Source organism: Cupriavidus sp. IK-TO18 (assembly GCF_015549295.1).
GTDB lineage: Bacteria > Pseudomonadota > Gammaproteobacteria > Burkholderiales > Burkholderiaceae > Cupriavidus > Cupriavidus oxalaticus_A.
The window spans coordinates 1-45,200 of the sequence record NZ_JADGMP010000003.1 but is presented as its reverse complement, the minus strand read 5'-3'; the positions used below and the strand labels follow the sequence as shown (position 1 = coordinate 45,200).

Genomic DNA, 45,200 nt, shown 5'->3' with positions numbered 1-45,200 from the left:
ACCATGATGGTGTTCGGCGACGCCAAGAAGGTGGTCGAGGACATGTTCAAGGCGGTCGAAGCATAACCCTGACGCCTGGCGTGAAGGCGTCTACGTCTATAACGACATCCCACGTTCTGTCTGTGCCGCGTTTGCGGGCATCTTTATTTTGATGACTGGTGTTACTATAAATAGACAGAGAACAAAGCTGCGCAGCCTGACCTGATCGCTACCGGAACGCCCCGGCTGCGGAAATCGCTAAGACTGCCCAGCGAGGATGATCGACATGAGCACAGCGTTCGGCCACTCCGGCACGAATCGACATATCCAGCGCGTGGATTTCGGGCGCGTCTCGGTCTTCTTTGGCGAGAAGAGCGGCAAGTATCCCGACGGCAACCAGGTATTGATACGGGGCTCCGAAACCCGCGCGGCTTTCGACACGCCGCTTGTCGCGAACTACATCGGTCCCGAGTTTGACGCCACCGAGCTGGTGGTGATGGGCCATGTGCATGAGGACCATATGGCTGGGTTGCATCGTCTACCGGATGCATCGGTCTATGTGCACGAAGGCGATTTACCGGCGGCAAGGAGCTGGGATGGCATGGTCGCCGCTTTCGGTAATGCGGCGTATGCATCGGAGACCCTGCTCAGGTTTCAGCGCGAATTCTTTTATGCGCCGCGGCCCGATGCGCAGGGCTACGTGGACGGTGCGTGCTGGGATCTAGGGCAGACCGGCATTCGGGCTTTCCACCTGCCAGGGCACACCGCGGGCCATACCGTTCTCCTTGTGGAACCGGAGGGGGTGGCTTTCACGGGCGACATCGACCTGACCGGATTCGGGCCCTACTATGGCGATGCAGGGTCCAGCCTGGGGGACTTCCGTCGTAGCCTGGCACGGTTGGCCGAGGTTCCGGCCAAGGTGTGGGTTACCTCCCATCATCGGGGCGTCTATACCGATCGTGAGCACTTCCTGCGCGATCTCGCTGCCTATGCGGCCAAGCTGGACCAACGCGAACAGCGCCTGCTGACCTTGCTGCGCGAATCGCCAAAGACACTGGCACAGCTGGTCGACCTGCGGCTGCTGTATCCGCCGGGCTTTCAAGGCTCATGGGTAGTCGATGCCGAGACCCGTACGATTTCCCAGCATCTGGCAGAACTGCTGGCGGACGGGCGGGTTGAGGTGAACAAAGACGGCGTCTACCGGGTGGGATGAGATACCCGGGAGGACCACTTCGGTAGTGGCCGCCCTTGCATCATGTCCCGATGCGGATTGCTGAAGCTGCCCGCATCGGGATTGCATCGGTCTGACGATTTCCGTCGCGCTCAGAAGTTGTGGCGGATGCCCAGCGCGACGCCGAACATGCTGTCCTTGCCAGCAGCGGGCTGATAGCCGTTGTTGAACGCAATGGAAGCGGTGTCCAGGCACAGGCCGGCATTCTTTGCGTAAGCGGTAGTCAGGTACAGGTCCGTACGCTTGGAGAGGCGGTAGTCGGCGATTAGCATCCACTGTCTCGGATTGCCGACAGGCCTTAGCACCGGCAAGGTCGAGGACCGGAACGTCTGGTAGTAGTAGTCCAGCGTCAGGCTCAGCGCAGACGTCATCTCGTAGTAGACGCCGGCCCAGTACAAGTTATCGCGCGTCAGTGTCTGCCCCGGCGCAGTCGACATGCCCCAGCGGTATCCAGTCATGAAGATCGCCGGACCGACGGCGTAGCTGGCTGCTGCGGCGGCCTTTTTGAATGTGCCGGTACCGGCGAAGCCGCCATTGCCGACGATGCTCGGGTTCACCTGGTCGTAGGTGACGGTGGCACTGAATGGCCCCGCCGCATAGGACGCCCGGGCGCCAAAGCCGGTATCGCGGCGAAACTGGCCCGGAACCTCGCCCGAGCCACCCAGGCGGCTCAGGTCCACGGTGCCGCTGCTCCCGCCGGTGCCAAAGCTCCAGTGTGCCCCGACGCTGACCGGACCAAAGGTGCCCGAATATTTGACGGTGTTGTCCTCGCGGTACACCGGTCCGATCTGGGCGATCACGGGGTCATACAGGCTCGACATCGCCGCTGGCGAGAAGTTGGCCAGTGCCTCCAGCATAGAGGTGTATTGGCGACCGAAGGTGATCTTGCCGTAGGTGGCGCTCTGCAGGCCGACAAACGCCTGCCGGCCAAACAGGCGACCGCCTTGCTGCATGGTGCCATCGTCTGCGCCGATGCCGCTTTCCAGCACGAAGACGCTGCTCAGTCCGTTGCCGAGGTCTTCCACGCCGCGCAGGCCCCAACGCGAACCCGACAGACCTTCGCCGTTCAGCGCGTATCGATTGGCCGAGCCGCTGCCGGCGCTCTTGAAGTTGGTGTTGAACTCCAGGTTGGTGTCGAGCGTACCGTACAACGTGACGGATGACTGGGCGTGCGCCGCGCCTGCGAAGACACCAAATGCTGCAAGTGCGACGGCAGGCGTCTTGCCCCAGTCGCGTGCCAGTTTGCACGGCACCGCCGTGACCACAGCCCCATCCTTGTTAGAGGCATAGCGCCTGAATGCATCCATCAACGATCTCCTTGTTTGTCAGTTGCCTGGCGGCCGCATGCAGCGCATCGGCCGCGCACTCGTCCTGAATCTGTCGGCGATTCGCGCAAATCGTGAATTAGAATAACGAGCGTGATGTTAAATAAAAAGGCCGGGTATTCCCTGCCTGGGCGGTACCATGAGCGAGCAGAGGTGTGGCTACGTGGGGGCGTGCGGACGCCGGCACACTACCTGGGTGGAACAGACTGCGCATAGGCCTTGCCCGAGAGGAGCTAGCCGGAGAGGGGCCACGTGGAATCAAAACATAACGATGATTCTGTAAAATCACGTATCTGGCGGCTAACCAGGCTGGCAGCCAGTGATCGTAATGCTCAAGAGACAGAACAAGACAATGGAAAGCGACGACGATATCGAGCAGGTCTCAACCCGGGGTCGTCCGGTCGGCGACCGCGAAGCGAAGCGCAAGGAGTTGCTGCGCGCGGCATCAACGGTGATCGCACAGGAGGGCTATGCCAACGCATCGCTGCGCAAGGTTGCGAAGCATGCGGGCTACACCACCGGCGCGGTGACCTATTACTTCGCAAACAAGGAAGAGCTGGTCGTGGCGCTGATGGAAAGCGCATTCGATCGTTTCGACGCGATGCTGGAGTCCGCTCGGGAAAGCGGTGACATCCTCGCGCCGTTCGAAAGCTGGATCAGGCTGACCGACCGCAGCACCAGGTTCTGGCCGGCGACATCGGAATTGCTGGCGCAGGGACGACACGAGCCTGCGTTTGCGGAAGTCATCAGCAGGCGCTACGCGCGCTATCGTCGCCTGCTCGCCGCCATTGTCAAGGACGCGCAGGAACGGGGGGCGGTCCGCAACGATATTCCGGCCGACATCCTCACCGACCAGCTCGTTGCCATGGGGGATGGATGGATGATGATGTACCCGATCGAACCCAAGCGCTTCACGCCCAAGCGAATGCGGGCGCTCATCGATGCCCTGGCGGTGCTGGTTGCGCCCGTGCCGGGCGAGCAGAAGTCCGGCGGACGGGCGGCGCGCGCGTAGCACGGGATCACAACCGGTGGTCGCCACGCAGGGCGCAAGCGACGTCAATGGCGGCTTTGGCGCCGGTCTCGATGGCACCGTCGATGCCGCCGACCCCGATGGGCGCTATGTCCGCGCCCGCGAAATGGATGCGGCCGTGGGTCTGCCGCATCAAGGGCGCGGCCTGCGTCAGATTGCCGGGGCGGTGATGCATCCATCCTCCTTTGGAGAACGGGTCGTTCGCCCAGTCCTGGCAGACCGTGTCCAACACTTCGATGTCCGGAATGAAATCCCGCAGCGCCTCCTGTACTGCCTCGCGGTCATTGCCGTCCAGCGCCGAGCTGTCGGAACAGAAGCACACCACCAGCGTATCGCCATCGGCGCGCCGCTCGGCATGGGCGGTGTTGATGGGATGCTTGCCCGCTGGTGCATAGATCACGAAGGGCTCGATCTCGCCCTTGACCCGTACCCAGATCTTGCTGGGCATGATCGGGTTTTTTTGCTCGATCATGGCGCGCACGGGGCGCGGCAGCGCAGGCGTGACGGAAAACTCGCTCAGCATGTTCAGCGGCAATGCCACCACGGCTCGCCGGGACCGGATACGCTGTCCATCGCGTGTGGTCACAATGACCTCGTGCCCGTTGTCATCGACAGCGGCCACTGGCGTCGAGAGGCGCAGTTCGGCTTTCGATTCGGCGCTCATGGCGCCAATCAGGCGACCGGTGCCGCCCTCGATCGGCCAGTGCCCGGCGATTTCCTTGAACGCGCTCCAGTTGCCGAAGCAGATCGCGCACCAGAACAGCAGTTGTGCGAGCCCTTGCTCGCGTTCGGAGCAAACCAGGATGGACATCGCGTTGACCAGCACGTCGCGGTCGTGCGCCGAGAGTTCAAGCGCGTCAAGCCGGTCGCCGATGGTTTGCCTGTCGATCGTGCCGACGTCGGCGGCTGCCAGGTCATCCACCTGGGGAAAGTGCATCCGCGCATCGGCAAAGAAGCGGGCGACCAGCGGCGTGGCCAGTTGGTTGAGTTGTTCCCACGTCCCGGCGTGTACAACGCCGTCGGCGTACCAATAGGCCCTGGTCACCGGCATCGGTGTCGCCAGGCCGATGCCATATCGCTTGAGTTCGCGCCACACATGCGCCTGCGTCCAGTGCACGTAGGTGCCGCCCAGTTCAAGCTCCAGGCCAAGCGCCGTGCTCGACCAAGTCCGACCGCCGATGCGGTCACGCGCTTCAAGCAGTACCACAGAGTGGTCTGCCATGCTGAGGTCCCGCGCAGCGGTCACGCCTGCGAAGCCAGCGCCAATCACGGCAACATCGTACAGATCTGTCATGGGAATTTCCGTTTGAGTTTCAGGTGATACGTGGGCGGGAAAGGATGCTCCCGGCAATTGCGAGTCCGCCTCTCACGCTGCCTCATGCCCGGCGCGCCTTGCGGTTCGAACGTTCATCGAGACCGCTTGCGACTTTCAGGGCGCCGTTGAGGGCCAGCCAGCGCAGGGGTTCCGGCAGCGTCGCGGGTGACGCGTGTTGCGTCAGCATGACAAGCAGCGGGTTGCCGATGCCTTGGATGTCTTCCGCCAGCATGTGTCCGACCATGCCCTGTGTGCCGACGCCGTGACCGGAACATCCCGCCGCGTAGTAAATGTTCCTGTCTGCTCCTGTGCGGCCTATGACCGGCAGGCCGTCGTCGGCGTAGCTGATGTAGCCGCTCCAGCAGCGCCGGATGGCGATGCCCCTCAAGGGCGGGAAGCGGTAATGCAGGGCCATCCGCAGCGCTCGATACTGGTCGTGCTCGGGCACTTCGGGCGTCCGCGAGCCGAACGGGTAGCGCAGGCGCTTGGTCGTCAAGACCAGCGTGTTGCGCGCCGTCAGGCGATGGCTCTCCATGACCCGGTGCATGGTTGTGATGCCTTCGCGGCGGTGCCATCCAAGCGCCGCCAGCTGTACAGAGGAAAGCGGTTCGGTCTCCAGGGCCGAAAGCCGCAACGGCACCACCTTGTCCGCGAGCGGGCCGAGCTGGGGCGTATAGGCGTTGGTGGCCAGGATCATGACCGGCGCGCTGACGCTGCCGCGAGGTGTCTGCACCCTGACGGTTGGTCCTTCGGTGAAGGACAGCAACGGCGTGTTTTCGTGGATCGTCACGCCTGCCCGCAGGGCCGCGCGCCGCAGTCCCAGGACGTACTTGCCGGGATCGAGCGTGCCGCCGGTCGGCACGTAGCTGCCAAACAGGAACGCTGGCGGGATGCCGCGTGCTCGCATCTCGGCCTGGTCCAGGTACTCCGATGGGCATCCGAGTTCGGCGCCAATCCGCATATCCTCGCGCACCCTGGCTTCCTGCGACGGGTCGATGCCGGCACGGATCAATCCCGACCGGTTGTAGTCGCAGTCGATCCCATGCTCCGCGAACTTGCCTTCGGCGAAGCTAACGCCTTCCTGGTAGAAGCGGACGATCTGCTTCGCTTTCTCATGGCCTGCCCGCTTGAGGAAGCGGTCGTACTTGAGTCCCTGCCCGCCGGCGAGATAGCCCGCGTTGCGGCTGCTCGCTCCATAGCCACAGAACTCGCGTTCGAGCACGACCACCTTCACGCGCTGCCGGGCGAGCTCCAGCGCCGCGCATAGCCCGGCAAAGCCGGCGCCGACGATGACCACATCGGCGTTGGTATGGCCCTCGAGCGATGGCTGCAGGTCAGCCGGCCTTTCTATCCAGCCGCCCAGCGTTCGATATGTCTTGAAGTCTTCAGTCACGTTGCCGCTTTCCTTTGTCTGGTGATCCATGCGGGCGGGAACAATCCGCGCTAGACGCAAATGCCGTGTCAGGCGGCCATGGACGTGTCCGGGCATTGGCGCGCTCCGTTGGCAGCGCCCGACTCGTCGCCGGCAACGGCTTCCAGCGCGCGGTTGGTCGTGCGCGGGCCGAACAGCGCGACGGGGATGGAGAAGACGATGTAGCAGGCTGCCGCCGCTAGCATGACGCCAGCCATGCCGCTTGCGGAGAACAGCGCGGCGCCCAGGACGCCGGCTGCCGCTCCGCCGAACCGCCCGCCAGACATCACGATCCCGCTGCCGAGGGCGCGCAGCTGCGTCGGTATCGTCTCCGGGATGTAGGTGTAGTAGGCGTTGACGACGAGCCCCGTGATGATGGCGGCGAGTCCTCCTGCCCCGATCACTGCCCAACTGGTGGCCGAGATGCCGAGCACGGCCAACGGCAGTGCACTTAGCACGGACACGACAAGGATGGTGGACTTGCGTTCATACCGGTCGAGAAACAGCATGGCGACTAACGGCGTGGCGCCATAGATCACGTTCCACAGGAACTGGATGAAATACGCATGTTCCTCGGAGTACCTGAGGCTGTATACGAGCGAGTAGACGCCCCATTGGCCGAACAGGTAATAGGCCAGGCTGGCGCCAAAGTAGCCGAGCGTGAGCACGGCTATGGTTCGCAGCAAGGCCTTGTCGTTGAAGAGGTCGCGTAGCGTGGGCGCTGCGGCGGTCGGTTGAACGGTGGCAATTGCGGGTTCGTCGAGCGGACCGCGGCGCAGCGCGCGCGCTTCCAGCTCGCTTACGATGCGTTCGGCGCGGTCGAATCGACCGCGCGAGACACACCAGCGCACCGATTCCGGCAGGATGAAGCGTGCCAGGGGCGCAATCAGCAGGCCGACGCTGCCGCCCAGGAACAGGTTGCGCCAGGCATCACTACTGCCGTGTGGGAGATAGAACATCGCCAGCGCGGCAGCACCGATGCCGGAGACCACGAACCCGATCGTCACTATGGAGACGAAGCGGCCACGTGCCCTGCCGGGAAACATTTCGGCGATATAGACAAGCAGCACCGATGTGGCGGCCTGCACGCCGATACCGGTGATGACGCGGGAGGCCAGTATGGTCTCGTAGGTAGGTGCGAATGCCGTCGCCAACGCTCCCAGCGAGTACAGGACGGTGGTCCATACGAGCACCGAACGTCGTCCCCATTGGTCAGACAGTCTTCCTCCCACCAGAGCCCCGATGATCATCCCGATGAAGAACGCGCTGCTGATGACGCCGATCTGCTCGGTGCTCAGATTGGTGTGGGCCTTGATCGTGGGACTGGCATAGGCAAAGATGGCGTTGTCGTAGTACTCCAGCATCAGGTTGGCCGCGAGCAGCGCGGCCCAGACGTAGTGGGAAGCCATTACCGGCAGGCGGTCAAGCCGCGCAAGAATGCTGGATGGCTTGTCCGGTCTGACGACCGCATTCGGACGCTTCATGTTTATGTCTCCATCAGCTTTGTCGCTGTTCTTTTAGGATGTCGTGCCGCGGCCCCGGTGTGCAAACGGGGCACGGCCTCTGCTGTCAGCCGGCGCCGCAGCCGGCGACCGCAATCGCGCGTATCTCGACCAGGAACTCGGGCCGGGCCAATTGGCTTACGCCCACGCCGGTCCAGGAGGGATAGCGGTCGGGGAGGTATTCATCCTTGACCTTCACGAATGCCTGGATGTCGCCGCGCAGGTCGGTGTGGAAAGTCATGATTTCCACGACGTCGGCAAGGCCGGCTCCTGCGGCTTCGAGCACCGCCTTCAGGTTTTCAAACGCCAGCCGGGCCTGCGCTTCCATTCCCTGGCCCACCGTGGCCGTCACCAGATCGAAGCCCACCTGACCGGACACCCAGATCATGTCGCCGACACGGGTCGCCGAAGAGAAGTGAAGCTGGTCGTAGTGCCTTGCCTGCGTGAGGCCGGGATTGATCATTTGTCGTTTCATGGCTGCTGCTCCGTGCAAGGCGATATCAGGCGAGTTGGCGGAAGACAGGCGAGCGGAACGGTTCGCCTTCATTGAGCCTGGCCATTTCTTCCCGGAAGAGCGGCCCGTTGCGGGCATAGCGCGGGTTCGACATTGGCAGGGCGCGGAACGTGGCGTCGTCACCGAAGAAGCGCAGCACCAGCGTGTGGCGGGTCGGGCAGGCGGCATCGACGGCGGCTCCTCCGTGAAGCGAACGTGGATGCAGGAACACGACATCGCCAGGGGTCACCTCCCAGGAGAGCACGTCCCAGGAATTGGGGTCTTCGGCGAGCTCCTTGTCGATATGCGGCAGGCGGGGCAGGGTGCCGTCGCCGTACAGCGGATCGGTCGGGTCAGCGGCATTTGCGAAGCTGGCCCCGTCGTACTGGATGCCGAGGTGGGAGCCGCGAATGATCTCCAGCGAATTCTTCTTTGGAATGGCCTGGAAGGTAATCCACGCGTTGCCCCAATGCTGGCCGGCCCACGGCAGGTTCGCGGTGTCCTGATGCCACGGTCCGCGGCCGCTGTTGCCGCCTTCCTTGGCGAACACCTCCTCGGCGAAATACCAAACATGCTCCGAGCCCCATAACTCCTGGAACACCATTCCGAACGGCAGCGTCGTGACCAGGTCGTCAAGCTTTTGCTTAACCACCGGATTGGCGTTGTCGATATGGGTCTGCAGGCTGGTGCCGTCCAGCGAGCGGAAGTGATATGGGCCCGGGTTGGCGACGTTCCACTTGAAAGCCTCATAGCACCGGGCTAGCTGCACAGGGTCGAGGCAGTTCTTTATAAGTACGGCGCCGTCCTCGCGAAACGCCTCTCGTTGGGATTGGGTGGTAAGCATGATAAGTCTCCTTCATTCCTCGGTGATGGACGCTGGCCGGCGCGATGCATGAACAATAGCTCGCAATTCGATTTAAGACAACACTCGTTGTGTTAAAGTGCGAGCATCGGGATTCTTGGAGAATCGTCGAGTTTGCCGTCCGTGTAATCGTGACGAGAGCTCGGCCGTGCTTGGTTCTCCGCGGACAAGAAGGCGTTGTCTAGGTATATGGCTTCAACTCGGGCAAAACGGAGGTGCGGATACCGCGGCGTATGCTGTGGCAACATCCCGCCTCGATTCGTAGCAGAGGGCCATGACCGCCAGACGGGTCTTGGTCGGATCGGGATGGGCCCGCACCCACCGGCTTTTCCGGGCTGGTCGCAGATCGGGTAGTTGAATGTCCCCACCGGGCCGTGTGCACCTGGGTCGTGGAAGGTGCTGTGCGCCGCCGGCCCATGGCCGCCGTCATGAAAGGCGTGAGGCGTGCAAAGTGTGGGGACTGGCGCGACGCCCGCGGTCGACCAAGGCTCAGTTGAAGGCCATCGACAACGTAGGGGTTTCCCGAAACGCTACCTGGGCAAATGGCTGCAAGTGGATTTAGAACGGTCCTTCGCTTCGTCGAGGTCAAAGGCCGCTTATGGCCGGGAAGGGACCTCGGCCCTCCGCTACCTGATTGCCTTCCTCCCCCACTACTGCCGCTCGACCAGCTTGGTAGCAACGATGGCTTGCATGATAGGCACGCGCTCGCGTCGACTGCGGGCGGGGCAGGCCAGGGAAACCACGCTTGAGCGGGTTGGCAAGCGCCAACTGGCAGGCGGCCTGAGCGAGGTCAGGGCGGATTGAATCCACCGTCGTTTTCCGCCTGCCGGCAACGTAGTGATCCCGCTATGCCCCGGTCGACAGAATTATCTTGCCCACGTTTTGGTTCGACTCCATGCGCCGGTGCGCATCGGCGGCCCGGGCCAGCGGGTACACGCTGTCTACCACCGGCACCAGTCCGCTCTCAGTAAAGCCCGGTAGCCAGCGCTGCGAGAAGCGCGCTACCATCTGCCGCTTGACCTCCGGCGTACGCGATTTCATCACCGTGCCGATGATCTGCAGATGGCGGTAAAGCAGCCGCTCCAGCGGTAGATTCGCACCCTCTGCGCCGCCAAGCAGGCCGACCTGCACCAGCCGGCCGCCATTGGCCAGCGAAAGAACGTTTCGCTCCAGGTAGGAACCGCCGATGAAATCAACGATCACGTCTAGGCCGTTGCCATCGGTTTCGCGCCTCACCACCTCGCCGAAGTCCTCGGCCTTGTAGTCGATCAGCACGTCCGCGCCGAAGCCGCGAACGCGCGCCAGCTTGCCGCCATTGGCCGTGGCGAAGACCCGCGCGCCAGTGGCATGCGCCAATTGCACGGCGGCCGAACCCACGCCGCTGGCGCCCGCGTGGATCAGCACCTTGTCGCCAGCCTGCAGACGACCCAGGTGCAGCAGCGCCTCGTGCGCCGTGACGAACACCTCGGGAATCGCGGCGGCATGCACGTAGTCAAGCCGGTCGGGGATGTGCATGGCCTGCCGGTAGTCGATGCGCGCCACCTCGGCATAGCCGCCGCCGCCCACTATGCCCATTACGCGGTCGCCAGTCGCAAAGCCAGCCACCTCGGCGCCGGCTGCGATCACCTCGCCGGCGATTTCCAGGCCCATCACCGTGGAATCGCCAAAGCTGGCGCGGCCATAGCCGCCGCGGCGGTGGATGATGTCGGCGCGGTTCACGCCGGCGGCGTGAGTGCGCACCAGCAGGTCCTGCGGGCGCAGTTCGGGCACGGGCAGATCTTGCAGTTGCAGGACGTCGGCGTCGCCGAAGTCCTGGAAGTCGATGGCTTTCATGGGAATGTCCTTAGTGGATGGGCCGGAGGCCGATGGGCAGATCAGCCATACGCGGCCCGGTTTCTGTGCCAGGGCCTCAATGTAGGTCGGCGCGGCGATGCAGTCATGCTGATATATTCCAGGTCAGCAATGCATTTTTGCATCACCTCATCCGCCTCCTCGGAAGGATCCGATATGAACTGGGACGACACCCGTGTATTCCTGGCCGTGCAGCGCGAGGGCACTCTGCGGCGCGCGGCCAAGGTAGTCAACATGGACCAGGCCACCGTGGGCCGGCGTATCGCCGCGCTAGAACACGCGCTGAGCGCCACGCTGTTCCTGCGCACCTCCGATGGATACGTGCTGACCAACGCGGGCGAGAACGCGCTCAGGTCCGCCGAGAAGATGGAGCAGTCGGCCCACGAGCTGGCCCGGCAGGCACAAGGCGTCGATACCCGGTTGGAAGGCGAGGTGCGAGTGACCACCACCGACACGCTGGCGCTGGGGTTCCTGATCCCGGCCATCGAGCGGCTGCACGCCGAGCACCCGGACGTGCGCGTGCAGCTCAACACGTCCACCCAGATGATGAACCTGGCACGACGCGAGGCGGATATCGCGGTGCGCACGATCAAGCCCGAGAACCCCGACCTGGCGGCCCGCCTGCTGGCCCGCTGGGCGGTGGGACTCTACGCATCGAGGGCATACCTGAAGCGGCACGGCGAGCCGGCCGTCGGCACCGGCTTCGCCGGGCACGACCTCGTCATCTACCAGCCCCATACCAGCGGCAGCCGCCTTCCGACGCTGGTGGGCGAGCCGACCCACGCGGGCCGGCTCGTGTCGGCGGTCAACTCCAGCCTGATGCTGCGCGCGACGATCCAGGCCGGCATTGCCATCGGCGAAGTGCCAGTGCACCTGGCCGAGCGCGACGGGTTGGTGCGGATCTGGCCCAAACGCGAGCGCGCGCAGCCCTACGAGGTATGGTTGGTCACCCATCAGGACCTGCGCCACACCGCCCGGGTGCGGGCGATGATCGAGGCCATCGTGGCAGAATTCGAGGGCAGCCGCTGAGCGAGGGCGGGGTATTGGCAGCAACAAGGATACCAAGTGGCCAGGAGCGTATGAAAAACACCTCCCAGACCTTGGACGGCCGCGTCGGCCGAACTGCGGTCGTCCGCAGATGGTGCGCGAATGACCTTGACCGCCTTCTCGAGTGCTCACGGGGCAGCGATGTCGCCACGCCTTAAATCAATGGAGGCGCCACCAATGGGATTCCGTTTCTGCCTGCGGCCAGATAGAGATCGGCAAGCGACCTCTGCCAGCCACTTGCCAGCAGGCGCTTCCCGACCCACTGCTGCCCTTCGAGCACAAGACGCCGCGACGGCCACTTTCAGAGTACAGCGGCCACTGCTCAATTCCGCACATACTTTCTGGGATCTGCCCAGCGCACAGTGCGGCTGATGACGTCGTCCGGACAGCGATAGCCGCGATTGGGTGGCCCTGACAAGCCGCATCGTCGCCACTGGCATTTGTCGTGGTCGGCGGAGTCGGGGGGGCTGGGTGGATTGCTTTACTCCGCTCGTTAACTTGGTGTACCGTCAGCTCAGGACTCTCGAGCGCATCCAGACGTCACTCAACCTGTCTCTTGCCGCTGGCGCGCTGCTGCACCTGTTGGTTCATCGCATTCCATTGCGGACTTCCTGCAACACCTCATCGAAAGCGTCAACGCGGATCAGGCCTAACCGCGGAAACTCCAAGTCGACGATGACATAGAGTGTCACCGTCAGCGAGGCCACGAAGAAAAGCGCATGCAACCAGTTTCGAGGACTGCGGCTGGCCATGCCATAGCCCGCAAACAATGCCCCAACCCAGCAAAGCGCGAAAAGCATGCCGAAGATGACGCCGGGCGGATGTTCCTTTGTTGCGGCGAGTCGGGTCGATGCCGTGTCGAATGCTGCATTGAGCGCTGGTAACAGAAGCATGGTGGCCGCCGTACTAGCGGATCGCTGGGACTCCGTTACGGATCTTGTCCAGAGGTGTTCACGCAGTACGTCCGAACGTACCAAGAAAGCCTCGACGCGTTTGCGGTCAGGGACGGCTCGATAGGCGCCAAGCCGGGTATCGAGATATTGCCGGAGTATCTCCTGCAACTCACCACGTGCTGGTTGCGGCAGCAGATCCAGACGCAGGTAAGCAGTGCCGATATCGTTGGCTTCCTGGACGATCAGCGTACGCCGCATATCAAAGCGGCTTGCCGCGCCGGAAAAGGTGAAGGCGATCAATAGCCCAAGCAGTGCGAATATCGCGCTTGCGACCGCGCTGACGCCCGTTGTCTCCGGTTCGCGACCGGAGGCAACCTGCCATTGCCACACCAGCCGGCCGAGCTCCAGGGCGATCAGGATACTTGTGAATATTGCGACCGCCAACACCAGCCCGCCGGCCCAACCGGCACCATAAAGTAGTGATGCCAAAATCGTCTCCGGTGCATTGCCGCGATGCGCGCTTTCAACGTTGAAGACGGTATGGAAAAGTTTCGCCACAATATGTGCGCTTCCGCACCGGCGTCCGATAGCTGGGTGGAACTGACGCTTGAACGTCGGCGTCACGGCATAAGCCAACGCCCGTAGATGGCCGGCAAGCGACTGGCGGGAGCCACGTTTATCAGAGCCGGTCCACTATTGCGTTGCTGTGGGTAGCACGCTTCAGGCGACCGCACCTGGCGGCGCATGGCGTGCCAGGAATCGGTCCAATTGGCCAGCGAACGCCTTGCTATCCTGTGAGGCGTACGGTGCCGGACCGCCGGTATCGACGCCCGAGCCGCGGAGCTGGTCCATCACCTCGCGCATCGTCAGGCGCTCCTGGATATTCTCTCGGCTAAACCAGATTCCTCGTGGGTCGAGCACGAAAGCGCCCTTGCCGAGGGCAGCGGCGGCAAGGGGTATGTCCGCCGTAATCACGAGGTCACCGTTGCTGACCAATTCGACGATACGGTCATCGGCGGCGTCGAAGCCCGCCGGCACTTGCAGTGCCTTGATAAAGCGGGAAGGCGGCGTGCGCATATACTTGTTCGCCACCAGCGTGACGCACACTCCGACACGCTGCGCGGCCCGATACAACATTTCCTTGACGACAACCGGGCAGGCGTCTGCGTCAACCAGTACTTGCATCGCGGTATTTCCAATTGAGGGGCGGAATGCTCATATTACTGCCTGCGTACCGCGTCAGTCCGCCGCGCGCGCCAGCTTCGCAATTGATGTGGCGAAGCGCATAACGCCGCACCTCACCGTCCGCGGAAGCGCATGGCTCCATACGCAAACGGCAAGTTTTTACTTGTAGTACGGCCAGGCTCGACCGGCGGCAGCGCCTACAATCAAGCAACAACAGTGGGCGGTGGGATTGCCGCAGGAAAGGATCGCGCCATGGCTGCATACCTGATTGCTGATGTCGATGTAACGGACCCTGCCATTTTCGACGAGTACAAGCGAGAAGTACCTGCCACTGAGTTCCGCTACGGCGGAAAATATTTGGGCCGTGGTGGTCTGACCAAAGTTCTCGAAGGCGACTGGCAGCCACATCGTCTCGTCATCGTCGAGTTCCCGAGCATGGACTCCTTGATGGCCTGGTATGAGTCACCAGAGTACGCTCGTCTTAAGGCGATCCGTCAAAAATGTGCGACGACAAGGATTGTCGCGCTAGAAGGGATTGCCCCGTAACCTCGTAATTTCAGGATGGCCGGTCAACCCTCATGATCGCGCTGGCCGTGTCGACCACGGCCGCCAGGACAAGCATGGCGATGATCACCGTGCAAGCCTGGGGCATATGGAACAGGGACAGCTCGAAATACAGCATCTGCCCAAGCCCGCCGGCGCCGACAAAGCCAAGGATCGCCGCCGCGCGGATATTGGTTTCCCAGCGGTACAGGGTGTAGGACAGGAACTGGGGCCATACGCAGGGCAGCGTCCCATACATGAAGACCAGTGCGGCGGGGGCGCCTTTTTCCGCCAGCGCGCGGGCGGGTGTGCGCGGCGCATTCTCCAGCGCCTCGGCGAAGAGGCGGCCGAGCACGCCCGCCGTGTGCAGTGCCAGGGCAAGGGTGCCGGCAAACGGTCCAAGGCCGACCGCGAGCACGGTCAGGCCAGCCCATACCAGCTCGGGAATCGAGCGCAGCAGGTTCAGCAGCAAGCGTGACAAGGTGCGCAGCGCATCGCCGTAGAGCCCGGAAGCCGGTAGTGCCAGGCCAAAACCCAGCACCGCCGCACACAGCGTGCCCACGGCGGAAATCGCGAGCGTTTCGAGCATGCTGACACCGGTTCTGGCAAGAAACGCCGGCGACAGCTCCGGCGGGAAGAACGTCAGCAGGAAGCGCAGCATCCCGGCTGCAGCGTCCCGGGAAATGAGCTGGCCCAGGTCAAGCGAGAGCCAGGCGAAACTTGCCGCAACCGCTATGGCCACGGCGAGCAGCGTAAGCAGGCACTTCAGGCAGAGTTGGGCGGCCGTGGGCGTGTTCGTCGCCATGGTTCATTCCAGCATCTTGCGCAGCCGGGCGCTGAGCGCGTCGGCCAGCAGGACCAGCAGCAGGAATACAAGCAGGATGGTCGCGGCTTCGCCGCCATTGAGCAGCTTCATGGCCTGGTCCATCAGCTGGCCAAGCCCGCCGGCGCCGACGAAGCCCATCACCACCGACGCCCGGATGGCGCATTCCCAGCGATACACCGTGTACGAGACCAGCTCCTGCGCGGCATTCGGCAGCAATCCGTAGGACAGCGCCGCCAGGCGCCCGCTGCCGCCGGTGAGCAGGGCCTGCGCCGCGCGCTGGTCGCTCGATTCGAGGATTTCCGCGTAGACCTTCGCCAGCATGCCGCCATAGGTGACCGCCAGCGCCAGCACGCCCGCCGCCGCGCCAAGGCCCAGGGCGCGCACGAAGACCAGCGCCCAGACCAGCTCCGGTACGCCACGCAGCAGCAGCACCAGCGCCCGCACGGCGGTGCGCGACGCTGCCCGCACCCGCTTTCCCGGGCCCGGGCCGATACGCGAGATGGAAAGGCTCCTGGACATTGCCACAGCCAGCGGCGCAGCAATGACAAAGGCCAGCGCGACGCCTGCGGTCGCGATAGCCAGCGTTTCCAGCGTTGCCTTGGCCACGTAGCCAAGAAATTCGACCGAGACCTCGGGGGGCAGGAAGTTGCGCAGGAAGCCGCCCATCACCTTGAGGTTTGCCGCGTCGAACAGCGCCGACGGGCTGAACCGGGACAGCCGCAGCAGGGGCCAGAGCAGCAGCAGCGCCAGCAGCAGGCCGCTGGCCCGCCGCAGCGCCTGCGGGTCGCGTGGATGCGTGGTCATCGGCATGCCGCCCTGCGTGGGTCAACGCTGCCGGCAGTGGCGGCGATGGCCACGGACCGGCTGCCCTGCACGGGTGGCGATTCGCTCTCGGAGGCGTAGAGTTCGCGCAGCAGGGCGTCAGTGACGTGCCCGGCCGGCAGGTCGAAGGCGATCTCGCCCGACTTCAGGCCGATGATGCGGGGAAACCAGCGCAGCGCCAGATCTACCGCGTGCAGGCTGGCGACCAGCGTCACCGCACGCGTATCGGCTTCCTTGCGCAACTCGCCCAGGGTCAGGTTGGCAAGCACGGGATCCATCGCCGAGACCGGCTCGTCGGCCAGGATCAGTTCCGGGCGCTGGTAGAGCACGCGGGCCACCCCGACACGCTGCAACTGGCCGCCCGACAACTGGTCGCAGCGATCGAACAGGCGGTCGGCCAGCTCCAGTCGCGCCAGCTGTTCGCTGGCACCGGCAATATCCGCCGGATAGACCAGCGAGAGCATGGATTTCCAGCCGGGCCAGATACCGAGGCGGCCGGCAAGGATGGCGGTGATCACGCGCTGGCGCGGAGGCATGGGCGGTGCCTGGTGCACCATGCCGATGCGGCAGCGCAGGCGCCGCAGGCGCGCGGCGCTCAGTGCCCAGGGAATTTGCCCCAGGATCTCGACGCGGCCTTCGCCGGGCCGCAGCGACGTTGCCAGCAGGCGCAGCAGCGAGGTCTTGCCGGCGCCCGAGGGACCGATGACGGCGATGCGCTCGCCGCTGCCCGCCGACAAGGCGATCCGGCTCAGCGCGCGCTGCCCGTTGGGGTAGGTGACGCTGGCTGCGTCGAGACTGAAACTCACTTGACCAGGCCCGCGGCGCGGGCCGCGGCCTCGATGCCGGCGTAGTTCTCCGGCCGGGTGGGGATGTACTTGACGGTCCTTTGCAGTGCCATGATCTCCCTGTGCTCGGGATTGGCCGGGTCAAGGCGCAGGAACGCTTCGGTCAGCTTCTTGGCCAAGGCCGGGTCGAGCCCGCCGCGCACGGTCCAGTTGTAGTCGAAGTAGGGCGGCGTGACGGCAAACACCCGGACCTTGCCGGGGTCCACCTTGTGCTGCTCCACCAGCTTGTCCCAGACCGAGGCGTTGAGCACGCCGGCGTCGGCCTTGCCGGCCTGGACGAAGGCGACCGTTGCATCATGGGCGCCCGAGTAGGCGACAGTCTTGAAGTCCCGGTCCGGATCGATGCCGGCCTGCTGCAGGAAACTGCGCGGCATCAGGTGTCCGGAAGTCGAGGACGGCGAGCCGAAGGCGAAGGTCTTGCCCTTGAGGTCGGCCAGGGTCTTGATACTGCTGTCGGCCGTGATGAACTTGCTGGTAAACGCGGCATCTTCCTGTCGCTGGACGATGGGGATGGTGGCGCCCTGCGTCACGATCTTGCTTTGCACGTAGGTGAAACCGCCCAGCCATGCCATGTCGAGCTTGCCCGTCGCCAGGGACTCGACCACGGCGGCGTAATCCGTCACTGGCACGAACTCCACCTTCATGCCGGTTTCCTTCTCCAGGTATTTGCCGAGCGGCGCGAACTTGCGCTGCAGTTCGGTCGGTGCCTCGTCGGGGATGGCCGACACCTTCAGCACGGTCTGTGCCGCCTGGGCACCGGACAGGCCGGCAAGGCCAAACAGGGCAAGCGCGGCAAGGCGTTTCGCGATACGCGGGAATATGGTCGGGATCATGATCGGGCGTGGTCGAAGAACGGCGGTGATGGTGATGGACTATCCAAAGGGGCGCCTATGCTACCGCAATCCGGGCAAGGCCTCTCCTGGTCAATCCGGCTAGGTTAATCCGGCTTCAGGGCTTCGGCGACAAGCCCAATGACTTCGGCGCGTTCGCGCTCCGGTGCGAACAGCGGCGCCCGCTGTGCGCATTGCTGCCGCAGGCGCGCCAGGAAGGCGGCGTCGCGGCTGGCGCGTTCCAGCAGCTCCGCCAGATGCGCGGCATTGCCCGGCGGGAAATAGCCCTCGTAGTCGCGGCCCAGCATGCCGATGTTGCCGGGGATGCGGCTGGCGAGCACCGGTACGCCACTGGTAACGGCTTCGATGATCACGTTGGCGCCGCCTTCTATCACGCTCGATACGACCAGCGCCTGCGCCTGGCCGATGCGCAGCCGCGTCTCGGTGTGAGGCAGGTTTGCCAGCCAGACATAGCGCTGGAGCCCTGGCCAGCGCTGCGCTTGCAGCGCCTCGGCTGACTCCCGGTAGCTCTCGTCCAGGGCGGCGCCGATATGGGTCAGGCGCACGCGCGAATCCTCAGCAAGCAGCATCACGGCCAGCATGGGCGTCGCCGGGTCTTTTTCCGCCCGCATATGACCCACCAGGACGACGTCAAACGCATCGTGGCTGGTCGCTGCCGGCACGATTGCCGGGGCGGACTGGTAGATGACCCGGCACTTGGCACGATGCCCGGGGGCCAGTTCGGCGGGCCCTTCGTCCTGCAGCACCACCAGGTGGGTGGCAAGCTCCAGGGAGCGCCGGGCGGATGCGTCGCTGCGGATATCGCGGTACAGGTCCGTCCCGGTCAGCACCACCACCAGTGGACGGCCGGGGCAGGCTTCGGCAAACCTGGCGATGGAATCTGCCGAGCGCCGGGCGTGCAGCGCGATCAGGCACGCCGGGACCGCACCGCCTGAGTGGCCCGGCGGCCACTCCGCGGCCACGGTCACACCGTAATCTGCCTGCAGGAAGTGCGACCAGCGATGTGCGGTCTGCCAGTTGCCGTTATTGGCTTTGCGGAGTGCCGGGCTGATAATCGCGACAGTGGCCTTGGGAGGACGCATGACGATCGGCTCTGAAGGGGGTGCAGCCAGAAGGATAAACAAATTCGGGCTCGATGCGGCTTTTACCGATGCGCATCGGCGCACCTGGGCCATCCTGCAGGATCTGTCGCCGTCCCAGTGGCAGGTTCGCTACGACCCGGGGATCAATCCACCCTTGTGGGAATACGCGCATGTCGCGTGGTTCACCGAGCACTGGGTGCTGCGGGATCCGCGTCCGGGCGCGGGCGGCCGCCTGGTCGCGAGCCTGCCGTCGATGCTCGATAATGCCGACCGCTTCTTCGATTCCTCGCTCGTTCCTCACACGGATCGCTGGAAGCTCGCCTTGCCCCCGCTGCGGGAAGTACGCGGCTACGTGGCGGCGGTGCTGGAGCGTGTCCGGGCCAGCCTCGCCGTGGCGGATGATACCGACCAGGCGCTCTATTTTTTCCGGCTCGCCTTGTTCCACGAAGACATGCACGCGGAGGCGCTGACCTATATGCGCCAGACGCTCGATTATCCGCTGCATGCCCCGCTTGGCATGCCTTCCATTGCGCCAGGCGCCGGCTCGGCAGCCGCAGGCGGCGACACGTTCCTGATGGGGGCGCCAGCAGGGGGCGACGGCTTTGTCTTCGACAACGAGAAGTGGGCCCACCCCGTCCACCTCGCCCCTTTCCGCATCGATCGCACTTGTGTCAGCAATGCCGAGTTTGCGGACTTCGTGGCCGCCGGCGGCTACCGCGATCCGCAGTGGTGGTCCGGCGACGGACGCGCATGGCTGCAGCAGGGCGGGCTGGCGCATCCGGGTCGCTGGCGCCGGCCAGCCGGCGGCCCCCCCGGGCAATGGGCGTTGCGCTGGTTCGGGCAATGGGTGCCGCTGCCGCCCGAACAGCCCGTGTGTCATATCAATGCCTACGAGGCGGAAGCCTATTGCCGCTGGGCCGGCAAGCGCTTGCCCACGGAAGCGGAATGGGAGTATGCGGCAACGCATGACCTGATCCGCTGGGGGAGGGCCGTGTGGGAATGGACGGCTGATCCGTTCGTACCCTACGCAGGATTCTCGCCCGACCCGTACCAGGAATATTCCGCCCCCTGGTTTCACACGCATCGCTCGGTTCGCGGCGGATCGTTCGCTACCCATGCACGCATGAAGCATCCCCGCTACCGCAACTTCTACCTGCCGCACCGCAGCGACCTCTTCGTCGGATTCCGCTGCTGCGGTTGAGGAGGTGCCATAGGCCGTGCCGGGTTTGCCTAGGGTTCGCGATAGGTGATGCCATGCACGATTAGCGCACGGTGCATGATGAGTTCCTTGAGACCTTCACGCATGTTGGTCAGCATTGCCTGCGCACTGGCGCTATCGATACCATCCCGGTTCAACTGAGCGATCCGTAGCTCCTGCGCGGCGATACGTTTCTCGGCCCGCAGGATGGCCAGATCCGTGTCGTCCAGGTCTTGCAGATCCTGCTCTATGCATCGCGCCTCTAATCCGGGTTGCATGATGATCTCCATGCGGAAGCCTGTGCTCATGCCTTTGTGATAGATCAGCGGCAATCGCGTAGCTATCGGGCGGCGTCCTACACCTGGTGAAGATGGCGTCACACGCCGGATTATCCGCGGTGCAGCCTGCCAGAAAGCCTTCACTCCTTGTTGCCGCCTGAATCGGCTGCGAGAGCGGTCAGCAGGCGGACGGTTCCATCCTGGCGGTGGATGTGAAGCTCGGCGTTATCATGCTTCGCCCGGTGCCATCCCGCGGTTATCGCAGCTTCAAGAGAGGTATAAAGCAGGGGCTTTTCCGCAAGACCTTCAATTTCAAGGGCCCAGCCTTGAACTGCCGGAACAACGCGAAAGATTCGCGTAGGCATCTGGATGACCCCGCCGTAGTTGTGACAAGAAAAACAAGCGCACCCTGCCAGAGCGGGCTGGCGCACTATCACTGTCTTATATTGTCTTTGTATTGTCTTATGTGCCCGCCCGAGGGATATACACCACTTAAGTAGGGCGTGGCGCGAATACATCATGCCTTGATATTTGGTGGCCCGCGCGGTCCCTGATTCTTGGCGCTCTTTCCCGGATGTTGCATGTATGAAACGCCATACGGATGATTGCTTCGAGCGTCTCCGATGGCCCGGTTGCGCCATTTGCAGGATGGGCGCACAGACCTCCGCCGCATACGCTTGCAAAAAACGTCATAACAAATGGGACCGGGGAAAACATGGATGGATGCAATCGACGCACGCCTTGTGCACGGCGTGCATGGCGTGAGGCGGCGGCAGGCCGCGCCAGGCTGCTGGCGGCATGCCATGCCGCGCCGCGGCGGCGTGGCGCGCGCGCACGCTGAAGCGCGAGGGCAATGGCCATGCATGCTGCCGCCATCCCTGCCCGGGAGGCCGGGGATACCGGCTGGAACCTGCCGGACCCGGCATGCCGCGAGGCGCGTCCGGACGATCCGTTGCTGGATTGCCTGCTCTGGCTGGCCCGCCACTTCCACCAGCCGGCGTCAGCAGAGGCGCTGCTTGCCGGCCTGCCGCTTGCCTCGCATCGCCTGACCCCGGCGCTGTTCGCGCGGGCGGCGGCCAGGGCCGGCATGTCGGCGCGGCTGGTGCGGCGCAAGCTGGAAGGGATTCCTGACCTGGTCTTGCCCGCGATCCTGCTGCTTGACCAGGGACAGGCCTGCGTGCTGCTGCGCCGGGGCGAGGCGGGCACCGTGGTGCTGGCGCTGCCCGAATGCGGGAACGGCGAGCAGGTTGTGCCCGCAGAAGAACTGCTGGCGCGCTACTCCGGCCATGCCATCTTTGCCCGGCCCGCGCATCGCACGGATGCGGCGGCGCACGATGGCGCGCCGGCTGCGCCCCATGAATGGTTCTGGGGTGTGATGCGCCAGTCCTGGCCGGTTTATGGCGAGGTAATGGTCGCCTCGCTGCTGCTGAGCCTGTTCGCGCTGGCCATGCCGCTGTTCACCATGAACGTCTACGACCGCGTGGTGCCGAACCATGCGCTGGAGACACTATGGGCGCTGGCTGTCGGGGTTGGCCTGGTGCTGCTGTTCGAGCTGGCGATGCGAACGCTGCGTGGCTATTTTGTCGACGTGGCGGGCAGGCGCATCGACGTGACCGTCTCCGCAACGGTGTTCGGCAAAGTGCTGGGCATCGAGATGAAGTCGCGGCCCGCGTCGGCGGGCAGCCTTAGCAGCCAGCTGCACGAGTTCGAATCGGTGCGCGACTTCCTGACCTCCGCCACCATCACCACGCTGATCGACCTGCCGTTTGCCGCGGTCTTCATCGTCGCGATGTTCTGGGTCGGCGGCCCGCTTGCCTGGGTGCCGCTGCTGACGGTGCCGCTGGTGCTGGGTGTCAGCCTGGCATTGCAGGGACCGCTGTCGCGCGCGGTGCGCGCCAGCAGTGCCTGCGCGGCGCAGCGGCAAGCCGCGCTGGTGGAAACCCTGGTCGGGCTCGAGACCATCAAGACGGTCGGCGCCGACGGTGCCGCACAGCGCAACTGGGAACAGGTGGTCGGGCAGATGGCAAGGCTGGGCTTGCGGGCACGGTTGCTGTCAGCGTGCGTGATCAACGTGTCGCTGTTCGCACAGCAGGCCGCCACGCTGGTGGTGGTGGTTATCGGCGTCTACCTGATCGCCGAAGACCGGCTCACCATGGGCGGCCTGATTGCCTGCACCATCCTGGCCGGGCGCGCGCTGGCGCCGCTGTCGCAGATGGCAGGGCTGACCACGCGCTACCACCAGGCACGCACCGCGCTGGCCGGCATTGACCGGATGATGGCATTGCCAGTCGAGCGCCCGCCCGGCAGGCATTTCGTGCACCGTCCGCCGTTGCGGGGCGAGATCGAATTCCGGCAGGTGAGCTTTCGCTATCCGGGCCGCGACGGCGCCGTCCTGGACGACGTGTCCTTCCGCATTGCCAGCGGCGAGCGCGTTGGCCTGATCGGCCGCATCGGCTCGGGCAAGACCACCATCGAGAAGCTCATCCTGGGCCTTTACGCACCGGAGACTGGCTCGGTGCTGGTCGATGGCGCGGATGTGCGCCAGCTAGACCCCGCGGCGCTGCGGCGCGATATCGGCTATGTGCCGCAGGAGGTGATGCTGTTCAGCGGCACCGTGCGCGAGAACATCGTGATGGGCGCACCGTATGCCGACGATGAGGCGGTGCTGCGCGCGGCGCGGCTGGGTGGCGTCAGCGACTTTATCGATCGCCTGCCGGATGGCTATGACCTGCGGCTTGGCGAGCGCGGCGAAGGGCTGTCGGGCGGGCAGCGCCAGGCGATCGCGATCGCCCGCGCCGACTTGCTGCAACCGCCGGTGCTGCTGCTGGATGAACCCAGCAGCGCGATGGACAACCGCACCGAGGAGCAGTTCAAGTCGCGGTTGTCCGCGGCGCTGGGTGGGCGCACGCTGCTGCTGGTGACGCACCGGGGCTCGCTGCTGAGCCTGGTCGACCGCCTGATCGTAATGGACCAGGGCCGCATTGTCGCCGACGGGCCGAAGGCCGATGTGCTGAACGCGCTTGCAGGAAGGAAGCTCCATGTCGCGTCTGCATGAGACCCGGAATCGCCTGCGCCGCCTGGCCGCAGCGCTGCGGCCGCACGCGGATGACACCGTGTTCATGGGCGAGCGCGAGGCCGCAGCGGTGGCGGGGCCGCGCTGGTTCACGCACTGGATCCTGTTGTGCACGCTGCTGTTCGTGTTGGTGGCGCTGGCATGGGCCGCGCTGGCGCGCGTGGATGAAGTGACGGTGGGCGAGGGCAAGGTGATCCCGTCCAGCCAGGTGCAGGTGGTGCAGAACCTCGAAGGCGGCATCGTCGCCGAGATCATGGTGCGCCCGGGGCAGGTCGTGAACAAGGACCAGGCGCTGATGCGTATCGACGATACCCGCTTTACCGCCTCGTACCAGGAAGGCCGCACCAGGGACGATGCGCTGGTGGCGCGTATTGCGCGCCTGAGTGCCGAGTCTGCCGGCACGGCGTTCGTCGCCAGCGCGGCCGGCGATGCAGACAACCGCCGGTTCCTGGCCGAGGAACACGCGCTGTTCGAATCACGCAAGCGCGCGCTCGAAGCCAATCTGTCAGTGTTGCGCCAGCAGTCCGAGCAGCGCCGCCAGGAACTGACCGAGAAGCGCTCGCGCGAGCAGCAGCTGCGGCAGAGCCATCGCCTGGTGGCGCAGGAGCTGGCGATGATGCGGCCAATGGTGGCGCAGGGCGTCGTGTCCGACGTCGACGTGCTGCGGCTGGAGCGGCAGACCAACGACCTGAAGGGCGAGCTCGACGCCACGCGGCTGGCCATGCCACGCCTGGAAGCGGCCTTGCGCGAGAGCCAGCAGAAGCTGGACGAGACGGCCACGCATTTCCGCGCGGAGGCCATGCGCGAACTGAACCAGGCCAAGGCCGAGCAGGCGGCGCAGAGCGCCACCAACACCGCGCTGCAGGACCGTGTCGATCGCACCCTGGTGCGCGCGCCGCTCGCCGGCATCGTCAAGCAACTCAAGGTCAATACCGTCGGTGGGGTGGTGCAGCCCGGCATGGACCTGGTGGAAATCGTGCCGCTGGAAGACACGCTGCTGGTGGAAGCGCGCGTGCGCCCGGCCGATATCGCCTTCCTGCGCCCGGGGCAGCCGGCGGTGGTCAAGCTGTCGGCCTATGACTTCTCGATCTATGGCGGTTTTCCCGGCACGGTCGAACATATCAGCGCCGATACGCTGACGCCGGAACGCCCGGGCGAGCGGCCGGAGAGCTACTACCTGGTACGCGTGCGCACTCGCGACAACCGGCCCGGCGGCAGCGCCGTGCAGGTGCCCATCCTGCCCGGCATGGTGGCCACGGTCGATGTGCTGACTGGCCAGAAGACGGTGCTCCACTACCTGCTCAAGCCCATCATCAAGACCCGGGAGCTGGCGTTCCGGGAACGGTAAGCGCAACAAAAAAGGCACGCGCGCAGCCCGCGCACAATCACAACCAGCAAGGCACGGCCACCAGGCCGGCATTCAGGACGGGGGAACCATGGCAACACTGACCGGCGGCAATGGCATCGACAATATCAGCGGCACCACTTCCAGCGACACCATCCTGAGCGGCAACGGCAACGACTATGTCAGCGCCGGCGATGGCAATGACTACGTCGACGCGGGCAACGGCGACGATATCGTCGAAGGCGGCGACGGCGACGACACCCTGCTGGGTGCGAATGGCAAGGACCGGGTATTCGGCGGGCGCGGCAGCGACAGCCTGGCGGGCGGCAACGGGGCCGATGCGGTCTATGGCGGCAGCGGCGACGATGTAATCGGCAGCCTCGATGCGAGCTCTGCGCTCTACACCGGCGACAACGGCGGCGATACCATCTATGGCGACGGCTTCGACAGCTACGCCGATTACCAGCTTGGGCGCGGCCATGAGTCGGCCCAGCCTGGAAACGACCGCATCGCTGGCGGCAATGGCGATGACCTGATCTACGGCGACAACGGCAACAACGCCGTCGTGGGCGGCGACGACATCATTGCCGGCGGCAACGGCAAGGACACCGTCTATGGCGAAGGTGGCAACGACACCATCGGCGGCGGCGGTGGCGGCGATCTGCTGAGTGGCGGTGCAGGCCGCGATGTGTTCGTCTACAGCGCCGTGATGGATTCTTCTGCGGGCGGCATGGATGTCATCACCGACTTCCAGCGCGGCACCGACCGTCTCGACCTGCGGCCGGTGCTGGGACAGACCGGCTTCGAATGGGGAGGCCGCACGCCGACGGCTCATGGCGCCTGGTTCGGGCAATCGGGCGGCAATACCTATGTCTATGTGGATGTCGATGGCAATCCCGCCACAGCGGAGATGGTCATCCAGCTCAACGGCCTGCATGAACTCGCCAGGAGCGATTTTGCCGGCTACGACAATCATGCGCCCACGGCCGCCGCCGACACCCATGGCATGGCCGAAGACAATCATCCGAATCCGATTACCGGCAATGTGCTGTCCAATGACAGCGATATCGACGCCGGCAACGTGCTGGCGGTGGCCAGTCCCGGCATCTATGTCGGCCAGTACGGCACGCTGCAGATCAACGCCGACGGCAGCTACAGCTACACGCTGGACAACAGCAATGCGCAGGTGCAGGCACTGCGGCGTGGCGACCATGTCGATGAGACTTTCAGCTACAGCGTGACCGATGGGCAGGCGTCGGCATCGTCGGTGCTGACCATCCGGGTCGACGGTGCCAACGATGTGGCCACCATCCATGCGTCAGCCAGCGAAGATACGTTGGCGACAGAGGCTGGCGGGGTGGCCAATGCCGTTGCGGGTGATCCTTCGGCCAGTGGGAGGCTCACCGTCAGCGATGTCGATACCGGTGAAGCGAAATTCGCCGCCGTGCAGGCGGAAAGCCTGGTCGGGCAGTATGGCACCTTCACCTTCGACAGCAACACCGGCGCCTGGACCTACGCTCTTGACGACAGCAAAGCCGAATCGCTGACCGCAGGCCAGCAGGTCACCGATTCGCTGACAGTGGTGTCACTGGACCAGACCGCCCAGCGGACCATCACCGTCAATATCACCGGCGCCAACGACCACGCCACCATCACGGCATCGACCAGCGAAGATACGTTGGCGACGGAGGCCGGAGGGCTGGCCAACGCCATTGCCGGTGATCCTTCGGCCGGCGGAACGCTGACGGTCACTGATGCCGATACCGGTGAAGCGCATTTCGCCGCTGTGCCGACGGACAGCCTTTCCGGAAACTATGGCACCTTCACCTTCGACAGCAATACCGGCGCCTGGACCTACACGCTTGACAACATCAAGGCCGAATCGCTGACCGCAGGCCAGCAGGCCAGCGATTCGCTGACCGTGGTGTCAGCGGACCAGACCGCCCGGCAAACGATTAGTGTCAATATCACCGGCACCAACGATCAGGCCATCATCACCGCATCGGCCGGCGACGAGACCTCGGTGACCGAGGCGGGTGGCGTGGCCAACGGCACCACGGGCGACGCATTCGCAAGCGGCATGCTGACCGTTAGCGATGGCGATGCCGGGCAGTCGCACTTTGCCGCCGTGGCGCCGGACAGCCTGGTCGGCCAGTACGGGAATTTTTCCTTCGACAGCGACACGGGCGCGTGGACCTACACGCTTGACCAGGGCAAGGCGGACGCGCTGGCAGCGGGGCAGCACGTGACCGACACGCTGACCGTGCAATCGTCGGATCTCAGCGCCAGCCAGGTCATCACGGTCAATATCACCGGTGAAAACGATACCGTTGTGAACACCGTGCCAACGGTGCAGGCGGGCCGGGAAGACACACCGCTGGTTTTCAGTTCGGCCACGGGCAATGCGCTCAGCATCGCGGATGTGGACAACGCAAGCCATACCGTGACGCTGACGGCGGCAGCCGGCACGATCACGCTGAACGGCATTGCCGGCCTGCAGTTCCTGGCGGGAGATGGCACCGCGGACGGCACCATGACGTTTACGGGCACCGACGCGGCGATCAATGCCGCGCTGGACGGGATGACGTTCGTCGGCGACAAGGACTATGCCGGCACGGCGTCGGTGCAGATGCAGGCAAGCGACGGCATCTCAGCCGACACCAGCGCCGTTGCCATCACGCTCAGTGCTGTCAACGATGCACCGGTGGCGGCATCCGACCTGGTCTATGTCTCCAACGACAGCAATGGCAACAGCCGCAGCACCATCCTGATTCCGGTCAGCGCACTGCTTGCCAACGATGGCGATGTCGATGGCATGGCGCTGTCGGTCACGGGGCTGGGCTCCGCGAACGGGGGCGTCAGCAACCTGGCTTTCGTCGCGGATACCAACGGCAGCTACATCCGCTTCGACGTCGACAAGACCTCCGGCAGCTTCACCTATACCGTTTCGGACGCCGCCGGCGGCACCAGTACCGCAACTGTCTCGGTCAATGTCATGCTCACCGAGAACGGTGCCAAGGTGTCCCTTGAGGGACTGGAATACCAGGCTTCCTATCTCGATGGCGGCTCCCAGAACGACACGCTGACCGGCGCCGGCATTGCCGACGTCTTCATTGGCGGATCGGGTACCGACTCGCTCAACGGTGGTGCCGGCGACGACGTACTGCGCGGTGCCGCCGGCAACGACACCATCGACGGTGGCGCAGGGATCGACTTGCTGGATTTCTCCGACGCAGGCGCGTCGCTGACGTTCACGCTGACGCAGGGCAACGTCGCCACCCAGTTCAACACGGGCTCGGGGACCGGACTCGGTACCGACACCTACCAGAATATGGAGGGTGTGATCGGCTCGCGCTTTGGCGACACCCTGACGGGCAGCCTGGCCAACGACATCATTCGCGCTGGCGCCGGCAATGACATCATCGACGGCCGCGAAGGCCTCGACCTGCTGGACTTTGCCGATGCGATGAGCTCGGTTGTCTTCACGCTGACGCAAGGCAGCGCGACGACAACCGTCGATCTGGGGACGGCGTCCGGCCTGGGCATCGACAGCTACCGGAACATGGAAGGGGTGATCGGGTCGGCCTTCAACGATACGATTACCGGCTCGGGCGGCGACGACGTGCTGCGTGGGGGCGCGGGCAACGACCAGCTCGCAGGGGGCGGCGGCAACGACCTGCTCGTGGGCGGGGCCGGGGCCGACCAGCTGAGCGGCGGCGGCGGCAGCGATACCTACCGCTTCCTGCGCGCCGATGCGGCCTCGGTCGACACGATCTCCGATTTCGATGTCACGCCCGCGGCGGCAGGTGGCGATGTGCTGGACCTGTCCGACCTGCTGTCCGGCGCCAGTGTCACCACCGCGAACGCGGCGCAATTCGTGCGGCTCGCCGAGATTGATGGCAATACCGTGGTCAGCCTTGACCGGGATGGCGGTGGTTCGGGCGCGGCCTTCCAGGACGTGGCGGTGCTGCAGGGCGTGGTCGGGCTCGACCTGAATACGCTGCTGAGCAACGGCAATATTCATACCGCTTGATTCATACCGCTGATTTCATATCACTTCACCGCTGGCGTCAAAGGCAAGCATCAGGCGCAAGCAGCAAGCTGGGCAAGGCAGGACCGGCGGCACCGCTGCCGGCGCAGTAGAAAACCATAATAAACGGGCAGGGCACCGCGTTGCGCACGCACTGGCACGGCGAGCGCGGTGTACCCGATCTGGGGGAAGCATGACGACAGCATGGTGCCGGCTGGCATCCGTACTGCTATGGGCAGCCATGGCGGCGCCGCCGCACGCGGCCGCCCAGGCGCTGCAGCAGGCGGTGGAGCAGGCCGTGCACACCAATCCCGAAGTGCTGGCGGCGGGCAGCCGCCGCCTGGCCGCCGACGAGGGGCTGAAGCAGGCGCGCGCCGGTTACCTGCCGCGGGTCGACGTCAATGCCGCCACCGGCCGCGTGCGCCTGGACAGCCACAGCACGCGTGCGATGGGACTGGCTGATTCCTCCTATGCCAGCCACCTGGCCGGCGTGACGATTACACAGATGCTGTTTGACGGCTTTGGCGTCAGCAGCGACGTGGAGCGGCAGGGCGCGCGCATCGAAGGCGCGGCCTACCGGGTGGGCGCCACCGCCGAAGACATCGCGCTGCGCACGGTGGGCGTCTATGTGGAGGTGCTGCGCCGGCAGGAAACGGTGGCCATCGGGATGGCCAACCTTGAAGCGCACCAGCACATCTACGACCAGATCCGGCTCGGTGCCGACAACGGCGTGTTGCGCCGCGCCGATCTCTACCAGGCCGAAAGCCGGCTGGCGCTGGCACAGGCTAACCTGCGCGCCGAGCAGGGCGCGCTGCAGGAGGCCGTGACGGCGTTCCTGCGCGTGGTCGGCGCGCCGCCGCAAGGCTTGTCCCGGCCGGAATCGCTGGCGGCCGTGCTGCCCGCCACCGAGCGCGAGGCGATGCTGGTGGCCGGCGCCAGCCATCCGGCGCTGGGCGCGGGGCAGGCCGATATCGCCGAAGCCGAGGCCGCGCGCTCGCTGGCCCGCTCGGCCATGTGGCCGCGGCTGGACCTGGAGGTGGGCGCGGCGCGCGACCGCGACCGGGTGCTCGGCACCACGGATGAGCGCAGTGTAATGCTGCGGGTGCGCTACAACCTGTTCCGCGGCAATGCCGACAAGGCACGGATCAACGAGGCCGGCTACCAGATCCAGGAAGCGGAGCAGAACCTGGAGCGGCTGCGCCGTCAGGTGCAGGAAAGCGTGTCGCTGGCGTATAACGCCTATCGCACCGCGCAGGACCGGCTGGCAAGCCTGGAGCAATATGTGCAGGCTAGCGACGCCACCCGCGTCAGCTACGGCAGGCAGTTCCGCATCGGGCAACGCAGCCTGCTCGACCTGCTCAATGCCGAGAATGAGTACTTCAGCGCGCGCACGGCGTACGTGACCGGCCAGTACACCCAGCTGGCCAGCCAGTACCGCATCCTGGCCGGCATGGGCTTGCTGCTGGCGACGCTGCAGGTGGCACCGCCGGGCGAGGCGCTGATGCAGGCGGGGATACGCAGCCGCCCACGTTAGCCGGCGCCATGTCAAACGCTTCCCATGCTCGCCCGGGCGTCAATGCCGCGTCGCGTCATATCGCATATCGTGGGAAAGACTTCCCTATGCCAGCAAGGGCCAGAGAAAAGGTCATAATGGCCGCAGCGCGGCACCGTAACGAGCCGCTTGCCGCGCAGGGCAATGCCTTGGCACAGATCATGAGCCGCATGGGTCTGTCCCCGGCCAGAGATTTCGTCGCACTCGCCTTCAATGGTGAGTAATGCGGTCGTACGGATGTCTTGTGGTCGCACCGCATGTCCTTGCACCTGCCATGTTCCGCGCGGCAGCCGGAAGTCCTGAAACACTGTGCTGATGGTATCCAGGTAGAACTCTGCCGCCATGTCGAGCACGGCGTTATAGGCGTCCAATGCTTGCCCATGCCTCTGCGCAAGATCGGCGTCGCCGCGCGCAAGACTGAGGCAGAAGTCCCGATACAGGGTCGTCAATGAAGATGACTCCGCCGCGGCCAGGCCGGCGACTTGCACGAAGCTTGGGCAAACCTGGCGTCCGACGCCCATGTACGGCTCAGGCACCGCGTGAATCAGATTGCGTTGAAACCACTGCAGGGAATGACGAGCGGCGAGATCCCCGATCGCGGTCGGGCTGCGACGCGCATCGATCGGACCGCCAATCAGAGTCAAGGTTTGCGGTGTTGGCTCATCCTCGCTCGCCAGCAGCGCAACGGCGGCCAACGTCGGCACAGTGGCCTGGCAGATGGCGAGGACATGGAGCGATTCCGCTTCGATCTGACGAATAAGGCGTTTGATGAAAAGCACATAGTCGTCCAGATGGAAGGGGCCATCACTCACAGGCACGTTGCGCGCATTGCTCCAATCTGTGACATAGACGATATGTTCGTGCAGCAACGACTCCACGACCTCGCGGAGCATGACGGCATGGTGACCCGCCAACGGTGCGCACAGAAGTATTGATGAAGACGGTTGTCCAGCCTCATGTTTGGCGGAGCCAGTCGTGAAGCGCAGCAGGCGGCAAAACGGGTTTTCTAAAAGGACAGTCTCCTCCACCGGGACAACGCAGCCACGAAGCTGAATCGCTGTAATGCTGAACGAGGGCTCATCGCAGGGCGAGCCGACGCGACTGAGCATTTCCCAGCAAGCGGCAAAGTCGCTTGCGCCAGGCACATAAGAAAACGGACTCATGGGGTGGATAAACGCGCGGCTCGCTTGTATCGCCAAGGCCGCCATTGTTGCCCTCTGATACTCCACAATCTGATAGAGCATACCGATCTCACGTCGAAGTAGGTCTGCCAGATAATCACGCGCCACCAGCACCGAACATGGCACGACCCGCAATGCCGAGCGAGGCAAAGTCGGACCGTTCCAATCGCTATGGGCTCGTTCTGCTGCCGCTGCCGATAAAGCGGACTGCCGGCAATGCCTCAGCCCGGAACCACTCCAGCATAGTCCAGGCGGGTTCGGCCTGTGACTCGACTGTAAGCAGGGTACGCGGAGGGGGCTCCATCCTCGCCAAACACGTTATGCCGCGTTTTGGTGTGCCCTATGGGGCACCAATCCGACACAGTGGCATGTAATGCAAAGTCGTTGGCATCCTTTGCATGGCGGGCGGCCCGCTGGCGCCGTTAGGCTATGCCATGTAGGTCATGACCGAAATCAACGCGTGTCCAGCCTGGGCGCGTTGCCGGCATGTCTCGTGTCGCGATGTTCTTGGAAGGATGTAACCAGCATGACTTATTCGCTCTCGCGCGCCGAAGTGGACAGCATTACCGATGGCGACGTGCAGTGCAGCACCATGAAACTGCTGCCGGAATGGGACGACATCCCGGCGGACTTCCGCAACGGCAATCTGTACACCCGTCTGGCAGAGGCGCGCTTGCTCGACTACCAGCTACCCGGTATCTCGATTGCATTCCTGCCAGAGTTCGATGACGCTGCGGCTTGCCAGGCCATCGACCGTTGCATCACCGCGCACCTGAACGCCTTCGCGCCCCGCCACCAGCACCGGATCGCCGGTGTGGGATACATGATCTCCAAGGTTTGCACCGTGACGCGCGTCGGGGTCGACGAGGCGAATGCCGAGCACGCGTACGGGCACCTGCTTCAAGCACCGACGGACGACGAACAACCGGATTGATTATCTGGCGACAGCCGTTCATGCGGGTGCGACAGCCCATCCACTGAATCCTGCGCCTGTCGGCTTCCGCCGATCACCTGCAAATCCCGGCGTCCCCTTGTTTCATCACGCCACGCGCCGCCCAGGCAGCAGCCCCGCATATTCCTTCCCCAGGAACTCCGCAGTGTGCTCAAGCAGATAGCCCCGGCAGCTCTCGCTGGCCGGAGACAGGCGCTTGCTTGCCATATGCGCCACATGCCAGACGCGCTCGATCGGCGTACCCGTCACATCCAGCAACGCGATTTCTCCCGTACGCAGTTCCAGTGACAGCGTATGCAGCGACAGCAGGCTGATCCCCATGCCCGCCATCACCGCCTGCTTGATGGTTTCATTGCTGCCCAGCGTGATCACCTTGGCCGGTGTGAACAGGTGGTCGCGGAACATGAACTCCGCCACGGTGCGGGTACCGGATCCGGGCTCGCGCAGCAGGATCGTCTCGTGACGCAGTTCCTGCAGGTCGAAGCGCTTCTCGCCGCGCAGCGGATGCCGCGGCGAGGCCACCACCACGTACGGATGCGCGGCGATCGGTTCTGACACCGCGTCCAGCTCGCGTGGCGGACGGCCCATCAGGGCCAGGTCGATGGCATTGTCCTGCAGCAGCTGCAGCAGCGTTTCGCGGTTGCCCTCGGCAATGCGCAGGTCGATGCCGGGATGCTGCGCCGTAAACCCCGCCAGCAGCTTGGGCGCGAAGTACTTGGCCGTACTGATCAGCCCGATCGTGATCGAGCCCTGCTCGACATCCTTGACCGCCTGCAGGCCTTCCTCCGCATCCTTGATCTCGCCAAGGATGCGCGAGGCATGGTGCAGCAGCCGGTCGCCGGGCTCGGTCAGCGTGAGCTGGCCCCGGATCCGCTCGAACAGGGCCAGCCCCACCACGGATTCCAGCTGCTTGACCTGCATCGAGACGGCCGGCTGCGTCAGGTGCAGCTCCTCGGCCGCGCGCACGAAGCTGGCGTGGCGGGCCACCGTGACAAAGATCTGGAGCTGGCGAAGCGTGAGGGCGCGCAGGAAGGAGGACATGGGCAGTGGGGGCGGCTTGGGGTTTGTCCTTTGATCTGAGGCCCGGGTGTGCGGCCCGCGCCTCACTTAAAGGATGGCTTATACAGGGGCTAAGAATATCTGAATTTACCTTATGTTGGTGGCCGGATATCTTTCTTTCCAACGAGCAGTCACGCCGCCAAACCACGGAAGGGAGACCAGCATGAACGCACCTGAAACGATCCAAAGCAAGCCGCGCAAGCGCTATGACGCCGGCGTGATGAAGTACAAGGAAATGGGGTACTGGGACGGCGACTACGTGCCCAAGGACACCGATGTCCTGGCGCTGTTCCGCATCACGCCGCAGGACGGCGTCGATCCGGTCGAGGCCGCCGCCGCGGTGGCCGGCGAATCGTCGACGGCCACCTGGACGGTGGTGTGGACCGACCGCCTGACCGCGTGCGACATGTATCGCGCCAAGGCCTACCGGGTCGATCCGGTACCCAACAACCCCGAGCAGTTCTTCTGCTACGTGGCCTATGACCTGTCGCTGTTCGAGGAAGGCTCGATCGCCAACCTGACCGCCTCGATCATCGGCAACGTGTTCAGCTTCAAGCCGATCAAGGCGGCGCGCCTGGAAGACATGCGCTTCCCGGTGGCCTACGTGAAGACCTTCGCCGGCCCGTCGACCGGCATCATCGTCGAGCGTGAGCGCCTGGACAAGTTCGGCCGCCCGCTGCTGGGCGCCACCACCAAGCCCAAGCTGGGCCTGTCGGGCCGCAACTACGGCCGGGTGGTGTACGAGGGCCTGAAGGGCGGGCTGGACTTCATGAAGGACGACGAGAACATCAACTCGCAGCCCTTCATGCACTGGCGCGACCGCTTTCTCTTCGTGATGGACGCGGTAAACAAGGCCTCGGCCGCCACCGGCGAGGTCAAGGGCAGCTACCTGAACGTGACCGCCGGCACCATGGAAGAGATGTACCGGCGCGCGGAGTTCGCCAAGTCGCTGGGCTCGGTCATCATCATGGTCGACCTGATCGTGGGCTGGACCTGCATCCAGTCGATGAGCAACTGGTGCCGCCAGAACGATATGGTCCTGCACCTGCACCGCGCGGGCCACGGCACCTACACCCGCCAGAAGAACCATGGCGTGTCGTTCCGCGTGATCGCCAAATGGCTGCGCCTGGCCGGCGTCGACCACATGCACACCGGCACCGCGGTGGGCAAGCTGGAAGGCGATCCGCTCACCGTGCAGGGCTACTACAACGTCTGCCGCGATGCCTATACCCAGACCGACCTGACGCGCGGGCTGTTCTTCGACCAGGACTGGGCCTCGCTGCGCAAGGTGATGCCGGTGGCCTCGGGCGGCATCCACGCGGGCCAGATGCACCAGCTGATCCACCTCTTCGGCGACGACGTGGTGCTGCAGTTCGGCGGCGGCACGATCGGCCACCCGCAGGGGATCCAGGCCGGTGCCACGGCCAACCGCGTGGCGCTGGAAGCGATGGTGCTGGCGCGCAACGAAGGACGCGACATCCTCAACGAAGGGCCGGAGATCCTGCGCGACGCGGCGCGCTGGTGCGCACCGCTGCGGGCGGCGCTCGATACCTGGGGCGACATCACCTTCAACTACACGCCGACCGATACCTCGGACTTCGTGCCCACCGCGTCGGTGGCCTGAGCCCCCGAGCCCCTGAACACCACAGAACGAGAGGACATCATGCGCATCACTCAAGGCACTTTCTCCTTCCTGCCCGACCTCACCGACGAGCAGATCACCAGGCAGCTCGAATACTGCCTGAACAAGGGCTGGGCGGTCGGCATCGAATACACCGACGACCCGCACCCGCGCAATACGTACTGGGAGATGTTCGGGCTGCCGATGTTCGACCTGCGCGATGCCGCCGGCATCCTGATGGAAATCAACAACGCGCGGAACACCTTCCCGAACCACTACATCCGCGTCACGGCCTTCGATTCGACGCATACGGTGGAGTCGGTGGTGATGTCGTTCATCGTCAACCGGCCGGCCGACGAACCCGGCTTCCGCCTGGTGCGGCAGGAAGAGCCCGGCCGCACGCTGCGCTACTCGATCGAGAGCTACGCCGTGCAGGCGCGGCCCGAAGGCTGCCGCTACTGAACGGCAGCGGCCGCACCGGCGCGTAGCGCAGCCACGCACTGCCCGCCGGCGATTCCCTCACTGTGCAGTCCCACGGGCGCGCCGCGGTCAGGCAGCGCGCGGGGGGAAGCTGCGCCCCGGATTCGATGAAACCTACGGAGCCTGCCATGTCCGCACCTGAAACGACCGCACCACTGCAGCACCCCGCTGCCTTGCCTGGTTCGCTGGCCGAGTCGCTGGCCAGCTCCGGCATCACCGAGCTGCTGGCCCAGCTCGACCGCGAGCTGATCGGGCTGAAGCCGGTGAAAGCGCGCATCCGCGACATTGCCGCCTTGCTGCTGGTGGACAAGCTGCGCGCCGCGCGCGGCTTCAGCGCGGGGGCGCCCAGCCTGCATATGTGCTTCACCGGCAATCCCGGCACGGGCAAGACCACGGTGGCCCTGCGCATGGCGCAGATCCTGCACCAGCTCGGCTACGTGCGCCGCGGCCACCTGGTGGCCGTGACCCGCGACGACCTGGTCGGCCAGTACATCGGCCATACCGCGCCCAAGACCAAGGAGATCCTGAAGAAGGCCATGGGCGGCGTGCTCTTCATCGACGAGGCTTATTACCTCTACCGCCCGGAGAACGAGCGCGACTATGGCCAGGAGGCCATCGAGATCCTGCTGCAGGTGATGGAGAACAACCGCGAAGACCTGGTGGTGATCCTGGCCGGCTACAAGGACCGCATGGACCGGTTCTTCGAATCGAACCCGGGCATGTCGTCGCGCGTTGCCCACCATATCGACTTCCCCGACTACCAGCTCGAGGAACTGCGCCGGATCGCCGACCTGATGCTGGCGGAGATGCAATACCACTTCGACGACGAGAGCCGCGCCGTATTTGCCGATTACCTGGCCCGGCGCATGGCGCAGCCGCATTTCGCCAATGCCCGCAGCGTGCGCAACGCGCTGGACCGCGCGCGCCTGCGCCATGCGTCGCGGCTGCTCGACGATCCCGGCACGGTGGTCGATGACCGTGCCCTGACCACCATCACGGCCGGGGACCTGCGCGCCAGCCGCGTGTTCTCGCAGCCTTCGGCCGCGGAGTAAGCCATGAAAGCCCTGATCTTCGATGTCGACGGCACGCTTGCCGATACCGAGACCGCCCACCTGCAGGCCTTCAACGCCGCCTTTGCCGAGGTCGGCCTCGACTGGTGCTGGGATGAGGCGCTCTACACGCGCCTGCTCAAGGTGGCCGGCGGCAAGGAGCGGCTGCTGCACTACTGGGGGATGGTCGATCCGGAAGAGGCCCGCGGCTGCAAGGTCAGGGAGACTATCGACGCCGTGCATGCCATCAAGACACGCCACTACGCCGAGCGCGTCGGCAGCGGCCAGCTGCCGCTGCGCCCGGGCATTGCCCGGCTGATCGACGAGGCCGGCAGTGCCGGCGTGCCCATCGCCATCGCCACCACCACCACGCCGGCCAATCTCGATGCGCTGCTGCAGGTGCCGCTGGGCCAGCGCTGGCGCGAGCGCTTCGCCGCCATCGGCGACGCCGGCACCACCGCCATCAAGAAGCCGGCCCCGGATGTGTACCTGGCCGTGCTGGAACGCCTCGGCCTGGAAGCCGGGGATTGCCTGGCGATCGAGGATTCGGAGAACGGGCTGCGCGCCGCGCAGGCGGCCGGCATTGCCACCCTGGTCACGCCCAGCGCCTACACCGCGCACGAACGCTTCGACGGCGCGCTGCTGGTGCTGCCGCACCTGGGCGATCCGGGGCAGCCGCTGCCGCAGCAGCTGCCCGGCGCGGCGCAGCGCTGGGCTGACCTGGGCGCACTGCGCAACTGGCATCGCGGCACCCTGTTCGAGGCAGCCTGACATGCATGCCAACGACCAACATGCCGTCCGCCTCGCGCCGTCCATCCTGTCGGCGGATTTTGCGCGGCTGGGCGAAGAGGTGCGCGCGATCGAGGCAGCGGGCGCGGACCTGGTGCACTTCGACGTGATGGACAACCACTACGTGCCGAACCTGACCATCGGGCCGCTGGTGTGCGAGGCGATCCGGCCGCATGTGTCCATCCCTATCGATGTGCACCTGATGGTGGAGCCGGTCGACGCGCTGATCCCCATGTTCGCCAAGGCGGGCGCAAGCATCATCAGCTTCCATCCCGAGGCAAGCCGCCATGTGGATCGCACCATCGCGCTGATCCGCGAGCACGGCTGCAAGGCCGGCCTGGTGCTGAACCCGGCCACGCCGCTGGGCTGGCTCGACCACACGCTCGGCCAGCTCGACCTGGTGCTGCTGATGAGCGTGAATCCCGGCTTCGGCGGCCAGGCGTTCATCCCCGGCGTGCTGGACAAGCTGCGCCAGGTGCGCGCGCGCATCGACCGGCAGGTGGAGGCCGGCGGGCGAGCGGTCTGGCTGGAAATCGATGGCGGCGTCAAGGCCGACAACATTGCGGAGATCGCCCGCGCGGGCGCCGACACCTTCGTTGCAGGCAGCGCCGTGTTTGGCGCGCCGGACGCCGGCGGCGGCTACCGCGGCATCCTGCGCCGACTGCGCGAGGCCGCGACGCTCACCTAGCCCGCGCCGGCGCCAGACAAGAACACATAGCAAATGAAGAGGAGACCTGTCATGCCCGAAGTCCAGAGGATGACCCTGACGCAGTTCCTGATCGAGGAGCGCCGCCGCTACCCGGATGCCGGCGGCGGCTTCAACGGCCTGATCCTTAACGTGGCCATGGCCTGCAAGGAGATCGCGCGCGCGGTGGCCTTCGGCGCGCTGGGCGGCCTGCACGGCCGCGCCGGTAGTGCGGAAGGTAACGAGTCGGCCATTAACGTGCAGGGCGAGATCCAGCAGAAGCTGGATGTGCTGAGCAACGAGGCCTTCCTGCGCGTCAACGAGTGGGGCGGCTACCTGGCCGGCATGGCCTCGGAGGAAATGGAGGCGCCATACCAGATCCCCGCGTGCTACCCGCGCGGCAAGTACCTGCTGGTGTTCGACCCGCTCGACGGTTCCTCGAACATCGATGTCAACGTTTCGGTGGGCAGCATCTTCTCGGTGCTGCGCGCGCCCGAAGGCGCGGACGCCGTGACGGAGCAGGACTTCCTGCAGCCCGGAACGGCCCAGGTGGCTGCCGGCTATGCGCTTTACGGCCCCACCACCATGCTGGTGCTGACCGTGGGCAACGGCGTCAACGGCTTCACCCTCGATCCGAACCTGGGTGAATTCTTCCTGACGCACCCCGGCCTGCGCGTGCCCGCCGAGACCCAGGAATTCGCCATCAACGCCTCCAACAGCCGCTTCTGGGAGGCGCCGGTGCAGCGCTATATCTCCGAGTGCATGGCCGGCAAGAGCGGCCCGCGCGGCAAGGATTTCAATATGCGCTGGATTGCGTCGATGGTGGCCGAGGCGCACCGCATCCTGATGCGTGGCGGTGTCTTCATGTACCCCCGCGATACCAAGGATCCCGCCAAGCCGGGCCGCCTGCGCCTGCTCTACGAGGCCAACCCGATCGCCTTCCTGATGGAGCAGGCCGGCGGGCGCGCCAGCACCGGCCGGCAGCCGCTGATGGCGGTGGCGCCGGGCGGGCTGCACCAGCGCATCGGCGTGATCTTCGGTTCGCGCAATGAAGTGGAGCGGATCGAGGACTACCACGCCAACCAGTCGGATCCCGACCTTCCCAATCCCCTGTTCAACGAGCGCAGCCTGTTTCGCGCGTCTGCCTGAGGTGCACGGCCATGTCAGAACGCTATCCCATCATTGCCATCACCGGCTCCTCCGGCGCCGGCACCACGTCGGTGACCCGTACCTTCGAGAATATCTTCCGCCGCGAAGGCGTGAAGTCAGTCGTGATCGAAGGCGACAGCTTCCACCGCTATAACCGTGCCGAGATGAAGGTCAAGATGGCCGAGGCCGAGCGCACCGGCAACATGAACTTCAGCCATTTCGGCCCGGAGAACAACCTGTTCGCCGACCTGGAAAACCTGTTCCGCTCCTATGCGGAAACCGGCACCGGCATGCACCGGCACTACCTGCACAGCGCGGAGGAGGCCGCCCCTTTCGGGCAGGAGCCGGGCACCTTCACCGAGTGGGAGCCGTTGCCCGCCGACACCGACCTGCTGTTCTACGAGGGCCTGCACGGCGGCGTGGTCACCGACGAAATCAATGTCGCCCAATATCCCAACCTGCTGATCGGCGTGGTGCCGGTCATCAACCTGGAATGGATCCAGAAACTCTGGCGCGACAAGAAGCAGCGCGGCTACTCCACCGAGGCGGTGACCGACACCATCCTGCGCCGCATGCCGGACTACGTGAACTACATCTGCCCGCAGTTTTCGCGCACCCATGTGAACTTCCAGCGCGTGCCGTGCGTGGATACCTCCAACCCCTTTATCTCGCGCGAGATCCCGGCGCCGGATGAAAGCATGGTGGTGATCCGCTTCGCCAACCCGAAAGGCATCGACTTCCAGTACCTGCTGAGCATGATCCACGACTCGTTCATGTCGCGCGCCAACACCATCGTGGTGCCGGGCGGGAAGATGGAACTGGCCATGCAGCTGATCTTCACGCCTTTCGTGCTGCGCATGATGGAGCGCCGCAAGCGCGCCGCCCTGTAACAACCGCTGAGCTGCGAGGACAAGAAACATGAACGCACCCGAACGCATCGACTCCGCGGCCCGCTGCGCCAACGCGCTGCGCTTCCTGGCCGCCGACGCGGTGGAACAGGCCAGGTCGGGCCACCCCGGCGCGCCCATGGGCATGGCCGAGATGGCCGAGGCGCTGTGGCGGCGCCACCTGCGCCACAACCCTGCCAACCCGGCCTGGCCGGACCGCGACCGCTTCGTGCTGTCCAACGGCCATGCTTCCATGCTGCAGTACGCGCTGCTGCACCTGACCGGGTACGACCTGCCCATGTCGCAGCTGCGCCAGTTCCGCCAGCTGCACGCGGCCACGCCGGGGCATCCGGAAGTCGACGTGACGCCGGGCGTGGAGACCACCACCGGGCCGCTGGGCCAGGGCCTGGCCAATGCCGTCGGCATGGCGCTGGCGGAGAAGCTGCTGGCCGCCACCTTCAACCGCCCCGGCTTCGACATCGTCGACCATCACACCTATGTCTTCCTCGGCGATGGCTGCCTGATGGAGGGCCTCAGCCACGAGGCCTGCTCGCTGGCGGGCACGCTCGGGCTGGGCAAGCTGGTCTGCCTGTACGACGACAACGGCATCTCCATCGACGGCGACGTCGCCGGCTGGTTTGCCGATGACACGCCGAAGCGCTTTGCCGCGTACGGGTGGCACGTGATCGCCGGCGTGGACGGGCATGATGCGCACGCCGTCGACGCGGCGCTGCACGCGGCCAGGGCGGAGCGCGACCGGCCCACGCTGATCTGTTGCCGCACCGTGATCGGCCAGGGCGCCCCGGCCAAGGCGGGCGGGCACGATGTGCATGGCGCACCGCTGGGCGCGGCGGAGATCGCAGCCATGCGCGAGGCGCTGGGCTGGGAGGCCGAGCCCTTCACCGTACCGGCGGACGTGGCCGACGCCTGGGACGCAAGCGTCCAGGGCGCGGCGAGGGAGGCTGAATGGGAGGCGCGCTTCGCCGCCTATAGCGCCGCGCATCCCGAACTGGCCGGGGAATTCCTGCGCCGCATCAAAGGCCAGCTACCGGAAGGCTTCGATGCGGCACTGATGGCGCTGCTGGACGCGCCCTCGGCACTGCAGGGCAGGATCGCCACGCGCAAGGCCTCGCAGTTCTGCCTGGAGGCGCTGGCGCCGGCCTTGCCGGAACTGCTGGGCGGCTCGGCCGACCTCACCGGCTCCAACCTGACCAATGTGAAGGCTTCGGTCTGGGTCAACCACGAAGGGCACGGCAACTACGTCAGCTACGGCGTCCGCGAGTTCGGCATGGCGGCGGTGATGAACGGCGTGGCGCTGCATGGCGGGCTGATCCCCTACGGCGGCACCTTCATGACCTTCTCGGACTACTCGCGCAATGCCATCCGCATGGCCGCGCTGATGCGGCTACGCGTGATCCACGTGCTGACGCATGATTCGATCGGCCTGGGCGAGGACGGCCCCACGCACCAGCCGGTGGAGCATGCCGCGAGCCTGCGGCTGATCCCCAACAACCGGGTCTGGCGCCCGTGCGACGGCGCCGAAACCGCCTACGCGTGGCAGGCCGCGCTGCAGCGCGAGCACGGCCCGACCTGCCTGGTGCTGTCGCGGCAGGCGTTGACGCCGTTCGAGCGCGATGCCGCCCGGCGTGCGGACATCGCGCGCGGTGGCTACGCCTTGCGCGATGCCGCGGCGCCGCGGGTGGTGCTGGTCGCCACCGGCTCCGAAGTGGAGATCGCGGTGCGCGCCGCGCAGGAACTGGCCGACGCCGGCATCGCCGCGCGCGTGGTGTCGATGCCGTGCGTGGAGCTGTTCTACGCGCAGGACGCGGCCTACCGCGACACGGTGCTGCCGCCGGGCGTGCCGCGCGTCAGCGTGGAGGCGGGCGCCACCTGGTACTGGCGCGGCGTGGTGGGCGAGGGCGGCGTGGCGCTGGGCATCGACACGTTCGGCGAGTCCGCGCCCGCCGAGGCGCTGTACCAGCACTTCGGCCTGACCCCGGCACACGTCGCGGCTGCCGCGCGCGCCTTGCTGGAGGACAAGCCATGACTGCCGCATCTACCGCATCTAGCGCATCCCTGCCTTGCACCGCAGTGCTGGTCGACCTGGACGGCACGCTGGTCGACAGCGCCCCGGACATCGTCGAGGCCGCCAACCGCATGCTCGCCGATCTCGACAGCGCGCCGCTGCCCTTCGATACGGTGGCCGGCTTCATCGGCCGCGGCGTACCCAACCTGGTGCGGCGCGTGCTGGAGACCGCGCAGCTGGCGCCGCGGGTGGAGGCCGCCGCTGCCGAGGCGCTGTTCCATCGCCACTATGACGACACCAACGGCCGCCTGGGTTCGGTATTCCCGGGCGTGGAAGCGGGCCTGGCCGCGCTCAGGCGCGAGGGCTACCGCATGGCCTGCGTCACCAACAAGCCGCGCGCGCTGGCGGCGCCGCTGCTGGCCATGACCGGCCTGGCGGCGTACCTCGACGTGCTGGTGGCCGGCGATTCGATCGCGCAGATGAAGCCGCACCCCGCACCGCTGCGCCATGCCTGCCGGCTGCTCGACGTCGATGCGGCGCAAGGCGTGCTGGTAGGGGATTCGCCAGTGGACGTGGCCGCTGCGCGCGCGGCCGGCATGCCGGTCTGCCTGGTGCGCTACGGCTACGCCGGCCCCGACGGGCCCGCGGCACTGGGCGCGGATGCGCTGATCGACTCGATCGAGGCACTGCCGGTGCTGCTGACGCCGGCGTGGCTCGCACCCGCCGCCTGATATCCGGCGCGGGCCGGCAAGGATACCAAGACAAGTAAACGGAGACATCAGGAGACATCATGACCATCAAGGTTGCCATCAACGGCTACGGGCGCATCGGGCGCAATGTACTGCGCGCCCACTATGAAGGCGGCAAGCGCCACGATATCGAGATCGTTGCCATCAACGACCTCGGCAACGCCGCCACCAATGCCCACCTGACGCAGTACGACACCGTCCACGGCCGTTTCCCGGGCGAGGTCTCGGTTGACGGCGATGCCTTCCGCGTCAACGGCGACCGCATCCGCGTGGTGGCGCAGCGCAATCCGGCCGAGCTGCCGTGGGCCGGGCTGGGCGTGGACGTGGTGATGGAGTGCACCGGGCTGTTCACCAGCAAGGAGAAGGCATCGGCCCACCTGAAGGCCGGCGCGAAGAAGGTGATCATCTCCGCCCCGGGCGGCAAGGACGTGGACGCCACCATCGTCTATGGCGTGAACCACGGCGTGCTGAAGGCGACCGACACGGTCATCTCCAACGCCTCGTGCACCACCAACTGCCTGGCGCCGCTGGTCAAGCCGCTGCACGAGAAGCTGGGCGTGGTGAACGGGCTGATGACCACGGTGCACTCGTACACCAACGACCAGGTGCTGACTGACGTCTACCACGACGACCTGCGCCGCGCGCGCTCGGCCACCATGTCGATGATCCCGACCAAGACCGGCGCCGCCGCCGCCGTGGGACTGGTGCTGCCCGAGCTGGATGGCCGCCTGGACGGCTTTGCCGTGCGTGTCCCGACCATCAATGTGTCGCTGGTCGACCTGTCCTTCGTGGCGGCGCGGCCGACCACCGTGGACGAGGTCAACGGCATCCTGAAGAGCGCCGCCGAGGCCGAGCTCAAGGGCATCCTGGACTACAACACCGCGCCGCTGGTCTCGGTGGACTTCAACCACAGCCCGGCCTCGTCCACCTTCGACGCCACGCTGACCAAGGTCAACGGCACGCTGGTCAAGGTCTCGGCCTGGTATGACAACGAATGGGGCTTCTCCAACCGCATGCTGGATACCGCGGTGGCGCTGGCCAACGCACGCTGAAGGGTGGCTACGATGAGCATTTTCCATGCTACGGACACGCAACCGAAACCCGCGGCGCCGCACACGCTGGCCGCATTGCTCGCCGCCGGCGGGCTGGCCGGCAAGCGGGTCTTTATCCGCGCCGATCTCAACGTCCCGCAGGACGATGCGGGACAGATCACCGACGATACCCGCATCCGTGCTTCCTTGCCCGCGATCGAGGCCTGCCTGCAGGCGGGGGCCGCGGTGATGGTCACCTCGCACCTGGGCCGTCCCGAGGAAGGCAAGCCGGACCCGCGCCACAGCCTGGCGCCGGTGGGCCGCCGCCTGTCGGAGCTGCTGGGCCGGCAGGTGCCGCTGCTGTCCGGCTGGACCGCGGGCTGCTTCCAGGTGCCGCCCGGACAGGTGGTGCTGCTGGAAAACTGCCGCGTGAACAAGGGCGAGAAGAAGAACAGCGACGAGCTGGCCCAGAAGATGGCCGCGCTGTGCGACATCTACGTCAACGATGCCTTCGGCACCGCGCATCGCGCCGAAGCCACTACCCATGGCATCGCCAGGTATGCGCCGGTCGCCTGCGCCGGCCCGCTGCTGGCCGCCGAGATCGACGCGCTGGGCAAGGCGCTGGGCCAGCCGGCGCGTCCGCTGGTGGCGATCGTGGCCGGCTCCAAGGTTTCGACCAAGCTGACCATCCTGAAGTCGCTGGCCGACAAGGTCGACAACCTGGTCGTCGGCGGCGGCATCGCCAACAGCTTCATGCTGGCCGCCGGCCTGAAGATCGGCAAGTCACTGGCGGAAGCCGAGCTGGTCGGCGATGCCAGGGCCATCATCGACATCATGGCCAGGCGCGGCGCCTCGGTGCCCATTCCCGTCGACGTGGTCTGCGCCAAGGAATTCAGCGCGACCGCCGCGGCCATCGTCAAGGATGTGAAGGATGTGGCCGACGACGACATGATCCTGGACATCGGCCCCCAAA

General features: G+C 65.5%; 39 protein-coding genes. 21 read left to right on the top strand and 18 right to left on the bottom strand.

The features are described 5' to 3' along the window. Nucleotides 1-265 precede the first annotated feature (265 nt). The gene (locus tag IPF36_RS02360) at nt 266-1,192 is read left to right on the top strand and encodes an MBL fold metallo-hydrolase (RefSeq protein ID WP_195427228.1); all 927 of its coding nucleotides are present in this window, start codon (nt 266-268) and stop codon (nt 1,190-1,192) included. 110 nt (nt 1,193-1,302) lie between these two features. Here the strand turns inward: IPF36_RS02360 and IPF36_RS02355 are convergent, their stop codons facing one another. Further along, entirely contained in the window at nt 1,303-2,517 is a 1,215-nt protein-coding gene (locus IPF36_RS02355; protein WP_195427227.1) for a porin, read from the bottom strand. 370 nt (nt 2,518-2,887) lie between these two features. On the opposite strand from IPF36_RS02355, the gene IPF36_RS02350 reads away from it, so the two are divergent. Further along, nucleotides 2,888-3,547 (top strand): TetR/AcrR family transcriptional regulator, encoded by a 660-nt coding sequence (locus IPF36_RS02350; protein WP_135702772.1) that lies wholly within the window; start codon nt 2,888-2,890, stop codon nt 3,545-3,547. A 7-nt stretch (nt 3,548-3,554) separates the two neighbouring features. Here the strand turns inward: IPF36_RS02350 and IPF36_RS02345 are convergent, their stop codons facing one another. From IPF36_RS02345 to IPF36_RS02320, 6 genes are all read right to left on the bottom strand, one after another. After that, the gene (locus tag IPF36_RS02345) at nt 3,555-4,916 is read right to left on the bottom strand and encodes an NAD(P)/FAD-dependent oxidoreductase (protein ID WP_255519656.1); all 1,362 of its coding nucleotides are present in this window, start codon (nt 4,914-4,916) and stop codon (nt 3,555-3,557) included. A 25-nt stretch (nt 4,917-4,941) separates the two neighbouring features. Next, nucleotides 4,942-6,303 carry an FAD-binding oxidoreductase gene (locus IPF36_RS02340; protein WP_195427230.1) on the bottom strand — a complete coding sequence of 454 codons (1,362 nt, stop codon included), beginning with the start codon at nt 6,301-6,303 and terminating at the stop codon, nt 4,942-4,944. A gap of 38 nt (nt 6,304-6,341) precedes the next feature. Beyond that, nucleotides 6,342-7,775, bottom strand: coding sequence for an MFS transporter (locus IPF36_RS02335; protein ID WP_195427226.1), 1,434 nt, complete (start codon nt 7,773-7,775; stop codon nt 6,342-6,344). Nucleotides 7,776-7,860: 85 nt separating this feature from the next. Then, the gene (locus IPF36_RS02330) at nt 7,861-8,268 is read right to left on the bottom strand and encodes a RidA family protein (RefSeq protein WP_195427225.1); all 408 of its coding nucleotides are present in this window, start codon (nt 8,266-8,268) and stop codon (nt 7,861-7,863) included. A 25-nt stretch (nt 8,269-8,293) separates the two neighbouring features. Then, nucleotides 8,294-9,130 carry a phytanoyl-CoA dioxygenase family protein gene (locus IPF36_RS02325; protein ID WP_195427224.1) on the bottom strand — a complete coding sequence of 279 codons (837 nt, stop codon included), beginning with the start codon at nt 9,128-9,130 and terminating at the stop codon, nt 8,294-8,296. An 864-nt stretch (nt 9,131-9,994) separates the two neighbouring features. Continuing rightward, on the bottom strand, nt 9,995-10,981 hold the full coding sequence (locus IPF36_RS02320) for an NAD(P)H-quinone oxidoreductase (RefSeq protein ID WP_195427223.1): 987 nt from the start codon (nt 10,979-10,981) through the stop codon (nt 9,995-9,997). Nucleotides 10,982-11,155: 174 nt separating this feature from the next. Between IPF36_RS02320 and IPF36_RS02315 the strand changes: the two genes are divergently transcribed. Further along, nucleotides 11,156-12,028, top strand: coding sequence for a LysR family transcriptional regulator (locus tag IPF36_RS02315; RefSeq protein WP_135702767.1), 873 nt, complete (start codon nt 11,156-11,158; stop codon nt 12,026-12,028). Between the two features lie 605 nt (nt 12,029-12,633). Here IPF36_RS02315 and IPF36_RS02310 read toward each other — a convergent pair. Together IPF36_RS02310 and IPF36_RS02305 are read right to left on the bottom strand one after the other, a co-directional pair. After that, on the bottom strand, nt 12,634-13,563 hold the full coding sequence (locus tag IPF36_RS02310; RefSeq protein ID WP_368671100.1) for a DUF4239 domain-containing protein: 930 nt from the start codon (nt 13,561-13,563) through the stop codon (nt 12,634-12,636). 96 nt (nt 13,564-13,659) lie between these two features. Next, entirely contained in the window at nt 13,660-14,124 is a 465-nt protein-coding gene (locus tag IPF36_RS02305) for a YaiI/YqxD family protein (protein WP_135702766.1), read from the bottom strand. 132 nt (nt 14,125-14,256) lie between these two features. Here IPF36_RS02305 and IPF36_RS02300 point away from each other — a divergent pair, with 132 nt between their 5' ends. Beyond that, nucleotides 14,257-14,670: a DUF1330 domain-containing protein gene (locus IPF36_RS02300; RefSeq protein WP_240745801.1), complete on the top strand. Its 414-nt coding sequence runs from the start codon at nt 14,257-14,259 to the stop codon at nt 14,668-14,670. Nucleotides 14,671-14,680: 10 nt separating this feature from the next. Here the strand turns inward: IPF36_RS02300 and phnE are convergent, their stop codons facing one another. From phnE to senB, 5 genes are all read right to left on the bottom strand, one after another. Continuing rightward, nucleotides 14,681-15,472, bottom strand: a complete 792-nt coding sequence (phnE, locus tag IPF36_RS02295) for a phosphonate ABC transporter, permease protein PhnE (protein ID WP_135702765.1) — start codon at nt 15,470-15,472, stop codon at nt 14,681-14,683. Nucleotides 15,473-15,475: 3 nt separating this feature from the next. Continuing rightward, the gene (locus tag IPF36_RS02290) at nt 15,476-16,297 is read right to left on the bottom strand and encodes an ABC transporter permease (RefSeq protein WP_195427222.1); all 822 of its coding nucleotides are present in this window, start codon (nt 16,295-16,297) and stop codon (nt 15,476-15,478) included. Next, on the bottom strand, nt 16,294-17,121 hold the full coding sequence (locus IPF36_RS02285) for a phosphonate ABC transporter ATP-binding protein (RefSeq protein WP_133094584.1): 828 nt from the start codon (nt 17,119-17,121) through the stop codon (nt 16,294-16,296). The genes IPF36_RS02290 and IPF36_RS02285 overlap by 4 nt, the downstream gene beginning before the upstream one ends. Continuing rightward, nucleotides 17,118-17,993: a putative selenate ABC transporter substrate-binding protein gene (locus IPF36_RS02280; protein ID WP_195427221.1), complete on the bottom strand. Its 876-nt coding sequence runs from the start codon at nt 17,991-17,993 to the stop codon at nt 17,118-17,120. The genes IPF36_RS02285 and IPF36_RS02280 overlap by 4 nt, the downstream gene beginning before the upstream one ends. Nucleotides 17,994-18,097: 104 nt before the next feature. Beyond that, the gene (senB, locus tag IPF36_RS02275) at nt 18,098-19,093 is read right to left on the bottom strand and encodes a selenoneine biosynthesis selenosugar synthase SenB (protein ID WP_195427220.1); all 996 of its coding nucleotides are present in this window, start codon (nt 19,091-19,093) and stop codon (nt 18,098-18,100) included. On the opposite strand from senB, the gene senA reads away from it, so the two are divergent. Then, entirely contained in the window at nt 19,092-20,294 is a 1,203-nt protein-coding gene (gene senA / locus IPF36_RS02270) for a selenoneine synthase SenA (protein ID WP_195427219.1), read from the top strand. The genes senB and senA overlap by 2 nt on opposite strands. Before the next feature lie 29 nt (nt 20,295-20,323). Here the strand turns inward: senA and IPF36_RS02265 are convergent, their stop codons facing one another. Continuing rightward, entirely contained in the window at nt 20,324-20,623 is a 300-nt protein-coding gene (locus IPF36_RS02265) for a hypothetical protein (protein ID WP_255519655.1), read from the bottom strand. Between the two features lie 86 nt (nt 20,624-20,709). Continuing rightward, nucleotides 20,710-20,934, bottom strand: coding sequence for a DUF2188 domain-containing protein (locus IPF36_RS02260; RefSeq protein ID WP_135702760.1), 225 nt, complete (start codon nt 20,932-20,934; stop codon nt 20,710-20,712). A 494-nt stretch (nt 20,935-21,428) separates the two neighbouring features. Between IPF36_RS02260 and IPF36_RS02255 the strand changes: the two genes are divergently transcribed. From IPF36_RS02255 to IPF36_RS02240, 4 genes are all read left to right on the top strand, one after another. Then, on the top strand, nt 21,429-23,624 hold the full coding sequence (locus IPF36_RS02255; protein ID WP_195427218.1) for a type I secretion system permease/ATPase: 2,196 nt from the start codon (nt 21,429-21,431) through the stop codon (nt 23,622-23,624). Then, nucleotides 23,608-24,990 (top strand): HlyD family type I secretion periplasmic adaptor subunit, encoded by a 1,383-nt coding sequence (locus IPF36_RS02250; protein WP_135702758.1) that lies wholly within the window; start codon nt 23,608-23,610, stop codon nt 24,988-24,990. The genes IPF36_RS02255 and IPF36_RS02250 overlap by 17 nt, the downstream gene beginning before the upstream one ends. Nucleotides 24,991-25,078: 88 nt before the next feature. Continuing rightward, entirely contained in the window at nt 25,079-29,020 is a 3,942-nt protein-coding gene (locus IPF36_RS02245) for an S-layer family protein (RefSeq protein WP_195427217.1), read from the top strand. A gap of 190 nt (nt 29,021-29,210) precedes the next feature. Then, the gene (locus IPF36_RS02240; protein ID WP_135702756.1) at nt 29,211-30,551 is read left to right on the top strand and encodes a TolC family outer membrane protein; all 1,341 of its coding nucleotides are present in this window, start codon (nt 29,211-29,213) and stop codon (nt 30,549-30,551) included. A gap of 11 nt (nt 30,552-30,562) precedes the next feature. Here IPF36_RS02240 and phaZ read toward each other — a convergent pair whose 3' ends face one another. After that, nucleotides 30,563-31,813 carry a polyhydroxyalkanoate depolymerase gene (gene phaZ, locus IPF36_RS02235; RefSeq protein ID WP_135702755.1) on the bottom strand — a complete coding sequence of 417 codons (1,251 nt, stop codon included), beginning with the start codon at nt 31,811-31,813 and terminating at the stop codon, nt 30,563-30,565. 463 nt (nt 31,814-32,276) lie between these two features. Here phaZ and IPF36_RS02230 point away from each other — a divergent pair, with 463 nt between their 5' ends. Further along, nucleotides 32,277-32,684, top strand: a complete 408-nt coding sequence (locus IPF36_RS02230) for a hypothetical protein (protein ID WP_195427216.1) — start codon at nt 32,277-32,279, stop codon at nt 32,682-32,684. A gap of 105 nt (nt 32,685-32,789) precedes the next feature. On the opposite strand, the gene IPF36_RS02225 is transcribed toward IPF36_RS02230, so the two are convergent. Continuing rightward, nucleotides 32,790-33,743: a LysR family transcriptional regulator gene (locus tag IPF36_RS02225; RefSeq protein WP_133094590.1), complete on the bottom strand. Its 954-nt coding sequence runs from the start codon at nt 33,741-33,743 to the stop codon at nt 32,790-32,792. 181 nt (nt 33,744-33,924) lie between these two features. Between IPF36_RS02225 and IPF36_RS02220 the strand changes: the two genes are divergently transcribed. The 11 genes from IPF36_RS02220 to IPF36_RS02170 form a co-directional block, all read left to right on the top strand. Next, nucleotides 33,925-35,385, top strand: coding sequence for a form I ribulose bisphosphate carboxylase large subunit (locus IPF36_RS02220; protein ID WP_133094591.1), 1,461 nt, complete (start codon nt 33,925-33,927; stop codon nt 35,383-35,385). A 39-nt stretch (nt 35,386-35,424) separates the two neighbouring features. Then, nucleotides 35,425-35,844 (top strand): ribulose bisphosphate carboxylase small subunit, encoded by a 420-nt coding sequence (locus IPF36_RS02215; protein WP_135702754.1) that lies wholly within the window; start codon nt 35,425-35,427, stop codon nt 35,842-35,844. A 146-nt stretch (nt 35,845-35,990) separates the two neighbouring features. Continuing rightward, entirely contained in the window at nt 35,991-36,914 is a 924-nt protein-coding gene (gene cbbX / locus IPF36_RS02210; RefSeq protein WP_135702753.1) for a CbbX protein, read from the top strand. 3 nt (nt 36,915-36,917) lie between these two features. Beyond that, on the top strand, nt 36,918-37,682 hold the full coding sequence (locus tag IPF36_RS02205; RefSeq protein WP_135702752.1) for an HAD family hydrolase: 765 nt from the start codon (nt 36,918-36,920) through the stop codon (nt 37,680-37,682). Between the two features lies 1 nt (nt 37,683). Then, complete coding sequence (rpe, locus tag IPF36_RS02200) at nt 37,684-38,388, top strand: ribulose-phosphate 3-epimerase (RefSeq protein ID WP_135702751.1); 705 nt, start codon at nt 37,684-37,686, stop codon at nt 38,386-38,388. A 51-nt stretch (nt 38,389-38,439) separates the two neighbouring features. Continuing rightward, nucleotides 38,440-39,534, top strand: a complete 1,095-nt coding sequence (locus IPF36_RS02195) for a class 1 fructose-bisphosphatase (protein WP_133094596.1) — start codon at nt 38,440-38,442, stop codon at nt 39,532-39,534. 11 nt (nt 39,535-39,545) lie between these two features. Beyond that, a complete protein-coding gene (locus tag IPF36_RS02190; RefSeq protein WP_195427215.1) occupies nt 39,546-40,424 on the top strand; it encodes a phosphoribulokinase in 879 nt (292 codons plus the stop codon). A 28-nt stretch (nt 40,425-40,452) separates the two neighbouring features. Continuing rightward, complete coding sequence (gene tkt / locus IPF36_RS02185; RefSeq protein ID WP_135702749.1) at nt 40,453-42,468, top strand: transketolase; 2,016 nt, start codon at nt 40,453-40,455, stop codon at nt 42,466-42,468. Next, complete coding sequence (gene gph, locus IPF36_RS02180; RefSeq protein ID WP_133094599.1) at nt 42,465-43,178, top strand: phosphoglycolate phosphatase; 714 nt, start codon at nt 42,465-42,467, stop codon at nt 43,176-43,178. Before tkt ends, gph begins: the two co-directional genes overlap by 4 nt. A gap of 59 nt (nt 43,179-43,237) precedes the next feature. Continuing rightward, nucleotides 43,238-44,248: a type I glyceraldehyde-3-phosphate dehydrogenase gene (gene gap / locus IPF36_RS02175; RefSeq protein ID WP_133094600.1), complete on the top strand. Its 1,011-nt coding sequence runs from the start codon at nt 43,238-43,240 to the stop codon at nt 44,246-44,248. A gap of 12 nt (nt 44,249-44,260) precedes the next feature. Further along, a partial coding sequence (locus IPF36_RS02170; protein WP_195427214.1) for a phosphoglycerate kinase occupies nt 44,261-45,200 on the top strand: 940 nt, incomplete at its 3' end.

Coding starts and splice junctions, on each gene's coding strand:
- senB (WP_195427220.1), bottom strand. CDS start 19,093: ATGCGTCCTCCCAAGGCCACTGTCGCGATTATCAGCCCGGCACTCCGC.
- phaZ (WP_135702755.1), bottom strand. CDS start 31,813: ATGCTCTATCAGATTGTGGAGTATCAGAGGGCAACAATGGCGGCCTTG.
- IPF36_RS02195 (WP_133094596.1), top strand. CDS start 38,440: ATGCCCGAAGTCCAGAGGATGACCCTGACGCAGTTCCTGATCGAGGAG.
- IPF36_RS02355 (WP_195427227.1), bottom strand. CDS start 2,517: ATGGATGCATTCAGGCGCTATGCCTCTAACAAGGATGGGGCTGTGGTC.
- IPF36_RS02230 (WP_195427216.1), top strand. CDS start 32,277: ATGACTTATTCGCTCTCGCGCGCCGAAGTGGACAGCATTACCGATGGC.
- gph (WP_133094599.1), top strand. CDS start 42,465: ATGACTGCCGCATCTACCGCATCTAGCGCATCCCTGCCTTGCACCGCA.
- IPF36_RS02225 (WP_133094590.1), bottom strand. CDS start 33,743: ATGTCCTCCTTCCTGCGCGCCCTCACGCTTCGCCAGCTCCAGATCTTT.
- IPF36_RS02240 (WP_135702756.1), top strand. CDS start 29,211: ATGACGACAGCATGGTGCCGGCTGGCATCCGTACTGCTATGGGCAGCC.
- IPF36_RS02220 (WP_133094591.1), top strand. CDS start 33,925: ATGAACGCACCTGAAACGATCCAAAGCAAGCCGCGCAAGCGCTATGAC.
- IPF36_RS02190 (WP_195427215.1), top strand. CDS start 39,546: ATGTCAGAACGCTATCCCATCATTGCCATCACCGGCTCCTCCGGCGCC.
- IPF36_RS02260 (WP_135702760.1), bottom strand. CDS start 20,934: ATGCCTACGCGAATCTTTCGCGTTGTTCCGGCAGTTCAAGGCTGGGCC.
- cbbX (WP_135702753.1), top strand. CDS start 35,991: ATGTCCGCACCTGAAACGACCGCACCACTGCAGCACCCCGCTGCCTTG.
- IPF36_RS02205 (WP_135702752.1), top strand. CDS start 36,918: ATGAAAGCCCTGATCTTCGATGTCGACGGCACGCTTGCCGATACCGAG.
- IPF36_RS02335 (WP_195427226.1), bottom strand. CDS start 7,775: ATGAAGCGTCCGAATGCGGTCGTCAGACCGGACAAGCCATCCAGCATT.
- IPF36_RS02325 (WP_195427224.1), bottom strand. CDS start 9,130: ATGCTTACCACCCAATCCCAACGAGAGGCGTTTCGCGAGGACGGCGCC.
- IPF36_RS02255 (WP_195427218.1), top strand. CDS start 21,429: ATGCATGCTGCCGCCATCCCTGCCCGGGAGGCCGGGGATACCGGCTGG.
- IPF36_RS02290 (WP_195427222.1), bottom strand. CDS start 16,297: ATGACCACGCATCCACGCGACCCGCAGGCGCTGCGGCGGGCCAGCGGC.
- IPF36_RS02215 (WP_135702754.1), top strand. CDS start 35,425: ATGCGCATCACTCAAGGCACTTTCTCCTTCCTGCCCGACCTCACCGAC.
- phnE (WP_135702765.1), bottom strand. CDS start 15,472: ATGGCGACGAACACGCCCACGGCCGCCCAACTCTGCCTGAAGTGCCTG.
- IPF36_RS02350 (WP_135702772.1), top strand. CDS start 2,888: ATGGAAAGCGACGACGATATCGAGCAGGTCTCAACCCGGGGTCGTCCG.
- IPF36_RS02330 (WP_195427225.1), bottom strand. CDS start 8,268: ATGAAACGACAAATGATCAATCCCGGCCTCACGCAGGCAAGGCACTAC.
- senA (WP_195427219.1), top strand. CDS start 19,092: ATGACGATCGGCTCTGAAGGGGGTGCAGCCAGAAGGATAAACAAATTC.
- IPF36_RS02305 (WP_135702766.1), bottom strand. CDS start 14,124: ATGCAAGTACTGGTTGACGCAGACGCCTGCCCGGTTGTCGTCAAGGAA.
- gap (WP_133094600.1), top strand. CDS start 43,238: ATGACCATCAAGGTTGCCATCAACGGCTACGGGCGCATCGGGCGCAAT.
- IPF36_RS02320 (WP_195427223.1), bottom strand. CDS start 10,981: ATGAAAGCCATCGACTTCCAGGACTTCGGCGACGCCGACGTCCTGCAA.
- tkt (WP_135702749.1), top strand. CDS start 40,453: ATGAACGCACCCGAACGCATCGACTCCGCGGCCCGCTGCGCCAACGCG.
- IPF36_RS02250 (WP_135702758.1), top strand. CDS start 23,608: ATGTCGCGTCTGCATGAGACCCGGAATCGCCTGCGCCGCCTGGCCGCA.
- IPF36_RS02360 (WP_195427228.1), top strand. CDS start 266: ATGAGCACAGCGTTCGGCCACTCCGGCACGAATCGACATATCCAGCGC.
- IPF36_RS02245 (WP_195427217.1), top strand. CDS start 25,079: ATGGCAACACTGACCGGCGGCAATGGCATCGACAATATCAGCGGCACC.
- IPF36_RS02280 (WP_195427221.1), bottom strand. CDS start 17,993: ATGATCCCGACCATATTCCCGCGTATCGCGAAACGCCTTGCCGCGCTT.
- IPF36_RS02340 (WP_195427230.1), bottom strand. CDS start 6,303: ATGGATCACCAGACAAAGGAAAGCGGCAACGTGACTGAAGACTTCAAG.
- IPF36_RS02300 (WP_240745801.1), top strand. CDS start 14,257: ATGGCTCCATACGCAAACGGCAAGTTTTTACTTGTAGTACGGCCAGGC.
- rpe (WP_135702751.1), top strand. CDS start 37,684: ATGCATGCCAACGACCAACATGCCGTCCGCCTCGCGCCGTCCATCCTG.
- IPF36_RS02315 (WP_135702767.1), top strand. CDS start 11,156: ATGAACTGGGACGACACCCGTGTATTCCTGGCCGTGCAGCGCGAGGGC.